The following is a 57,671-nucleotide window of genomic DNA, read 5'->3' as shown; positions in this document are numbered from 1 at the left end:
GACCAAAGGCTCTAAATGCATTAAATACAGAAACATTAAAAGAGCTAGATTTAGCAATAGATGAAATTGCTGAAGATGATAAAATCTACGCAGTGATCTTAACAGGAGAAGGAAAAGCTTTCGTAGCAGGGGCTGACATCACCGAAATGAAAGATCTTAATGTTATGGGTGGAAGGAAATTTGGAAATCTAGGGAATAAAGTTTTCAGAAAACTAGAAACTTTAGAAAAACCTATAATAGCTGCAGTAAACGGTTTTGCGCTAGGTGGAGGATGTGAACTTTCTATGGCTTGTGATATTAGAATCGCTTCTTCAAAAGCAAAATTTGGACAACCTGAGGTAGGTCTTGGAATAACTCCTGGCTTTGGAGGTACGCAAAGACTTCCTAGACTTGTAGGACTTGGAATGGCTAAAGAACTAATTTATACAGCAAAGATTATTAATGCGGAAGAGGCATTAAGAATTGGACTTGTAAATAAAGTAGTTGATCCAGAAAATTTATTATCAGAAGCTAAAGCACTAGCAAATACAATTGCAGGACAAGCACCTATTGCTGTAAGCTTTTGTAAGGCAGCAATCAATAAGGGAATACAAATAGATATAGATTCAGCGCTTTCATACGAATCAGAGATATTCGGAGAATGTTATGCGACTGAAGATCAAAAAAATGGAATGACAGCATTTATTGAAAAAACAGAAAAATGCTTTAAAAATAAGTAATAAAAAGTATTCTGTAAAAAGAATAGGCAGATAACAATTAAAGATTATTATTTGTCTCAGAGAATAGTGAGGAGGAAAGTTCATGAATTTTGCATTGACAAAAGAACAAGAATTTGTAAAACAGATGGTAAGTGAGTTCGCATTAAACGAAGTTAAACCTTTAGCTGCGGAAATAGACGTGACAGAAAGATTTCCTAGCGAAACTGTAGAGAAAATGGCTAGATACCATATGATGGGTATCCCAATTGCTACTAAATACGGTGGAGCAGGCGGAAATAATGTATCATACATTATGGCTGTTGAAGAATTATCAAAAGCATGTGCAACTACAGGAGTTATACTATCAGCTCATACTTCATTATGTGCTGGCCCAATAGATGCTTTCGGTACAGAAGAACAAAAAATGAAATATTTAGTTCCACTTGCAAAAGGTGAAAAACTAGGAGCTTTTGGACTAACGGAACCTAATGCAGGAACAGATGCGTCAGGTCAACAAACTACAGCAACTTTAGATGGTGATAACTATATATTAAATGGTTCAAAAATATTTATCACAAACGGTGGAGTAGCAGATACATTTGTAGTTTTTGCAATGACTGATAAAACTAAGGGAACAAAAGGAATCACTGCTTTCATAGTTGAAAAAGAGTTTCCAGGATTCTCAATTGGTAAACACGAAGATAAATTAGGAATAAGAGCATCATCAACTACAGAACTTGTATTTGAAAACTGCATAGTTCCTAAAGAAAACATGCTTGGAAAAGAAGGAAGAGGGTTCGGTATCGCAATGAAAACCCTTGATGGAGGAAGAATCGGAGTAGCGGCTCAAGCCCTAGGAATTGCAGAAGGCGCACTAAATGAAGCTACTAAATACATGAAAGAAAGAAAACAATTTGGAAAACCACTTTCAGCATTCCAAGGTTTACAATGGATGGTTGCAGAACTTGATGTTAAAATTGAGGCTTCTAAACTTTTAATATATAAAGCAGCATGGAATAAAGATAATGGTTTACCATATACAGTAGAAGCTGCTAGAGCAAAATTATTTGCGTCAGAAACAGCTATGGAAGTTACAACTAAAGCCGTTCAAATCTTCGGAGGATATGGATATACTAAAGAATATCCATTAGAAAGAATGATGAGAGATGCTAAGATAACTGAGATATATGAAGGAACTTCAGAAGTTCAAAGAATGGTTATAGCTGGAAATTTATTAAAGTAGGAGGAGATTAAGGAATGAATATAGTTGTATGTTTAAAACAAGTTCCAGATACAAACGAAGTTAAAATAGATCCTAAAACAGGAACACTTATAAGAGAAGGCGTTCCATCAATAATAAATCCAGATGATAAAAATGCACTGGAAGAATCTTTAAGATTAAAAGATGAACATGGTGCACATGTGACAGTAATAAGCATGGGACCCCCACAAGCAGAAAAAGCTTTGAGAGAAGCTTTAGCTATGGGAGCTGATGAAGCAATATTAGTATCTGACAGAGCATTCGCAGGAGCAGATACATTAGCTACATCTCATGCACTTGCAGCGACTTTAAAGAAATTAGATTATGACGTAGTGTTTGCAGGTAGACAAGCTATAGACGGAGATACAGCGCAAGTTGGACCTGAAATAGCAGAACATTTAAATCTTGCTCAAATAACATATGTTGAAAAAGTTGATGTAATTAAGGGTGGATTAAAAGTTAGAAGAGCTTGGGAAGACGGATATGAAGATATAGAAGTTAAGACTCCTGTTCTTTTAACAGCAATAAAAGAGTTGAATGAGCCAAGATATATGAACATAAAAAGCATTTTTGAAATGTTCCAAAATAAAGAAGTAAAAGTTTGGAATGCAGCAGATATCGGAGCAGACATAGCTGTTCTCGGTCTTAAAGGTTCACCAACAAAGGTTAAAAAGTCTATGACCAAAGAAGCTAAGGGAAAAGGCGAATTAATACAATTACCAGCTAATGAAGCTGCTTTATATGTAGTTTCAAAATTAAAAGAAAATCACTTTATCTAAGAAGCAGGGAGGATTAAGTTATGAATATAGAAGAGTACAAGGGCGTATGGGTCTTTGCTGAGCAAAGAGACGGAGAACTTCAAAAGATTTCATTTGAACTTTTAGGTAAGGGACGTGAAATAGCAGATAAATTAGGAGAAGAATTAACAGCTGTATTACTTGGAGATAAAACAGATGATATGGTTAAAGAATTAGTAGCATATGGCGCTGACAAAGTAATAGTTGCTAGCCATCCATTATTGGGCCACTTTACAACTGATGCATATACAAAAGTAATATGTGATCTTGCAAATGAAAGAAAACCAGAAATTATATTTGTAGGAGCAAGTTATTTAGGAAGAGATTTAGGACCAAGAGTATCCGCAAGACTTTCAACAGGACTTACTGCTGATTGCACTTCATTAGATATAGATACAGAAAACAACAATCTAATGATGACAAGACCAGCATTTGGAGGAAACTTAATGGCTACAATAGTTTGTGGAGAACATAGACCACAAATGGCTACTATTAGACCAGGAGTTTTTGAAAAATTAGCTAGAGATGAAAAAAGAAGCTGCCCAGTTGAAAAAATAACTGTAAACTTAGAAGAATCAGATATCAGAACTAAAACAGTAGACGTTGTAAAAGTTGCTTCAGTTTTAGCGGATATCGGAGAAGCTAACATTATAGTATCTGGTGGTCGTGGAGTTGGAAGTAAAGAAAACTTCGCGTTACTTGAAAAACTTGCAGTTACCATAGGTGGAGTTGTTGGAGCATCAAGAGCTGCAGTTGAGAATGGTTGGATAGATAAAGCAGTTCAAGTAGGTCAAACAGGAAAAACTGTAAGACCAACTGTATACATAGCTTGCGGTATTTCAGGAGCAATTCAGCATTTAGCTGGTATGCAAGATTCTGATTTCATAATAGCTATAAACAAAGATGCAACAGCGCCAATCATGAAAGCTGCTGATGTAGCAATCGCTGGAGATTTCATAAAAGTTATTCCAGAAATGATAGCTCAGATTAATACATTAAGAAACAAATAATTAGATTTTAAAGTAGTATTTAAATGAACTTGCTCTAATGCTGAAATTTAGCATTAGAGTAAGTTTTAAAAATATTTATTACTTTTAGTTTTTAAAAAAATAAAAGGAGTGTGTTATTATGAAAAAGATTTTTGTACTTGGAGCTGGAACTATGGGAGCGGGTATTGTTCAAACATTCGCAGTAAGTGGTTGCGAAGTAATAATGAGAGATATTAAAGATGAATTTGTTGATAGAGGACTTGTTACAATTAAAAAGAATTTAGAAAGATTAGTTAAAAAAGAAAAAATTACTGAAGCACAAATGGAAGAAATACTTTCAAGAATTACAGGAACTACTGATATGGAATTAGCAGCAGACTGTGATTTAGTAGTTGAAGCAGCTGTAGAAATTATGAAAATAAAGAAAGAAATTTTTGCAGAACTTGACAGAATATGTAAGCCGGAAACTATATTATCATCAAATACATCATCACTGTCTATAACTGAAGTAGGAGCTGCTACAAATAGACCTGACAAAGTTATAGGAATGCATTTCTTTAATCCAGCTCCAATGATGAAGCTTGTAGAAATAATTAAAGGAATGGGTACGTCCACTGAAACTTTCGATGCAGTTAAAGAAATTGCAATTGCTATCGGTAAGGATCCAGTAGAAGTTGCTGAAGCTCCTGGATTTGTTGTAAACAGAATATTAATACCAATGATTAACGAAGCTGTAGGAATACTTGCAGAAGGTGTTGCATCTGCAGAAGATATCGATAAAGCAATGAAACTTGGCGCTAATCATCCAATGGGACCTCTAGCACTAGGAGACCTTATAGGTCTTGATGTATGTCTTGCTATCATGGATGTTTTATATACTGAAACAGGAGACAATAAGTACAGAGCTCATAGTCTTTTAAGAAAATATGTTAGAGGCGGATTGCTAGGAAGAAAAACTAAAAAGGGAATATTTGATTATTCGAAATAAGATATTATTTTAATATGAACAATGAATTTAGAGAGCATTACAACTTGTAGAGGGTTGTAATGCTCTTGTTTTAATGTTGACTTTGCATTGTTAATGATATATCATTAACAATATAACAAAGAAATGACAAAAGTTGGTACAAACAACTAGGCATAAACGTATAAAAGAATATAATATTTTTTAAAAATGGGGGGAAATATAATGAATAGATTTACGTTACCAAGAGATATTTATTTTGGAGAAAATTCATTAGAGGTGTTAAAAACCTTAAAAGGCAGAAAAGCAGTAATAGTTACTGGCGGAAGCTCTATGAAAAGATTCGGATTCTTAGATACGGTTGAAGCTTATTTAAAAGAAGCTGGAATTGAAGTTAAGCATATTACTGGAGTAGAACCAGATCCATCGGTAGAAACAGTTATGAACGGTGCAGCAGTAATGAGAGAATTCCAGCCGGACTTAATAGTATCAATCGGGGGTGGTTCACCAATTGACGCAGCAAAAGCTATGTGGATTTTTTATGAGTATCCAGAATTTACTTTTGAACAAGCGGTTATACCATTTGGTATTCCTGACTTAAGACAAAAAGCTAAATTTATAGCTATACCATCAACTAGTGGAACAGCAACCGAAGTTACAGCATTTTCAGTAATTACTGACTATAAAGCAAAAATAAAATATCCTTTAGCGGATTTCAACTTAACACCAGATATAGCAATAGTAGACCCAGCACTAGCTCAAACAATGCCACCTAAATTAGTAGCACATACAGGTATGGATGCATTAACACATGCATTTGAGGCTTATGTAGCAGGACTTAGGTCAAGCTTTTCAGATCCTCTTGCAATACAAGCTATAACTATGATTAGAGAAAATATATTAAAATCATTTGAAGGTGATGTGGAAGCGAGAAATGAAATGCACATTGCACAATGTCTTGCGGGAATGGCATTTTCCAACGCACTACTAGGAATATCTCATAGTATGGCACACAAAATAGGTGGCGTATTTCATGTTGCACATGGCTTAGCTAATGCAATATTACTTCCATATGTTATAGATTTTAACAAAAAATCTTGTGGAGATAGATATGCAACAATTGCTAGAAGTCTTAATTTAGCTGGAAATACAGAAGATGAATTAATTGATTCATTAACTGATATGATAAGAGATTTAAATAAAGCTATGAATATACCAACTTCTTTAAAGGAAAACGGAATGACAAAAGAAGAGTTTGATGCAAATGTAGATTTTATATCTGAAAATGCTATAAAAGATGCATGCACAGGATCTAACCCAAGACCAATAAATACTTGCGAAATGAAAAAGATATTAACTTGTACCTTTACAGGAGAAAAAGTTAAATTTTAACGACATTTCAGAAGGAAAGTCTCCCAATTCTATAAGTGGGAGTACCTACTTTAAGTAGGAGTATAAATCTCCTTCTGAAGTCGTTAATATGCAGCTCCGCAGGAGATGATTTAATATTAGGCACATTATGAAATTGTACCAATAGACAATAATTAAATGATTAATAAGAGGACAGGTAGTAAAGAGCATTAGTATTTAATACTCTTTACTACCTGTCTCAGGTTGTTTACAAACCCAGTATAATTTTTTTATTATACTGGGTTTTTTACATGCAATTATGCGATAGCATTTTGAGTTATGGATAAATTTAAAATAACAACTATCTTCTTAGTTAGAAAATCAAAAAACAGTAAAGATAGCAGGCTAGCTATCTTTTTCATATTCTGCACTGCTGCTGTAAGCAGACACTGCTCTTGCACATTTTCTAATCCACGCATATGGCAATAGCGAAGCCCATGCAGTTGTTTTGAATCTGCGAAGCTTCGCTCTATAGTTTCTTTTCTTCTTCTATATATATTTCTGCCTTTATCTGTTCTGGTGAACTTTACAACATCTTCTTTATACGTTTCCCAAACATGTCTTCTAATAGTTTTAAACTTGCTTTTTGCAGAAAAGCATTGAGCTCTATTTGGACATATCTCGCAATATTTTGCATTACCAACATATTCTTTATATCCTTCTCTTGTTGTCGTTTTATAATGTAAAGCCCTTAAGTCAGGGCATACGTAAATGTCCTGTTCTTTAACATATTGGAATTTATTTTTTGTGTACATTCCTTTTGTATGTGGAGACCTACGGTATCCCATTACAGATTTTAATTCCCTCTCATATAGTTCTTTACATATAAGATTTGTAGCATAACCAGCATCTGCACCAACATATTTTGTATTAAAATTAAACTTTTTTATTTGCACATCTAATCTATCGATATAAGGATCAACATCATTTATGTTTCCAGGAGTAACATACACATCAGTAATTATATTATGTCTGCTATCGACAGTTCTGTGATCTAAATATGAGAAGCCTTCCGGCTTGCCATCTCTCATCATATATCCACTGTCGGGGTCGGTTGTGCTAACTTTAGTTTCTTTTATTTTGGTAACAGGTTCTTTTTCCTTTAAAGGTTTTTTACCATGGTTTATTCTATCTTCTTCCACTGCTTTATTAAGTTCAGCTACATATTCTTTCGGCGTTTTTTCAACTTCAATTTTCACAAGCTTTCGCTTATTAGCATTTGCTTTTAGGTGTGTAGAATCTGTGTAAAGTATTTTACCGGTTACCATCTTAAGATTTATAGCCTTAAATACTACTTCGTCAAATATTTTTTGAAACACATCTGTACCTTTAAACCGTCTACGTCTATTTTGGCTAATTGTTGAATGATCTGGAATAGGATCAGTAAGACTTAGTCCTAGAAACCATCTATAAGCCACATTTACTTCAATGTCCTTTACAAGTTGTCGTTCAGATTTTATTCCAAATAAGTACCCAATAAACAGCATTTTAAAAAGTATAATAGGATATGAAGATAGGTAAGACTCTGATATTACTACCTCGGTCTTTTCCCCCTTCCCACACTGTACGGGCGACTTTCATCGCATACAGCGTTCCAACGTCTGACAAACTGAAAACTCAAATATATTTATAACCACTTTTGAAATCAAGTTTTTTTTTTTTTTTTTTTTTTTTTTTTTTTTTTTTTTTTTTTTTTTTTTTTTTTTTTTTTTTTTTTTTTTTTTTTTTTTTTTTTTTTTATAGCAAACTTATCAATTCTTCGACCCTTTTATGATACTTCTTTCCAACCACATCATATAATTTTGCTCTATTATTACTATGTAGTATGATATGTTGCTCCTTACTTAGTATGCATAGATTATTATAATCGTCTTTACCACCCTTATTACAAGGCACTATATGATGGCAATGATAATCTTCTACTGGAACTACTTCCCCAGAGATATGACTCAATCCATGTAACGAACTATATTTACTAATTCTAAATTGACTAAATCTACTTGCCTGACGAGATAATTTAGCACTCTCTACAAGGTACTTAATATCATTAAGAGATACACCAGGCTTATGGTTTTTCTTTTCACCATAATCGTACGGATTGATTCTACATATTTTACCTTTTATTGCACTCACTAATTTATATTCCCAATTAGCCCATTCTATATGAACAATTGGTATATCATACAACATGTAGTATCCTGTTTTACCCCAACTTTTATATGTACCCTTTCTAAAATTATTCTTGATTTTTTGTTCTGTTATAAACTTAATTCGACCTTCCATTGTATTATAAAACCTTTTGTAAATTCGCCATCCTAACTTTCCAAAACATTTATTAAACTCATTCATACCTTTATAGTAATTATGTAATCCTATAATATATACATTCCAAGCCATGATGTTCTCATAACTAGGTATTTTTTTAATATCATTAAGTCTTTTACAACATTCTTCTACTATTAAATTCCCCTTATCCTTTGGTAAGCTGTTAATTACCATTAGCTCCTTACCATTTCTTATTCTACTACGTTTTTGATAAAGCTTAAAATTATAGCCCAGATATTTCATCTTTTCTTTCTTTAAATCATAAATTTTAGTTTTATCTTCATTAATAATAAGTTTCATATTTTTTGTAAGATATTTCGTTACACTATATTTAAACTTTTCAGCATCACTCTTACTCTTACATAAAACTAAAATGTCATCAGCGTACCTTACATGGATACCAATTTTCAAATTAGTTCTTCTCATATTTGAACGTCTATTGTCTATATTATGAAACTTATTAACACTTTTATCATGCCAATCATCACCCTGATCTCGCAACCATACATCAAAACGATGAAGGTACACATTTGATAATAATGGTCCTATAATACTACCTTGTGCAGAACCCTTCGGGTCATAGATTTTGCACCCTGCTTCTAGGTAACCTTTCTTAATAAAACGATAAATATAGTTTAATATTACTTGGTCATGTATTCCCATATGCCATAGTTCCCTATACATAATATTAGGGTCTATAGTTCCAAAATAATCCTTCATGTCTACAGATAAGACATATGGCATAACATTAGTTTGGTTTTTAACTTTTGCTATTGCATTATGTGTTGATACTTGCTCCCTAAATCCAAAGGAACTAGGAACAAACTTAGTTTCACAGTACGGGTCTAATACTAGCTGAATACACTTCTCAACAAGCTTATCCCAGATTGTGCATATGCCAATAGGTCGTTTCTTACCATCACCTTTAGGAATATAAATACGTTTAACATAATCCATCTTTTTATTAAGTAAACGGTCTTTTACTATCATACCTAACTCAATAAAATTCGTTTTTGCTATGGTATCATAATTAGAACCATCTGGTCCTTTTGTCATTCTTCCTTTACCCTTGCTAAGTTGACGTACTGCTAGCATAACATTCTCTTCGGAATAAACTAAAGGACTTAAATTACGCAAATCTATATTTCCATTTTTAAAATCTTCAAATCTCTGTTTCATATCTATGAAGTAAATATTATTTATACTCGTTAGTCTGACTCTCCTCATTTCTGTACGAATAGTCTCTTTCATCTAATTTGGCGAATTAGAAATTTACAAATTATTTTATATACATCACACGTCTAAGGCTCTTTCCTCTCCTATATTTCTTAATATAGGATACTAACGGTACTACAGCCTCGCTGTTAACCCATTCATAATCTTTATTGATTTACCCTTTCGGTGCAATCAGTCCCCAATTATTATTACACGGAGTGTAATTAGGTCAATCACCTTTCCCAATATTTTCGCTTTATATATCATACTTAGGTCTCCTCTATATTCCGTTCTTTTCAGTTCTTACCTGGATACGTCTCACACGCATTCTCCAACCACCATAAGGTCGTCCCCCTTCTGCACGCGTAGACATACATTGAGGTAAAAAAATTTTTACACCCTCCCATCTGAACTAGGGATAGGGATTATCTGTTACGAAATTTAAATACAAGGAAATTATAACCATATATGACTGGACCCGAAGTGTAGCATTACTGCCAGTGTCTCCGTCTTCACCTATGCTTCGCAACGTTACATTACTGCAAGGCTGGCAGGAGTATTAGTCAGACTCAGTATCCATAAGATATTAGGCTCTCATGCTGGTCTCGAAAATATTAGTTACCTACAATAATAATTGTAGGTCTACAGCAGTGTTCACTCTACTACGAGGATATTATGCTGTAATTAAGGTCGCACCTACGCCAGGTCTTCCATTATCTAAGCAGTAATATTTTTTAGTCAGTTCTCTTATAAAAGAGAAATCCATGTATTTATCTATATTTCTCAGAATATGGTCTTTAGGAACTAAATCTTCTAAATACACCATTTCTAGTTTTTGTTGTGTGAAGTTCTTTTCATTAATCATAATAATGCCCTCCGAATTATAAAGTTTGTATCCTATATATATTCGACATTGATGTCCTAAAATCCTTTTTGAATATGAAAAAAACACTCCAATTTTAAATTAGAGTGTTTTACATTTTATGTTTGTCAACGGTCTGGGACAGGTAGTAAAGAGCATTAGTATTTAATACTCTTTACTACCTGTCTATTTTGACTTAGTATTTTCACTCTAATAAAAATTTCAAGTGAAATTTATTTTGACAAAATAGAGATAATGTAAAATGTATTTTAACAAATATATAATTTAGATTTTTGTGGTAAAATGAATATATAATAACGAAGGTTTTAGTGTAGGAACATAGGCAGACCAAAATCATAGATGAATATGGAGGATTAAAAATGTATAAAATAGTCGAAAAGAGAGCATTAGCACCTCAGATATTCTTAATGGATATTGAGGCTCCGAGAGTAGCTAAATCAGCAAAACCAGGTCAATTTATAATTATAAAGATGGATGAAAAAGGCGAAAGAATACCTTTAACAATTAGTGATTATGATGCGTTAAGAGGTACAGTAACTATAGTAGTTCAAACAATAGGTTGTTCAACAAAAGAAATGGAAAAGTATGAAATTGGTGACTCATTTTCAGATTTTGTAGGACCACTTGGACAAGCATCTGAATTAATGAGTGAGAGCATTGAAGATTTAAAGAAAAAGAAAATTGTGTTTGTAGCTGGCGGGCTAGGAACTGCACCAGTTTACCCTCAAGTTAAATGGCTCAGAGATCAAGGTATTAAGGCAGACGTAATAATAGGCGCAAAGGCTAAAGATTATGTAATTATGGAAGAAGAAATGAAGAAAGTAGCAGGGAATGTATATCCATGTACTGATGATGGTTCATATGGATATAAGGGACTTGTCACAAATAAATTAAAAGAATTAGTTCAAAATGATGGCATAAAATACGATTTAGTTGTTGCAATTGGACCAATGATAATGATGAAATTTGTTTGCAAATTGACTGAAGAACTTGGAATATCAACTATTGTAAGCATGAATCCTATTATGGTTGATGGAACAGGAATGTGTGGAGCTTGCAGACTTACTGTAGATGGTGAGACTAAATTTGCTTGCGTTGATGGTCCAGAATTTGATGGTCATAAAGTTAATTTTGATGAGGCAATGAGAAGACAAACAATGTACAAAACTCAAGAGAGTTCTAAAGGTGAAGGCATTAAAGCAGGCTGCGGTTTAGGAGGTGCTAAATAATGGGTAAAATGAACAGAGTTGCAATAGGGGAACAAGATCCAAAAGTAAGAGCAACTAATTTTGAAGAGGTATGTTTAGGATATACAGAGGACGAAGCAGTTGAGGAAGCTACAAGGTGTTTAAATTGTAAAAAGCCAATGTGTGTTGGAAAATGTCCAGTAGCAATAGATATTCCTGGGTTCATAGCTCACATAAAAAATAGAGAATTTACAGAGGCAGTTAAGGTAATTGCAAAATATAGTGCGTTACCAGCAGTCTGTGGAAGAGTTTGTCCACAAGAAACTCAATGCGAAAGCAAATGTATATTAGGAATAAAGGGAGATGCCATAGCTATTGGTAAACTTGAAAGATTTGTAGGTGACTATTCAAGAGAGCATAATGTTGACCTTTCAGAAACAAAACCTAAAAATGGCATTAAGGTTGCGGTAATCGGAAGTGGTCCTTCAGGACTTACCTGCGCAGGAGATTTAGCTAAAGCTGGGTACGATGTAACTATTTTTGAAGCACTTCATGAAGCTGGTGGAGTTTTGGTATATGGAATTCCAGAGTTTAGGTTGCCAAAAGATACAGTTGTTAAACATGAAGTTGAAAATGTTAAGAAATTAGGAGTTAAATTAGAAACGAATGTGATAGTAGGACGAACTGTAACAATAAATCAGCTGATGGAAGAAGAAGATTTTAAAGCTGTATTTATCGGTTCAGGTGCTGGACTTCCAATGTTCATGGGAATACCAGGAGAAAATTTAAATGGAGTATTTTCTGCTAATGAATATTTAACTAGAAGCAATTTGATGAAAGCATTTAAAGAGGGGTATCAGACTCCTATAAGAACAGGTGAAAAGGTTGCTGTTGTAGGTGGAGGAAATGTTGCTATGGACTCTGTGCGTACAGCAGTGAGACTTGGAGCAGAAGGGCACATAGTGTACAGGAGATCAGAATCAGAACTTCCTGCAAGAGCCGAAGAAGTGCATCACGCAAAAGAAGAGGGAGTTATAATGGATTTACTTGTGAATCCAATTGAAATCCTAGGAGATGAAAAAGGGAATGTTATAGGCATGAAGTGTATAAGAATGGAGCTAGGAGAACCCGATGCATCAGGAAGAAGAAGACCTATAGCGATTGAAGGGTCGGAATTCATAATGGATGTAAATACGGTTATAATGTCTCTAGGTACATCACCAAATCCATTAATTCCTTTAACAACAGAAGGGTTAGAAATCAATAAATGGAAGTGCATAGTTGCAGAAGATGAAACAGGATTAACATCTAAAAAGAATGTATATGCTGGTGGAGATGCTGTTTCAGGAGCTGCTACAGTTATATTAGCTATGGAAGCAGGTAAAAAAGCTGCTAAAGCTATAGATGGAATGTTAACAAAATAATAATTTTTAAATTACAAACTCCATAAACAAAGGTTTATGGAGTTTGTTTTAAAAAAGTGAGGACAGGTAACAACTATTTGGTATAATAATATTGCATAGGAGGAGGTATATTATGTTAATAGATAAAATAAATAAATATTACACTAAGGAATATGATTTAAGTTGTGCTGAGGTGATGATTTACGCTGCTAGTGATGAATATAATATGAAATTAAAAAGCGAAACGTTTAAAACTATGTCATCCTTTGGTGGAGGAATGGGTATTGAGAGCGTATGCGGAGCAATAACAGGTTCTTTGGCAGTTATAGGTATATTATTTACTAAAGAAAAAGCGCATGAAGGTGATAGAGTTAAAAGACTATGTCAGGAATTCTTCCAAAAATTTGAATCAAAGTTAAGCACGAATAATTGCGCGGCTCTTAAAGCAAAATATAAAAAAGAGGATGGTAGTTGCAAGGTAATGATTGAAACTGCTACTGAAATATTAGATGAAATTGTGATACGCGAATTAAAAGTTAATAATTTAACTCAATGAAAGGAAAAATTATGGATTACAAAAATATTGAATCATTTAATGAAGGCATTATAATAAAAGATGTAGAGAACTTTGAACTAGACCATATATTCGAATGTGGGCAATGCTTTAGATGGGACAAGGAGCCTAATGGCAATTACATAGGGGTAGCATATGGGAAGGTAATAGAAGTAGAAAAAAAGGGGACGCAAGTAAAGATATATAATATAAATGAGGAAGAATTTAATGAGATTTGGTGTGATTATTTTGACCTTAAAAGAAATTACACAGTTATCAAAGAGAAATTTAAGATGGATCCTCTTCTTAAAAGATCTGTTGATTTCGGGTATGGCATTAGATTATTGCAGCAGGAGCCTTTTGAACTTACCATATCATTTATAATTTCTTCAAATAATAGAATCCCAATGATAAAAAGAGCTATAAACAATTTGAGCAAAAAATGGGGAAAACCAATAGAATATAAGGGGAAAACGTACTACACATTTCCAACGCCTGCAGATTTAGAAGAAGCTACTATAGAAGAAATTCAGAGTTGTAGTCTGGGGTTTAGATCTAAATATGTAAAAAACACAGTACATCAGGTATATACTGGTGAAGTGAATTTGGAGCTTATTAAAGCCGCGGAAGATGATATTTGCCATGAAGAACTAAAAAAACTTAGTGGAATAGGCCCAAAAGTGGCGGATTGTATTATGTTATTTTCTATGCAAAAATATTCTGCTTTCCCAGTGGATGTGTGGGTTAAGAGGGCGATGCAATTTTTTTATTTAGCACCAGATGTCTCTCTACCTAAAATAAGGACCTTCGCTAGAGACAAATTTGAAAACTTAGCAGGTTTTGCACAACAGTATTTGTTTTATTATGCAAGAGAAAATAATATTAAAATAGAATAAATTAAGCAAAGCAAGTAATACTATATAAAACTATGAGTTACTATTGAGATAAATACAAGAGTGAAGAGGATGAAAAACAATGAAAAGAATGTGGAATAGTATTAGAATGAAGGTATCAGGATATAAACAATATATATTACTATCAGCAGTTTTGCTAGCTTTCGCATACATAGGATATGAATATTATTTCAAGTATTCATATATATTGAGAAATCCGAATATATTAAAAGAAGTTATTCTTTCTTATGGAAATTTCAGTGTTTTAATTTTCATTCTTATGCAGGTTTTACAAGTAGTAGTTTTTTTTATTCCAGGAGAATTTATACAAATTGCTGGAGGATATATTTTCGGTGCATTTTTAGGCGGTATAATATCTTTAATGGGTATTACTTTAGGAGGTATAATAGTATATCTTATTGCTAATAGTTATGGTAGGCCTTTTGTGGAGAAGTTGTTATTAAAAAAGAAAGTGAAATTTTTTAGAAAAATATTAAAAATAGGAAGCAAAAAAAATGTTATATTCATATTTTTTTTAATCCCAGGAATACCTAAAGATGCTCTAATATACATATGTGGAGTATCTGATGTTTCTTTTAAAGATTTCTTTATATATTCAACACTCGGTAGAATTCCAGGGATTTTTATTTCTTCTTATTTTGGTCAAAAAATAGATGCATGGGATGTTACAAGTTTAATAACTATAGGCATAACAATGAGTATTATATCAATAGTAGGGATTTTTAAAGGAAATACTATAATAAAAAATGTAATTAAAAAGAAAAAATCTTATTAAAAAGTTACGATAACACATGTTTTATAAAATATTATAAAGAGTATAGCTTTTTATAAATATTATAAAGAGTATAGCTTTTTATAAATATTATAAAGAGTGTAGCTTTTTATAAATATTATAAAGAGCGTAGCTTTTTATATTGTGATTTATATATACACCTTAATATTATGCTACTTATAGTAATCAAAATAATTATTAATATTGCACAATGGAAGAAAAAATCCTGTGGAAGGATCGTTATTATTGGATCGTATTCAATATCAAATAACCAGTAATCATTTTTAAAGAAAATATGATGAAAAGCAGTGAAGCTTTTATCGAAATTAATTAAAAAGGGTATAAGTAATATTATAGGTACGATAATAAGAAAAATGGAACTAGTTAACAAGTATCTTATTGTTTTGTGTCTCTTATTTATGATTATACCTATAATACTTATTAATATGGAGAAAAATAGCATTACCTTAAGATTATCAAATATTATTTTAACTTCCTTAAAATGAATTTTACCATTATTGGATGAAGGTAGCGTTGGAAGAGTGAATTCTTCAATTTTATTTTGAGTTAAATATGTGATTACATAGTCATAATTAGTCTTTAGTTCCTTTTTATTTAAATTAGAAGATTCTTCAATTTTTAAAACATCAATATCCATATAGTATAATGGTTTAAAAAGCAAAGTAAGATTTATGCTTAAAATTATAAAAGAAAAAGTAAAACTTAAGATAAAAAACGTTTTGAATGAAAATTTAATAAGCGTTTTTACATTTCTGAAAATGGAGTCTCTAAAAAAATAGTTATTAAACCATTTATATAGACTATTCATAAAATCACCTCTATTAGTGATTTTAACAATAAATCAAAATATATTCAATGATAATAAAAATGTGCTAAAATTATAATTTCATTAAAAAGTAAGTAAACAAGAGAAAAACTATATAATGCAGTGATAACTAAACATAATATAGTTTAGTTGCGTATAAATGGTATAATATATGGAATAGGTGAAGTTGATATTATAATGATTATTAATTAAAATATTAGGTATAGAACTCATTAGCACTCAGATGTGATGAGTGCTAACAAAAACAACAAAAATATATAAGGAGGGGTTTAAAATGAATATTAGACCACTTAGTGATAGAGTGTTAATTAAAAGATTAGAGGCGGAAGAAACTACAAAAAGTGGAATACTTCTTGCAGGAGCTTCAAAGGAAAAACCACAAGAGGCTGAAGTAGTTTCAGTAGGACCAGGAAAAGTTGAAGATGGGAAAGTAATTAAAATGGAAGTTAAGGCAGGGGATATAATATTATTCTCTAAATATTCAGGAAGTGAAATAAAATATGATGGTATTGAGTATATCATATTAAAGCAAGATGAACTATTAGCTGTAATTGAAAAATAACATTAACGTAATAATAATTAAATAATAATTGATAGTAAATGATTATTTAATCATTAGCGTCGTATAGGAGGGTTTAAAATGGCTAAAGATATATTGTTTGGAGAAGAAGCAAGAAGAGCTATGCAAAGAGGTGTAGATAAACTTGCAAACACTGTTAAAATAACACTCGGACCTAAAGGAAGAAATGTTATTTTAGATAAAAAGTTTGGATCACCATTAATAACAAATGATGGTGTTACTATAGCTAGGGAAATAGAGCTAGAAGATGCATTTGAAAATATGGGAGCACAACTTGTTAAAGAAGTTGCTACAAAGACAAATGATGTAGCAGGAGATGGTACAACTACAGCTACATTGCTTGCCCAAGCTATAATAAGAGAAGGTTTAAAAAATGTTACAGCTGGTGCCAATCCAATGTTAATAAGAACTGGTATAAAAATGGCTGTAGATAAAGCTGTTGAAGAAATTAAAAAATCTTCTAAACCAGTTAATGGTAAGGAAGATATATCGAGAGTTGCTGCTATATCAGCTAGTGATGAAGTAACGGGAGCTCTAATTGCTGATGCTATGGAAAGAGTAGGCAACGAAGGTGTTATAACTGTAGAAGAATCAAAATCTATGGGAACAGAACTTGATGTTGTTGAAGGAATGCAATTTGATAGAGGATATTTAAGTGCATATATGGTTACAGATGCAGAAAAAATGGAAGCAAATCTTGATGAGCCATATATTTTAATAACTGATAAGAAAATTACTAATATACAAGACATACTTCCAATACTTGAGCAAATCGTTCAACAAGGCAAAAAGTTATTAATAATTGCTGAAGATATTGAGGGTGAAGCTTTAAGCACATTAGTTGTTAATAAATTAAGAGGAACTTTTACTTGTGTAGCTGTTAAAGCACCAGGTTTTGGTGACAGAAGAAAAGAAATGCTTCAAGATATAGCAATCCTAACTGGAGGAGAAGTTATATGCGAAGAATTAGGAAGAGAACTAAAAGATGTTACTGTTGACATGCTTGGAAAAGCAGAAAGTGTTAAAATATCTAAAGAAAACACTACTATAGTAAATGGCAGGGGTGAAAAAGATACAATACATGATAGAGTTTCCCAAATTAAAAAGCAAATTGAAGAAACTACATCAGATTTTGATAGAGAAAAATTACAAGAAAGACTTGCTAAACTTGCAGGCGGAGTAGCTGTAATAAAAGTTGGAGCTGCTACTGAAACTGAATTAAAAGAAAAGAAACTCCGAATAGAAGATGCTCTTGCAGCTACAAAAGCAGCAGTTGAAGAGGGAATAGTTCCTGGTGGTGGAACAGTTTATATTAATGCTATTTCTGAGATTGCAAAATTATCATCAGATACACCAGATGTTCAAGTGGGTATTAACATAATTAAAAGAGCATTAGAAGAACCATTAAGACAAATAGCTACAAATGCTGGCGCTGAAGCTTCAGTTATAATAGAAAAAGTAAGAGAAAGCGCTGGAGAAAATGGATATGATGCTTTACGTGGAGAAATGGTAAACATGATAAAAGCTGGGATTGTTGATCCAACAAAAGTTGTAAGATCAGCACTTCAAAACGCAGCATCTGTTGCAGCAACATTCTTAACAACTGAAGTTGCAGTTGCAGATATTCCAGAAAAGAATTCAGCACCAATGGGTGGCGCACCAGGAATGGGAATGGATGGAATGTACTAAAAATAATTTGAACAATAATTATTATAAATAAAGTATATTCAAATAAAAAATTAACTAGGGTTTTGCCTTAGTTAATTTTTTTTATTTTGTTAAGCCTTATAATTATGTTTCTAGTATGTTCGCGAACTAGTTCATGAACATACTAGAAATATTCATTGACAAATGCTTAAACATTAACTATCATTATTGTAATAACAAATTCAAAGAACAATTACGCTACTCATATATACCTTGAATATGGCAAGGAGTATCTACCGGAAGCCGTAAATTTCCGACTATGAGTAATCTTAGTATGAGCTTATTTTTGGCATGCTAATTTTACTTTAGTTAAGGTAGGATTAGTATGCCTTTTTATACTTTATACCTTATTTTAAAATATCGTATATATAAATATTCTTATGCTAATTATAAAGACGAATGTAAAATAAAATTGTGAAAGGGTGTTAATTAAATGGCAAAAATATTAAAACAAGCATATACTTTCGACGATGTATTGCTAGTTCCCAATAAGTCTAAAGTATTACCTAAGGATGTTAGTTTAGTTACTTACCTTACGAAAAAAATAAAACTTAACATACCTTTAATGAGTGCTGGTATGGACACTGTTACTGAGTCTAGAATGGCTATTGCTATGGCTAGAGAGGGTGGAATAGGAACTATACATAAGAACATGAGTATTGAAAACCAAGCTATTGAAGTGGATAGAGTTAAAAGACAAGAAAATGGTGTAATTACAGATCCATTCTTCTTATCTCCAGATAATATTTTAGAAGATGCATTAGCACTAATGAGTAAATATAGAATATCAGGAGTTCCAATTACAACAAATGGTAAATTAGTTGGAATAATCACTAATAGGGATATTGTTTTCGAAACTGATTATAGTAAGAAAATTAAAGATATAATGACAAGTGAAAATCTAATTACTGCATCAGAAGGAACAAGTATGCAGGAAGCTAAAGAACTTCTTAAAAAACATAAAATAGAAAAGTTACCTTTAGTAGATAGCGAAAATTATTTAAGAGGACTTATTACTATAAAAGATATAGAGAAAACCATAAAATTTCCGAATGCTGCAAAGGATTCTAGAGGAAGATTATTATGTGGTGCAGCTGTTGGTGTAACTGTAGACATAGCGGAGCGAGTAGCAGCCTTAGTGAAAGCTGGAGTAGATGTAATAACTATAGATACAGCTCATGGACATTCTTTTGGAGTAATGGATGCAGTGCGAAAAATAAAAGCTGTATACCCAGAACTTCAAATAATAGCAGGGAACGTTGCTACGAGTGAGGCAACCAGAGATTTAATTGAGGCAGGAGCGGATTGTGTAAAAGTAGGGATAGGTCCTGGATCAATTTGTACTACAAGGATTGTAGCAGGAGTAGGAGTTCCACAACTTACAGCAGTTATGGATTGCGTTGAAGAGGGGAATAAATATGGAGTTCCTGTTATTGCAGACGGCGGCATAAAATACTCAGGAGATATAGTTAAGGCATTAGCAGCAGGTGCTAAAGTGGTAATGATGGGTTCTATGTTTGCAGGCTGTGAGGAAGCTCCAGGTGAAATGGAAATCTATCAGGGAAGAAGCTATAAGGTATATAGAGGCATGGGTTCTCTAAGTGCTATGGCTTGCGGAAGTAAGGATAGGTATTTCCAAGAAGGAAATAAAAAGTTAGTTCCAGAAGGGGTAGAAGGAAGAATACCTTTCAAAGGAAGTGTTATAGAAACTATATATCAGATGATAGGCGGTATACGTTCAGGAATGGGATATTTAGGTTCTGAAACGCTAGAGCAATTATTTGAGACTTCAACCTTTGTTGTCCAAACATCAGCAGGGCTAAGAGAAAGTCATCCACATGATGTGTCAATTACAAAAGAAGCGCCAAATTATAGCGTGAACAACTAGTATAGATGAGAATAGATAAAATATATATAAATAGCTAAGTATAAAGCTTAAGTGTACAGGAGGAAAAACATTGATTAATAGAGAATTAATTTTAGTTGTTGACTTTGGTGGTCAATATAATCAACTTATTGCAAGAAGAGTTAGAGAGAATAATGTTTATTGCGAAATAATACCATATACATCTTCTGCCGAAAAAATAAAAAACATGAATCCAAAAGGAATAATATTCACCGGCGGACCCAATAGTGTATATGCAAAAGGTGCTCCAAAGGTTGAAAAAGAAATATTCGAACTAGGTATTCCTATTTTGGGAATATGTTATGGTGCTCAACTAATGGCTCGAGTATTTGGTGGAGAAGTTATAACACCTGATGTTCGAGAATACGGAAAAGTAGAAGTTGACCTATGCAAAGATGCTACTATTTTTGCAGGAATAGAAAAGAATCAATGCTGGATGAGTCATACAGACCATATTTCTAAAGTACCAGAAGGATTTGATATAATTGCAACTACTAAAGATTGTCCAGTAGCTGCTATGGCGAGTGTTTCTAAAAAACTCTATGGAGTTCAATTTCACCCAGAAGTAAAACATACTCTTTTTGGTGAAGAAATGATTAGAAAGTTCCTATATGATGTTTGCGAGGTTAAAGGCGATTGGTCAATGTCATCTTTTGCGCAGGAAAAAATCAAGGCTATAAAAGAACTAGTTGGAGATAAAAAAGTACTTTGTGCTCTTTCAGGAGGCGTAGATTCTTCAGTTGCAGCAGTGCTTGTACATAAAGCAATAGGAGATCAGTTAACTTGTGTATTTGTAGATCACGGCCTTTTAAGAAAAGATGAAGGCGATCAAGTTGAAACAATATTCAAAGGCGAATTTAAAATGAACATAATAAGGGTTAATGCTCAAGAGAGATTCTTAGGTAAGCTTAAAGGTGTAAGTGATCCAGAGAAAAAGAGAAAGATAATTGGAGAAGAATTTATAAGAGTTTTTGAAGAGGAGTCTAATAAACTCGGACAATTAGATTTCCTTGTTCAAGGAACAATATATCCAGATGTAGTTGAAAGTGGTACTGCTACTTCAGCTACTATAAAAAGTCATCATAATGTTGGCGGACTTCCAGAAGATATGCACTTTAAACTAATAGAGCCTTTAAGAGAATTATTTAAAGATGAAGTTAGAGCAGTGGGAGAAGAGATTGGAATTCCTCATTACTTAGTGTGGAGACAACCATTCCCAGGACCAGGTCTCGCTATAAGAGTACTTGGAGAAATAACACCTGAAAAATTATTTATAACTAGCGAAGCAGACGCAATATTCAGAGATGAAGTGGCTAAAGCTGGACTTGAAAGTGAAATATGGCAATACTTTGCATGTCTACCAAACATCCAATCTGTTGGAGTTATGGGAGACGAACGAACATACTGCCATACGGTTGCCCTAAGAGCTGTAACTAGTTCAGATGGAATGACTTCAGATTGGGCTAGAATACCATATGAAGTGTTAGATATAGTTTCTAGAAGAATTGTTAATGAAGTTAAAGGAGTAAACAGAATTGTTTATGATGTAACTTCTAAGCCACCTTCAACTATTGAGTGGGAATAGGTATGAACGTTGTTATACCTATATATATTAATGAAATAAGTTAACAAAAGGTGTTTATGAAACATACTATTAAATTAGTATTTCATAAACACCTTTTTTTATGTTTTTGAAGTATGGGATATAAGTTTAAAACAAGAAAAATATTGCAGATCCGTAGGAGATGATTTAATTGATGTATAGGAAGGTAATTATAAAACATAATATATATTAAATTGTGGCATAATAAATTTATAAATATTAGAGAGCAATAGCAAAATGTAATATATCACCAAAATGAGTTAATAAAAAATTATTCGAAAAGTAAATAGATAAGAAAAGGGTGTGAAAAAAACGAATAAATTAGAAACATTAATAGATGCAGGATATAAAATAGAAATTCAATCAAATGCTAAGTTTTGTTTGATTTTGCAGGATACAATCCCTTGTGTGAGTTTTAATGCGGATAATGTAGAGGAAGCTATTGATTCAGCTTATTACTTTGTAAAAGAGCTGAAAACAGGGTCAGATAAAACTGAAATCGAAACAGAAACACAAACACAAACATCAAAGCAAACAAAGGATCATAAAACTATAATTGATATACCGCAACCACAAGAATTAAAAATTGATGAAGATATACTTAATGGAGAATTTAAGATGACGACTACTATTAGATTATATTCAGAAGTTTGGGGGGAGTTTAAAGATTTTGCAGAGACATATAAAGAGTATAAAAGTATGGATTTAGTTAGCATGGCACTTCTAGAATATATTGAGAAATACAAAGAATAATTATCCTATAATTAGTAATTAGCATATAAAGTGGTTTGGCTTAGGCTGAACCTTTTTTTATTTTAAATTAGGGAATTAGAGAAAGGGAGAATTATTATGGTTAATAAGACAATTATTACTATATTTATTGGCATAACTGGTGTAACATAAGAGATAAAGATAAAGTGTTTTTACCATTTTATCAGTGTGATGACTCTAGAAGTAAAAAGGCAAGTACTGGTGTTGGCCTTGAAATATTGGTTTTAAATAATTGTATTTTAGAAGAAGTGGATAGTGAGGTTCTAAAGAGTCCTGAATTTGAAGAGAAAATCATGGAGATTTTAAAGGAGGGAGGAAATGATTAGTACATTTATAAATAGTTTTAAGGTATCTTTTGCAGAGCAGGCTAATACTTTTATATATTTTCTTAAAAGGATACCAATTTTGGGTAAAAAAATTCCTGAAAATTTGTATAAAAGAACCCATGCTAAACTGGTTATAGGGGTTATACGTGAAATTTTAGGAGTGCTAGGTGGGTTTATAGGAAAAACTATATATTTAGGTGTAATGATTATTTTGCCATCCTATTTAATGACTAAGGATATAGCAAAGTTACAACCTTATTTTTTACATATTCTTTTCTTTTTAAGCTTTATTTTGGGACCAGTTATGAAAAATGTAATTTTGATAAAACCAACAAAGCGGCCTTTAATATGATAACACTAATGAGAGCTGACGCAAGAGAATACTATCTTGGAGAAATAGTATATAAAAATATAACAGACTTTATATACTTTGTTCTTCCAGTAATAATTATAGGTTTAATAATAGGATTTTCACCATTAAAAGCTATGGTGCTTGTAGCGGAAATAATAGCATTTAGATTGATAGAAGAAGGGCTACAGCTTTTTATATATGATAAGACAGAAATAATACAAAAACATAAAGATTTATTTATGTCACTAGTAATCATAGGAGGACTTGTCCTTGCCTATGCACTACCTTTATTAAGAGTTACTATTGATTTTAATTTAATATTATTAAATGCTTTAGTGGCGATTATTGTATTAATTCTAGGCGTGGCAGCTTTTATATACTTATGGAAATTTAAGGAATATACTTTAATAGCAAAAGATTTATTAAATAAGGATAGTTTATTTGATGTAGAGGCTATTAGAAATCAAGCGACTTTTTCAACTGTGAAATTGGATGAAAAGAGAATGAGTAAGGAAGAATTAAATACAAAAAAATATGACCAAAAGAAGGGCTATGAATATTTAAACTCATTATTTTTTCTTCGTTTTAGAAGAAAAATGGTAAAACCTGTAAAGGAAAGAGTCGTCTTTATAGGTTTTATATTTTTAATTACCATGTACTTTGTGATTTTTATGCCGAGTAAAAGGGTGGATATAGTGAACATAATTAAAAAAAGCATTCCCCCATTGGTATTTATAATGTACAGCATGTCAACGGGAGAAAGAATTTGCAAGGCTATGTTTTTTAATTGTGATGCAAGCCTATTAAGACAAGGCTATTACCGAGAGGCAAGTGTGATTTTATCCAACTTCACTTCAAGACTTAAGAGGGTAGTTATTCTTAACCTGATACCGGCTTTAACTTTATGTTCTGCTATAATTTGTATTATATTAGCTAGTGGTTATAGCTCCCAGCTTATTGGAATGATACCACTATTTTTGTGTATTATTTGTTTAGCTTGTTTCTTCTCAATACATCATTTGTTCATGTACTATGTATTGCAGCCTTATACAGCAGGGTTAACAGTGAAAAGTCCCTTATTTAAATTCGTAAACATGGTTATGTATATCGGTAGCTATACGTGTCTTCAAATTAAGACGACTTCATATTATTTCACAGCAGGGATTATTATAACAACTATTGTATATATGGTAGTTGCGTTGATTTTAACATATAGAGTAGCGCCAAGAACTTTTAAGTTAAAATGGTGATAATATAAGCAAAATCGCTGGGCGAATAAATATATTACTGAATTCTTAAAAACATGCACACTTTATGGATAAATTGCATATAATACAATTAGTTTATTTAATAAAATAGGGATACCAGAGGACACAACAGATTAAGAATTAGTAGTAAAAAATAGATAGTACGCATAACTATCTATTTTGTTTTTTTATCATCCTTATGAACTTCGATACCAAATTCTGTTTCGGACTGATCAGGTAGTTTGGTACGCGCTTTTATATTAAAACTTATTCTATCTTTTGAAAAAAATACTACTGCGGAAGTTATACCAAGAACAGCTATTGAGGTAATACAAAACAGCTTGAACATTTGGGTAATCTCCGACATTTAATTCTCACCTCCCTTAATTTTTATTCCTTAGGTATCCCATAAAATAGGGAGGTGATAAATCTGTTGTGAAAATACCAATTACATAAAATTGATGTAAATATATGGTATAGTTATAATATATACCTTTAATAATTTTAATTCAATATTTACTATAATACAATAAAATACAAAAAATGCACTCTTAAGTAAACAAAAAGGATATGTTGCGCAGAAAGCATCTTAGCAACATATCCTTTTGGTTATAGCATAATCAAAGAAAAACTCTTAATTCTTATTTGAAATAACAATCGCTTAACTAAATTACCTTTTTTACATCGAATAATGAATTTTGAACTAGAAAGGCTTGAGGGAAGTATTTCCCAATAGTCCAATAACTAACCCCGCCTAAATTATATGCATTAGCAGTCCTAAGTTTGACGTTCATACTCCTAGCATCTTCAAACCAAACTACATGTCTTTTGCCATTAGAATCGTAATAGTTAAAAAACGGTGCTTGAGCGGTATAGTCATATTGAATAGATGCAAATACCTTTCTCGCAAGATCAACTGCTTCTACATTACCGAGTACAGTTGCTTTAGTTCCTTTTACATAAGGTAAAGTCCAAACGTACCCATAATTAGGTATGCCCATAAAGATGTTTTTACTTGGAATTACGGTTACAGCATAATCAAGGATTTTTTTTACTTCATTAATTGGAGCCACCGCCATTGGTGGACCTGCAGTATAACCCCACTCATAAGTCATCAGTATAACATGGGAAGCTATGGCACCGTGAAATGGGTAATCATGCGCTTCATAAAGTAATCCTTTTATATCACCATTTGGCTTAGGGGCTAAAGCTGTAGTAACAATATAGCCTAAAGCCTTTAGTTTGATTACTGTTTTGCGTAAAAAATCATTATAGCTTTGTTTATCTTTTGGGAAAATATATTCTAGATCTATAGCTAAACCGTAATAATTTTTATTTTCCAAGATGCTGACTATGTTATCTAATAAAGTGTTTTGTATATTTTCATCTGTAAGTATAATATGGGCTAGGTCACTATCAAAACCACCACCCTCTTCTAAATTCGTAATTACCATCATAGGAGCTACTTTAGCTTTTCTAGCAGCAACTATTAAGGGGACATCATTTATTCCTTTTAGAGTTCCATTAGGCAGCACCTGATAACTGAATATACTAAGGTATGTGAGACTTGGAAGAGTCTTTGCGAGAACATCCATATCCGTAGTAGGAAGTGCATAGCCATTAACTTCAAGTGAGCCTAATTTTTGCGTTGATGGTGGTATAATAATAATTTCACTAGGATAAATTAGTATAGAATTTTTAAGGTTAGGATTTGCAGCATATAAATCTGAAATAGTTACACCATACATTCTAGCTATCATGTAAAGTGATTGACCAGGAAGAATTTTGTGTTTTCTTGTGACTTGAAGTATTACAAGCGTTTGGCCTACCACAAGTTCATCTGGGTTTGCAAGTTCATTATCAGAAGCAATTTTATTAGATGGAACTCCATATAATTTAGAAATTATATATAAGGTTTCACCACTTTTTACAACATGAATAATCAAAAAAAATCACACCTCTTATAGTAATATAATTTAATATATGCTATACAATACAAGGGAGTACTTACTATATTTTTATGGTGAATAAAGTCACGGTCAATTATTTGGAAAAGTCACTAGAATAAATGAAGCATTCACAGATAATACTATAGCTATCATGTATAGGCGACTCCAATTTTAGGGACTTTTATATTTAAGTTTAATTTTTAAAGTTTTAATAAATAAAAATAACAAAATTTGTTATAAATACAAAATTTTATTAAAAAACTTGATTTATTTAAATGAATAAACTAAAATTATAGTATATTGTTTTAGCGAGGCAATGCAATGCGATGAGCAAAATAATCAATGATTGTTTTGCTTCAAGATATAAGCAAGGAGGAATATTAATGGCAAAAATTTTATCATTAGATTTAAGCAAAACAATTCCATATTTAGGTGAACATGAAGTTTCTTATTTACAGCCAATGGTATCTGCTGCACACAAAATGCTTGCAGATAAAACAGGTGCGGGGAATGAATTTTTAGGATGGATGGACCTTCCTTTAAATTATGATAAATCAGAATTTAAAAGAATTAAACAGGCAGCAGAAAAGATAAAAAATAATTCTGAAGTCTTAATAGTAATTGGAATAGGTGGTTCTTACCTAGGAGCTAGAGCGGCTATAGAAACGTTGAGTCATAGTTTTTATAACAGTCTTTCAAGCGATAAGAGAAAGGCGCCAGCAATATTCTTTGCAGGTAATAATATAAGTTCTACATATATGGCAGATTTAATTGATGCTGTAGAAGGAAAAGATATTTCTATAAATGTAATATCAAAATCAGGAACTACTACAGAACCAGCTATTGCTTTTAGAATATTAAAAGGATTATTAGAAAAGAAGTACGGAAAAGAAGGAGCTAAAGAAAGAATTTTTGCTACTACAGATATTTCTAAAGGAGCTCTAAAAAAATCAGCAGATGCAGAAGGCTATGAAACTTTTGTGATTCCGGATGATATAGGAGGAAGATTCTCAGTGTTAACAGCTGTAGGTTTACTTCCAATAGCAGTAGCGGGCATTGACATTGATGAAATGATGAAGGGTGCAGCGGATGCAAGAGAAGCATACAGTGTAGAGGATTTAAACAATAACGATTGTTATAAATATGCAGCAGCTAGAAATGCACTATATAGAAAAGGCAAGGTTACAGAAATTTTAGTTAACTATGAGCCATCACTTCAATATTTTGGTGAGTGGTGGAAACAACTTTGTGGGGAAAGTGAAGGAAAAGACCAAAAGGGAATATTCCCAGCATCAGTTAATTTCTCTACAGATTTGCATTCTATGGGACAGTATATTCAAGAGGGTGTAAGAAATATATTTGAAACAGTTATTAATGTAGAAAAGCCAAGGAAAGAAGTTGTAGTAGAAAAGGAAAGTGAAGATCTAGATGGATTGAACTTTTTAGCAGGTAAAACTATGGATTTTGTTAATAGAAAAGCTTTCCAAGGAACAGTACTTGCTCATAATGATGGGGGTGTACCTAACATTATTTTAAATGTGCCAGCATTAACAGCGTATAATTTTGGACATATGGTTTATTTCTTTGAAAAGGCTTTAGCAATAAGCGGATATTTATTAGGTGTGAATCCTTTTGATCAACCAGGAGTTGAAGCATATAAGAAAAATATGTTTGCTCTTCTTGGAAAATCAGGATATGAAGAAACCAAAGCAGCACTCGAAAAAAGGCTTTAAAAAATGAGAAAAATCATATGAGAATTATTGTAGATGCAGATGGTTGCCCTGGTAAACAGCTAATAGAAAAGGCAGCTAAGGAAAACTCTATAGAGCTTATTATGTATTGTGATATTAATCATATTTTGAGTAGCGATTATGCCTCGATAAGGTATGTTGATAGTGGATTTCAAAGTGTTGATATGAAAGTAGCTAATGAGGCGAAATCTAATGACATAGTAATCACTCAAGATTTTGGGGTTGCTGCTATGGTTTTAGCTAAAGGTGCATATGCAATAGGCCCTAAAGGACATATATATGATGATGATAATATTGATAAATTATTATTTGAGAGGCATTTATCCGGCAAACTAAGACGGAGCGGAGGTAAAACCTTTGGTCCTAAAAAACGAACAAATGAAGATGATGAAAAGCTTTATAACAATTTAATTAAATTGATTCTAAAAACGCAATAATGCACTTAGAATATACGAAATAGTTAGTAATAAAAATTACTAGCTATTTTTATATTTTTGAAAAGAATAATCGCGAATTCAGTCATGAGATGAATTTTTGGGTGTAACGTTCAAATTATAATGACGAATTTAATACATAAATAGCTATGAAATTTTAAATTTTATTATTTTATAATAAAACATTGAAAGTTTATGTCTATATATAAAAGAAAAAATATGGAATATACACTGTTACAAATAATGGAATTATAGTATAATATATTCAGTATAGAGATTGGTTTTTTAATAATATTTTTGTATTGTATAGCTTATTTATAAAGGTAGGTGAATTTAAATGAATGAAATGAATATATCGTTTAGCTTAGAAAACCCTGAAGAAAAATATAAAGAAATCGGAATAAGTGTTGAAAATATATTAGAGGATAATTTGAACTATAAATTTCTTGTAGGGATTGATGGAACATGGACTACTTTGAAGAAATTAAGTGGAGCCAGGGATGCTATATGGAAGCCACAGGCAGATGGTAAGTACTCCATAATGGTACAAGCTAAAAGAAAAGAAAGTAAGAAGCCCTTTGATTATATGTCAAAAACAGATTACCTGGTAGGCGAGGCTTACGAAAAGTTAATAAATGATATATACATAGATAAAATAGAAATAATGGCAGGTGAAAAAGTCACCTTAACAGTAGATGCCACAAAGATTCCTATTATGTATAGATATTGGGTACATGAAAGGGGGAATTGGCTACTTATAAAAGACTATTCATCAGAAAATATACTGACTTGGACTTCAAAATATTGTGGAGAGCAAGAGTTTTTGGTAGAATGCAGGAATTTAGATTCAAAAAATACATTTGATGACTCTATGAAAATACGATTTAATGTACAAGCCATACAATCAGTAGAAATTGTAAGTTTTAAATGTTTGACGGATGGTATGGTAGAAGGTGCGGAACTAGTTTTTGAGGTGGAGGCAAACTATGGGGATAACAGAATGGTTTTGTACAAATTTGTAAAAATTAATCCTAAGGGGAATACCAAATGCATACAAGATTATTCAACTAAGAAATTAGTTAGTTATGTTGAAGAAAACAAGGGTGATTATAAGCTACTATGTATGGCAAAGGATATGTATTCAATTCATGAATTTGATGATAGAGCATTGATTCATTATAGCGTTAAACCTTATGAAGAAATAAACATACATAGTTTCACTAGTGATTTAAGCTCACCGCAAGTATGTGGCACTCCTATAATTTTTAAGTGTATTGCTAGAGGTGGGAAAGAGTTATTATATAAATTCAAAATTGATGGAAAATGCATAGAGGATTCTGGTTACATTAGAGAAAATAATTTTTTTTGGATACCAAAAGAAGCGGGAGAATATAAAGCTTACTTATGGGTGAAGGATGCATCTTTTAAAGGAGAATATGAGAAGAAAGGTTCTTTAGATTTTCTAATTGACGATATAGGTAATGAAAATGTGGTTATTGATGATATAATTTTGGATAATAAAGAGACAGTACTAATAGGCCAAATAGTTCATGTAAAAGTCAAAGCAACAGGAGGAAATTCTTTAAGATATAGTTTTATAATTTCTAAAGATGATAAAGAGATAGAAAAAATACAATTTGGAACACGTGATTTTCTAGAGTTTACGCCAGAGGAGAGTGGAAAGTTCAAACTGGAGGTAAGAGTAAAAGATAAATATTCCAAAAGGAAATTTGATTGTCACGAAGTTCTATGTATTCAAGCTTTAGAATGCATTCCAGCTAAAATAGACTATGTATTAATGCCAACAAGAGAATACTTTATGGTTGGAGATACTATTTCTCTCCAAGTTATATCTGAAAATACAAAAAATACTCTTGTGAATTACGTTTTGAAAATAGATGGTCATTTAGTAGAACAAACAAATTTTGTGGAACATAAAAATTATGAGATTAAACCTAAATGTAGTGGAAACTATTTAATAGAACTTCTAGCAAAGAATAAATTGAGCACAAATGCATATGATAGTAAGAAGGAAATAAGAATAGAAATACATGAGACGCTACCTGTAAGAGATACAAAGATTCTATGTGATAAGGCAAATTTTATGGCTAATGAAACAATAACATTTGTAGCACAAAGTAAGGGTGGCAAGAATGTTGAATATGAGGTCTATCTCATGGAAAAAGGAGACTGGAGTTTGGTACAAAAATTTAGCAGGAAAAATGATTACATCTTTATGCCTTTTACTAAAGGGATTTACAGAATACTAGTATTATCAAAAAGTTCTTATAAGAGTATTTCATATGAAGATTATGATATAATGGAGATTGAAGTAAAAGAATAACTTTAAAACAGCTTTTAAAGGCTGTTTTTTTTATGAGTAAAAGATTTAATGTTAAGCTTCGAAGAAGATGAATAGTACCGTAGGTGATAATTTACCTGAAGTTTTAGAAATAGTTAAGGAGATGAATAGATATGGAAAGAATAGACAAAATATTATCAAATTTAGGCCATGGAACAAGAAAAGAAGTGAAGGCGTTGTTAAAAAAAGGGAAAATAGAGGTCGATGGAGTAATAGTTTCTGATAATACAATGAAAATTGATCCGGATAAGGCTGTAATAAAGGTAGCTGGTGAAGAAATAACATATAGAAAATACATATATATAGTCATGAATAAGCCAGCTGGGGTAGTTTCTGCTACAGTAGATAAGTATGATGAAACTGTTATTGATTTAATAGATCAAGAATACCATGCTTTTAATCCATTTCCTATAGGAAGATTGGATAAAGACACAGTAGGGTTATTGCTAATCACTAATGATGGTGAATTAAATCATAAATTGATAGCACCTAAGAATCATGTAGATAAGGCGTATTATGCCGAGATTAATAAATTTGTAGATCAAAAGGATATAGACACCTTTAAGAAAGGTGTTGTATTAGATGATGGTTATAAATGCATGCCGGCCATATTAAAAGTATTAAATGCAGATGAAAATGGATCTGAGGTAATGATTACTATTCAAGAAGGCAAATTTCATCAGGTAAAAAGAATGTTCGAAAGTGTTGATAAAAATGTTGCATTTTTAAGAAGAATTAGTTTTGGACCATTAAAATTAGATGAAAATTTATCTGAAGGACAATATCGAGAATTGTCGGAAGAAGAGTTGGATTTATTAAAACAGGTTTAATTTAGTTAATAATATTATTTTTTATGAAAAAAATAAGTAAAATGTCTTTATTTTAAAATATTATTAGAATTAAATTTGTAAAAAACGCTTGCAAACATTAGTTAAATTTAATATAATTAAGTAGTAAAGTTAAATAGAGAAATAAATAGCCCCCTTTTTATTTGTTTAAAGCAGCCCAACCCCAAGGGCTGTTTTATTTTGTATAAAAAAGTCGATTTTTGTGAAGAATTCTTGATATAACATATTTCGATAAAATGCTCACATTAAATAGCATTATTTAATGTGAGCATTTTTTATTTGATAATAGGGAAGTATATAAGCACATAGTATATACTAGATGTATTTTTTGGATTATAATAAAAGCGAGTAAATATAGAAACACATGAATAATTTAACACAACATTTAGTGAGAAACTAAAGCAATACTAAATATTTTTTAAAATTTGAAAAATATATCAATATGAAAATTAGATAGGAGGAAATCTTATGGAGATAAAAGAAAATTTAATAAATTTTATGACAGAGCAGGCATATAAGCCTATGAATATAGCAGAACTTTCTAGAGTATTCGATATTAAAAAAAAGGATATAAAAGGGTTTTCTAATTTATTAGCTGAAATGGAAACAAATGGGGATGTGGTTAGAACACATGCCGAATATTATGGTATTCCAGAGAAGATGGGTCTTGTAATTGGTAAATTCCAAGGTCATCAAAGAGGCTTTGGATTCGTAATAGCAGAAGTAGAAAGACCAGATGTATTTATTCCTGCGGATAATTTAAATGGAGCAATGAATGGTGATAAAGTTCTTGCAAAAGTTTTAAAGGAAGAAAATAGCGGGAAAAAATGTGAAGGTGAAATTGTAAGAGTAATAGAAAGGTCTAATAAAACAATAATAGGAACTTATGAGGACAGTAGTAATTTTGGGTTTGTAGTAGCTGATGACAAGAGGATTGCTCAGGATATATTTGTTCCTAAATCAGAAAGAAATGGTGCAAAAACAGGGCAAATAGTAATAGCTGAAATAACTCAGTGGCCAGGACAAAAAAGAAATCCCGAGGGGAGAATTATAGAAATTCTCGGAAGCAAAGGTGACGCGGGCATCGATATATTAACTATAATTAAAAAACATAAGCTACCAGAGGAGTTCCCACAAAATGTTGAAGCATATGCCGATAATATAGCCGAAGTGATTCCACAAGAAGAATATACGCGCAGAACAGATTTAAGGGATTTACGTATGGTAACCATAGATGGCGAGGATGCTAAAGATTTAGATGATGCTGTGTCTATTGAAATTTTAGATAATGGAAACTATCGTTTAGGAGTTCATATAGCAGATGTTTCTCACTATGTAAAAGATAAAAATCCTTTGGACAAAGAGGCTTTTAAAAGAGCAACTTCAGTATACTTAATTGATAGGGTTATACCAATGCTTCCTAAAAAATTATCTAATGGGGTTTGCAGTTTAAATCCTAAAGTAGATAGACTAGCTCTTAGTTGTATTATGGAAATGGATAAAGAGGGTAAATGTGTAGATCATGAAATAATGGAAAGTGTTATAAAAACTAATGAGAGAATGACTTATACAGATGTTACTAAAATACTAAGGGATAAAGACGCCGAAACTATTAAAAAATATGATTATTTATATGAAGATTTTAAACATATGGAAGAGTTATGTGGAATTCTTAATAAGAAGAGAATGAATAGGGGCGCTATAGATTTTGATTTCGCTGAGTGTAAAATAATATTAAATGAATTAGGAAAGCCTGTAGACATTGTACCTTATGAGAGAGCTATTGCAAATAGATTAGTTGAGGAATTTATGTTAACGGCTAATGAAACTGTAGCTGAGCATATGTTCTGGCTAAATGTGCCATTTGTATATAGAATTCATGAGGATCCAGATGAGGAAAAATTAATGCGATTTAGTGAATTTGCTCATAATTTAGGATATTCTATGAAGTGGGGAAAGGATATACATCCTAGAATGCTTCAGGAAGTAATAGGAAAAGTAAAAGGCCAAAAAGAAGAGATGGTACTAAGCACTTTATTATTACGTTCTATGATGAAAGCAAAATATTCTCCAGAATGTGTTGGGCATTTTGGGTTAGCAGCCAAGTATTATTGTCATTTTACATCACCAATTAGAAGATATCCTGACTTAATGATCCATAGGATAATTAAAGAAGTTATAAATGGAGGATTAAGTCAAGCGAGAACAGATAGATTAGGTAGAGAAGTAGAGATAGCGTCAAAACAATCATCAGATATGGAAAGAGTAGCTATGGAAGCTGAGAGAGAAGTAGATGACTTAAAGAAAGCTGAGTATATGAGTGAGCGAATTGGTCAAGAATATGATGGTATTATATCCTCAGTAACTAATTTCGGATTGTTTGTTGAACTTCCTAATACTGTAGAAGGGTTAGTTCATATGACTAGCTTGGATGATGATTATTATGTCTTCGATGAAAGACATTTAACCCTTATTGGTGAGCGAACTAAGAAAATGTATAAACTAGGAGAAGAAGTAAGAATTGTAGTTAGTAAAGTTGATTTAACTTCACATGAAGTTTATTTTGATATAATTGAAGCTGATGAAGAGAAAGAAGAAGACCAAGAAGTTGAATACTCTGTTAGTGATTTAAATGAGCTTATAAAGGAAGAGTAGTCAAAAAAAGAAGACTATAATATAGAATAATTTTAAAATACACAGAAGAGGTTAATAGCTTCTTCTGTGTATTATATTTAAAAGATATATTGTAAAAATAATCCATGCATTTCTTGAAAAAGAATACATAGTATAGTATAATAATATGTATTATACATAATATATATAATGTGTTCTTATGTATATTAATAAGAATAAAGCAGGTGAAATTGTGGCAAAGAAATCGGAAAACAAAACACTAGCAGAAAACAGGAAAGCAAGACATGATTATTTTATAGAAGAAGCAATGGAAGCTGGTATAGCGCTTGTTGGTACAGAAGTAAAGTCTATTAGATCTGGAAAAGCGAACTTAAAAGATGCTTATGCAGATGTTATAAATGGTGAAGTATTTATAAAAAATATGCATGTTAGTCATTACGAAAATGGGAATCAATTTAACACTGATCCTTTAAGAGTAAGAAAATTATTGCTTCATAAAGAGCAAATAAATAAACTAGCATCATTTACGGCTCAAAAGGGTTTTACACTAGTTCCATTATCCCTATATCTTAAGGATACTAAGGTAAAAGTTAATCTTGGTATTGTTCGCGGTAAGAAAGACTATGATAAGAGAGATGCGATGCTAGAAAAAGATGCTAAGAGAGACATGGATAGGCAGATAAAAGAGAGAATGAGATAACTAGCAATAATGCACATACATTCCATGATATTAGCACTTGATAAAGGATATAATATAGTGTATCATTAGGTTTATAGTAAGTAACAAGAAATTAGATTAGCAGTTGATATCTAATTAATTTATGGGTCATAAAAATTTAATAATTTAAATTTGCGTAATTACATGCAATAATAGTTATATATTATTGTAGTACAAAAGATTTTAGTTTAATCTTTTGACATATTAGGGGGCGTACTTGGTTTCGACGGGGGTACGTTGCATCGAGGAAGCGAGCCGAGGGAACCTATGGACCCGCGTTAAAAAACTATTGGAACAATTTAAACGCAAACGATAATTTAGCACTAGCAGCTTAGTTCTGCTACGTCTTACCTTTGAATACCGCGACTTAGGATAGGGCGCCGACAGCGGTGAACCGAGCTTGGGAAAGCTTTGACCCAGGAACGGAAAATATGAAGCTACCGGAACCTAAACCCCGTCAGTAGGGGTTAGGAGACGGGAATTTTAAAGTACTGACTACGCTCGTAGATGCCTAGGTGTTATGGCTTTCGGACAGGGGTTCGACACCCCTCGCCTCCACCAGTGAAACCCTCGACTAATTAATTTTAGTTGAGGGTTTTCTTATGCATTAACGCATTGTAAAGGCAGAATGAGAGACTTCAATAACATTCCTTAAAATTAAAAAACCACACCCCTATAGAATATAGGAATATGGCTTAGGAATAACTCGTTTTTTAGAGTAATGTCTAATTAAGTGGGCTCAATTAAAACAATTTACACCATCTTTATTAGTCATTTATTATACGGATGTTTACATTTCTTCGGCCCCAATTAAGTGCTTCAGCTTCTGTATTAAAAAATACATCGATGATATTACCTTTAATAGCGGAACCAGTATCTGATGCAATAGCATATCCGTAGCCTTCTATATAAACCTTAGAGCCCGTTGGTATAACTGTAGGGTCCACAGCTATAGTGCTGTATCCATTTGGATTTCTGCTTGTCCTAGAACCTGATGCTGTAAAACCATCCGTTGAATATGCGGTCGATTCTATAATGAAGTAGTTATTTGATTTTGATGCATCACTAGGGATAGCATCAGATTTAGAGGGTGCACTTTTAGCAGAATCTAAGTGTCTAGATATAGTAATGGAATTTGTTGCTGCTTGCTTTTTTATTATTTTTGCAGCGGCTAATTCTTTTATTCTCGCATCAGCTAATTCTTTTGCATTTTTGTCAGCGATTAATTTAGTTTCTTTTTTAGTTACGTTGCTAATAAGCACCTTGTGTTCTTTTATGTCTTTACTTAATTTTGTTAGAATAATTTCATTATTTGTTTTTAGCACTGATAATTTATCATTTTCATTATTTAAAGTGGCTTTATGTTTTATTATAGAATTTCTTTGTTTTTTTATTTCATCAATGAGTTTTCTGTCATGCTTTATTATCCTTTCAAGTGTATCTACCCTTGATATAACATCACTAAAACTAGTTGAATCTAGAATTACCTTAAGATAACCATCTGAACCATTTATATACATAGCTCTTGCTCTTTTTTCAAACAAGGCTTCTTGATCGATAGCGTTTTTTTCTACAATTTCTAATTTAGTTTGCGTTTTTCTTATATCTTGAGCTATGTCATTCATTTTAGCTTTGTTAATGTCAATTTTATTTAATACTTTATCAATTTCAATGTCAAAATTATTTGCTTTTATCTGTAAAGCTTTTTTGCTGCTTTGAACTTGTTCTAATTCAGATGTTTCATTAGTACTTGGCGCAGCAAAAGTATTGACATTGATAGTTATTGTTAGCATCATAACAACAGATATTATTTTTTTTTTCATACATGAACCTCCTTAAAATAGCTATAAATATTAATAATATTTTTTATTATATTATAATGTTGTAAAGAATTATGTTGCAAAGTGAATATGGTTAAAAAAAGGCTAATTAATACCTCTTTTAAATTTTAGGCTATGTTAGACAATAATATATATAAAATTGACACCATTCTATATGGTTATCAATATAGAAAATTACACAACCACAATTAGGACAAACTATTCCTACAATTTATTATACAATTATTTCTAATCTTTATGCAAACTTTTTACTTATATCATTCACTTCTTCCAATGGACAGTGATATAGTTGTCGGGGGCTTTTATATTTCAAGAGATAACTATCTTTTGTTTTTGGGAGGAAAGATGGTATAATAACAATAGCTCAAGAACAAAATTGTATAATAGACAAAGGAATAAATTAGGATGGGTTAGGGCGTTGAAATGAATAATACATATAAATTATTGATAATTGAAGATGATAAAAACATGTGTGAAGTGTTAAATAATATTCTAAGTAAATGGGGATTTGAAGTAACCGTATGTGAAGATTTTGAAAAAATAATAGAGTGCTTTAAAGAATGTGAACCTAAGGTGGTTCTTATGGATATTAACCTTCCAATTTGTGATGGCTTTTATTGGTGTAAAAATATAAGAGAAATATCTAAAACACCAATCATATTTGTATCTTCAAGGGATAGTAATATGGATATAGTAATGGCAATTAATAGTGGTGGAGATGATTATATTCAAAAACCTTTTGATTCAAATGTGTTAATTGCAAAACTACAAGCTATTATAAGAAGGACATATGAGTATAAAAATGAAGAAACAAGAGTATTAAAATGTGATGATTTATTATTAAATTTAGACAACACAACTCTTTTATATAATGGAAATTCCTTAGAACTTACAAAAAATGAAATAATCATTTTGCATTCTCTCATAGAGAATAAGGGAAAAGGAGTTTCTAGAAGTAAACTAATGAAAAAGCTTTGGGATGATGATATATATGTTAATGAGAATACTTTAACTGTTAATATTAATAGATTAAGAAACCGCATAGAGCAAATTGGAATAAAAGATTTAATAATAACACAAAAAGGCATTGGATATATAATATTATGATATTAAGTCAACTGTTTGGATGAAAATTCTAGATGGTTGACTTTTTCTTAAGATACAAGAAAGATATAGTTATTTATATGAAGGATAAAAAGGGGGAAATGATAGATGAAGATAATTGATTATATGAAGATTAATAAAATATGGTTAATAAGCAATACAATAATTTTTATAATAATTAATTGTATATTATATAGCAGTAGTACTATAAATAAGAGTTTTCAAGATATTATGTACATGTGTTATTGGCAAGTACTTTTGGAGAAATTTCGGCAAACTATTTTACTGAATTTATCCCAGTATATTTTTACCATTTAACTGCTAGAATATAGATTTTCTGTGCTCCAATCTATAGCTCTTTCCAATCATGTTAAAAAGTTCGCACCTATAAGATATTCTATCTAATACAGCTGTTGTTAATGCTGGGTCTCCTAAAAGTTCTACCCATTCTTCGAATCCTTTGTTAGAAGTTATAATTAGTGATGCCTGTTCATGAAGGGATGATATTAATTGAAAGAACAAATTAGCCTCATCTCTAGTTATAGGAAGATATCCGACCTCATCAATTATAACGAGACTTGAAGAAAGGATTCTATTTAGTTTACCTTTGCTTTTTCTTGATATCTGCTGAGTTTTCAAAACATGCATCAGATTATCCATAGTTACAAAACTTACCTTATAACCTGCCTCAACGGCTTTATAACCCAAGGCAATAGCTGTGTGAGACTTCCCAACGCCCGGTGGGCCTAAAAATATAAGATTATACATCCTATCTATCCATTCCATTTCCATGAGTCTGTTTATTTGTTTCTTTGTTATTGATTTTTGAAATAGAAAATCAAATTCCTCCATTGTCTTTTTAACTGGAAAGCCAGCATATTTAAGTCTTTTTTCTTGTGTTTTCTGATCCTTCAAACCAACCTCATTTTTAAGTATTGATAACAGAAAGTCTTGATAGGAAACATTACCTAACTCGCCTTTTTCAATAATTTTATCTGCATCTACATTTAAATAGTTTAGCTTAAGATTTTTGGCATACTCTTTGATTAATTCTAATTTCTCCATGATTGCTTGTCCTCCTTCAAAGCATCAATATAGTCACTTATACTTCTTACTTCCGGTTTTAACCCTCTATACTTTGATGGTATAGATAACTTATCAATTACAGATTTTTTATCAACTTTTGCAATATCCTGTATCGCAAGATATTCAAGGGTTTCTTTAAACATTCCAGCACTCCACAAGTTTCGTATAACACAATAATTCAATGCTTGTTCTATTAGCGAAGCTTCATATGAATGTACTATATTTAGTATTGATCCAAATTGATCTTTGCAGTATCTTGGTTTTTCACGTTTTATGCCATCTAGTAGCATTTTTGCATTTTCAGTTTTACCGAGAGCAAAAAACAATCTTTCATAAACTTGGTCAATAGAACTGTGAATATCCCGTTCGGGATGAATTATTTTTATAAGTTCACCCTGCCTTGTGCTTACTTGATGACTTGCTATTAATACACCTGTATCAAAATCAACTATATTCATTTTGGAGCCTTTTATCATTAATTTAAGTTCTTTACCTGGGCTATAAGTTCCTTTGGGCACTTGATACCTGTTCTGTTTATACAAAATTACATTGTTTTTTCGTACAGCATAAGTTAAACTAGTATTAGATGAATTTTTTTCAAAGAGTTCAGGTACTGGTAGCAAGTGTTTCTTTTCGAGAGCAAACACTTCTGCCGGTATTTTTTTCGTTATTTCATGTTTTTTACCATTGCCTGTTCTATCTAGCCATTTGAATGAGTCTTCATTAAAGGAATCAACATCTATAAATACTCTGTTTATAGCAAAGTTATATTTTGAGTATTTTACCACAGATTCTATTTTCCCCTTACTTTGAGGATCAAAACCTCTACAAAGCCTAACTTTATATTTCATAGTATTAATATAATTTTGAAAACCTTCGGTATAAATAATGTCTCCAGAATTCTCGGCTACTGCAAGCACACGATCTTGGTCATACACTATTTCAATAGGCATACCACCAAGATATTCAAAAGCTCGATTATGAGCATCAATAAAAGAGGCGGTAGTAAATGGTTTGTCTGTCCAAAGTATGTATTTATACCTTGAATGTGATAAAACCATTGCAAAGCAATACACTTTTACTTTGTTTCCATTTAATCTTTTGAGCCATATTTGACCCATATCAACCTGAGCTTGGTAGCCCATGGGAAGTTCATGTACTTCCTCAAATTGTCTTATTGGCGAAGCCTTAGGCAGATTGTATTCTTTCCTTAAATTACTAATATAAAGCCTTAAAGACCTTTCTTTAAATTTTACATCACCATATCTTTCCTTTATCCAATCAAGTACTTGTGCTGCTGACATATCTCTGAAATCAGTAATCCATTCTAAAATATCATCTTTGTAGATATCAATTTTTTTATGTCTATTCTTCGATTGAATAGTGACTTTAGCATATTCACCAGGATCCATGTCCCAATACTTTTGAACTGTTTTGTAATTTATATTTAGAGCTCTTTCAACCTGTGATTTATTAAATCCAAGTGCTTTATATTGTTTTATTTCACTAAACATATTCCATCCTTTCAATTTTAAATTCCCCCTCTGTAAAATATATCTCTAATTGTATCAGAGAAGGAATTATTATTGTACTTAACTGGAAATTATTCTCCTTTTTTGTTTGCCGAAATATCACCCTTTTAGTTTACCGCTAACAACATGGATATACTTATTTTATTAACAGTATTTATAGCTTTTACTTATGGATTTATAAAAGAAAAAAATAAATACAGTAATATTTTAAAGTGTAATGAGGAATTAGATAATAAAATAAATGATTTTCATTTAAATGTATTTTCAAATATATTAAAAAAACAAAGTCTAGAACATCTAAAAAAGGAAGAAAGTTTAAAAAACAATATAAATGATTTTGAGGATTATATTACAAGATGGGTTCATGATATTAAAATTAATATTGCTGTTGCTTACCTATTATTAGAAGACTTGGAAGAGGATGAGTCGCAAAAGGTAATATTTGAAATAAAACAAATGGAGTTTAGTGTAAATCAAGTGCTATATGTTACAAGGGCAAATAATTATAATTTAGATGTAAAAAGTGAGCAAGTAGCAGTAGGAGATGAAATTAGAAAGGCAATAAAAGAGAATGCAGGATTTTTCATAAACAAAAACATTGAAATAATATTAGAGGTTGAAGGGTTTAATATAATAAGTGATAGAAAATGGATTCACTATATCCTTTCTCAAATTATTAATAATAGTAGTAAGTATACTAATGAAAATGGACAATTACATATTTTCAGTAAAGAGGATAGCAAGGCTTATTATTTACATATTAAAGATAATGGGATTGGTATTCCTAGAGAAGATATAAAAAGAATATTTAATAAAGGATTCACTGGGAAAAATGGAAGGTCAAGAACTAAATCAACTGGTATTGGTTTATATTATACAAAAAAAATGTGTAATAATTTAAATATAGATTTGAAGGTAGAAAGTGAAGAGGCAGAGTACACTGAATTTATTCTAAGTTTTTACAAGTTAGCAGATTACTACAATGTTACACCAATGTCACATTAGAACCTAATTTGTAACCTTGATAGGTGGAGGAGTAGTCAGTTATAAATTATACTATAGATACGAGGTGATAATATGAATAAAATTGTAGCAGTATCAAAGTTAATTAAAGAATATGGAAGGTTAACTAATAAACATAAAGTATTAAAGGAAGTAGATTTACAAATTAATGAAGGTGAATTTATTAGTATAATGGGACCTTCAGGTTCAGGAAAAACTACCTTTTTAAATGTCATGTCAACGATAGACAAAGCAACTTCAGGAGAGGTTTTAATTGATGGTAAAGATGTTAACAGTCTAAAAGAAAATGAATTAGCTAGGTTTAGGAGAGACGTAATAGGTTTTGTTTTTCAAGATTTTAATTTGTTAGATAATATGACAATAAGAGATAATATTGCATTGCCATTAACACTAAACAATGAAAAGGTAGAGATAATATTAGAAAAGATTAATAAACTAACAAAGCTCTTAGGCATAGAAAAGCATCTGGATAAATATCCTTATCAATTATCAGGGGGCCAAAAGCAAAGAGCAGCAATTTGTAGAGCATTAATTACATCTCCAAAGGTGATTTTTGCAGATGAACCAACGGGTGCAATAGATTCTAAATCAGCTATAGAAGTTCTTGAATGCTTCGTAAATATAAATAAAAGTTGTAATACTACGATTATAATGGTAACTCATGATCCTAGGGCTTCAAGCTATTCAGATAGAGTGATGTTTTTGAAGGATGGAAGTATAAGTGGTGAATTAGATAGCAATGGAGATAAAAGTGAGATGTTTAAAAAGATTCTTAATATGATAGCTATGATGGGAGGAGTTAGTGATGAACTCATTTAAACTATCATTGATGCTTTTTAAGGATAACATAAAGGTATATAAACTTTATTTACTTATTACAATTGTATCTGTTGCAACTTTCTATAACTTTTTAGCAATAGGAGACAATGAGGCATTTATCGAAATTAGTGAAAGATTTCAGGCAGCAAGTGTAGCAAGTCTTTCATGTGGATTTATTTTAGTATGTACAGTAGTATATTTTATATTTAATGCAGATAAATTTTTCTTGTTAAATAGGCAAAAGGAGACTGCCTTATATATGTTAATGGGAATTACCCAATCAAAAATTGGACAAGTATTTGCAATAGAAAGTTTATTACTTGGAGCTACATCTATATGTAGTGGACTTATATTTGGAGTAATCTTATCTAAACTATTTTTTATGCTACTCGCAAAATCCATATTTTTAAATGTAGAAATACCTTTCAAAATTTCATTAAATGCTGTCTTTATAGTAATCTTAGTATTCTCATGTATTTTTGCAATATTAGGTTATAAAAAATATAGAGTAGTAAAGAAAAGTAAACTCATAGATATGATTAATGCTACAAAGGAAAAAGAAGAACTACCAAAGTTAAGATATTTTAAGGGTATCTTAGGGGTTCTATTAATTTTAGCTGGTTACTTAGTTGGCGTTATGATTAAAAGATGGGAGCTAGATTTGCTGTTTTCATCTATGACAGCGCTATTATGTGTTTCAATAGGTACATACTTTTTCTTTGGAAGTTTCATGTCCATAGTCTTTAATAAGATGATAAAAAATAAAACCATGGTATATAAGAATGTTATGTTAGTAAGTATTTCTAATATGTACTTTAGACTAAAGGGGAATTATCGTAATCTAGCTATGACAGCAATGTTATGTGCAGCAGCTATAACAGCCTTTGGAGTAAGCTTATCCTTTGAGAAAGTTGCACAAAAAGAAGCTATTAAGCAATCTCCATATAGTTTTAGCTATGAAAGTAATGATGAAAAATCAAAAGAAAAAGTAGTGGGAATAATTAATGAATCTAATCACGAGTTAATTGGAATTAATGAAAATAAATTTATTTTAGGAAAGATTGATTATATAAACTATCATAGAAAAGTAGATTATAAAAATGAAGCAATAATAATAAGCTATTCAACATTAAAAAAGAACTTAGAGTTTCTAAATTATAAAGTAACAGATAACATTAAGCCTAAGGGATGCGAGGCTGTTTTTATAATAAGTGCAACAACATTAGCATCTCCATTAAATGTTCTGAAAGAAGAAATTAAAATAAAAAATAGAGAGTATGTAATTAAAAAACAAGAAGATGCACCCTTTACTGGGATTATAGACAAATTAGGAACAAAAAATATATATATTTTAGAAGATGATGAATATGAAAAGGTTAAGGAAGGCTTTAATGAAACATCTTTAAATTGCGTTCAAATAAGTAAAGAGAAAGAGGCAGATCAATTAATATCCAATATAAGGGAAGTTATGCCAAAGGAGAAGGTATATCCACATATTAACGAATACACATGGGATTATTATGCAATAGAAATATTTCATTTTTTAGGGCTAATAATGTCTATAATATTTATACTTTCAACCTTTAGTACAATTTATTTTAAAATATTAAAGGATGCCTTCATGGATAAAGAGCAGTACAAAACACTGAAGAAAATAGGCATGAGTAAAGCGGAAGTAAAGAAATCTGTGCATGTACAAGTTGGAATTTCATTTATTTTACCTGGTAGTGTAGGAATACTGCATAGTATTATTGCAATTAAGATGTTAGAACAAATAATGAATTTTTCGTTTAATACTCAGTTAATAATTGCGCTATGCTTATATTCAATAACAATGATTTTATTCTATTTTTTCATAAGTAATGATTATGTGAAGATGGTCTATGAGGAAGGCGATAATAATGATTAAAAAGATACTAAAGATATTAAAAAACATTCTTATTGTCATATTAGCGTTATTAATAATTATATCTATAGTAGGTCAAGTTCGAAAATATCTAGAAAAAGACGATGTTAATCCTTTAGGTACATTAGTTGAGGTTGATGGTAAAAAAATGCACGTATATTCTGAGGGTGAAGGAAAGAAAACAATTGTTTTAATGCCAGGTTTAGGAAGTATTGCACCTTCAATTGATTTTAAACCTTTAATTAAAGAGTTTAAAAAAGACTTTAAAGTAGTGGTTGTAGAACCTTTTGGTTATGGATTTAGTGAAGAAACTTCAAAGGAACGTAGCGTAGAAAATATTGTTGCTGAAACCAGAACGGCATTGAAAGAGGCCAATATAGATGGACCATATATACTTATGCCTCACTCTATATCAGGGATATATGCTCAGTATTATGCAGAAGTTTATCCAAAAGAAGTTGAAGCAATAGTTATGATGGATACAACATTAGTTAAGGCATGTCTAGAAGAAGCGGATAAAATTGATTTACCCATGGGTAAAAAGCTATATATGGAAGCTACTGTAGGAAATTTTTTAGGTATTGATAGGATATATTATAATAATATTTACAAAGATGAAGCTTGTTTTTCAGAAGAGGATAAAAATGATTTAGTAAAAATGGGAGTTCAAAATACATTTAACAAAACTATAAAAAATGAAATTAATATGATATTAAAGAATTGTGGAACAGTGAATAAAACTAAAATGTCAAAGGAGTTGCCAATACTTAAATTTATTGCAATTAGATCTATGAAAGATATACCTAATGATAAATATACAAATATAATGAATAAAAATTTAGATGAATTTAAGGAGTATAATAAATTTAGTTATTCTGATCTAGAAGGAAGACATTATATTTTCTATACGAAATCAAAAGAAATTGGGAAAGAAACTCGAGGGTTTTTAGGCAAATATGATAATTAATATTATTAAAAAGAAAGGCGGAGTAGTGGATTTTAAAGGGACCAATAGAACTATAAATTATTAAATTTAATTCTCCAACCAATATTAGAAGTGATGAAGGAGTATATGTTGAAGAAATTTCCAAGTATTAAAGGGACCTATAGTTCATACAATTCAATGGAAAAAAATCCATTTACCAAATTAGTATAGTTTAGGTTATAATATATCTAAGTCACAACAGTTAAATAATGTGGAATATGGAGGTCTTGTCAAATGAATAAGAAATTAGTCTTAGGTGTAATGTTAACAGTAAGTTTGTTTGTAACACCTATAAAAAATGTATATGCTGATTCATATAAGAGTGTTACTATAGGGGATGATTTGACGAATCAACAGAAAGAAAACATGCTAAAGTATTTTGATGTAGATAGGAATAGTGCGAGTGTTGTTGAAGTTACAGCTAGTGAAGAGAAGAAATATCTGGGAGATACAGTATCTAGAGCTCAATTAGGTAATAAGGCGATATCATGTTCTTATATTGAGCCAACAACTACTGGTGGTTTAGTAGTCAATACAAATAATGTAACTTGGGTAAATGCTAGTATGATAAAGAATGCCCTAATTACAGCAGGAATTGAGAATGCTAATGTTAAAGTTTCTGCACCATTCACTGTATCCGGTACGGCAGCTATGACTGGCATATTAAAGGGATTTGAAAATAGTAAAGACGGTAAGAAATTAGATGAAAGTACAAAGAAAACAGCTAATGAAGAGGTCGCAGTTACAGGCAAACTAGGTGAAAAAATTGGACAAGATAAAGCAGCGGGATTAATCAATGAAGTAAAGAGTGAAGTTATAAAAGATAAACCTAAGAATGAGGCAGGTATAACAAAAATAGTAAATAATGTAACAAATAATTACAATTACAATCTGTCTAAAGATGATGTAAGTGGTATTGTTGGATTAATGAAAAATGTAAATAAATTAAACTTGGATTACAGCAAAGTAAAAGGACAGCTTGAGGGTGTAGCTAGTACAATGAAAAATACATTAGAGAGTGATAAGGCTAAAAGTTGGTTCTCAAGTGTATGTGATTCTATTGGAAATTTCTTTAAGGGAGTATCAGATAGTTTAAAATCATAAATGAGATGAGTGTGGGAGGTATAAGTTTAATAATAAAAAGGTAGACTTGAAAAGTGGTAACAGGGGTTCACTGGTTATTAGAGATGTCTTCTGTATTTAAGGAAGGCACCTTTATATAGTGGATTACACCCATCAGGCTTCGCCTCCACCATACATAAACAACAATTTTGATACAAAGGAAAACCCTTGAATTCAGGGGTTTTCGTTGTTTTTTGGTGAAAATATAAGGCGAAACTTATGATTTGACCATAAGTTTTTGGGGTAAATTAAAATAAATGCATACTAAAATAAACCCCTACCGTAGAATATCTTGAATTTACGTAAGCTGACATCGCTGAAAAGATGGGAGGATACTGACAGACCTATAGACCTGATGGACACCGTGCTTCGCAGACGGTTTTTAAGGAAATTTAGCACGCTCTCTTGACAACTTAAAACAAATATGACATTATATTATTAATAGACAGACAGTCAGTCTGTTGTAAGGAGATGTACAAATGAGGATAGTAAAAGAAGCTGAAGAACGCAGGAAAGAAATACTTGACGCGGCGGATGAGCTTTTCTGTCAGAAGGGCTTTGACGGCACAAGCACAAACGATATTATCGAAAAGGTCGGAATTGCGCGGGGAACACTATATTACCACTTCAAGTCGAAGGAGGGCATTATGGACGTGCTGATTGAGCGATATAACGTCCGTATTTTAGGCGCGGCGCAGAAAATTGCCGCAGACAAGAGCATGCCCGTAAACAAGCGCATTATGCGCGTTGTAATGGCACTGAACATAAGTGGCGGAAGCGGCAAGGAAATTATGGAGCACATTCACAAGCCACAGAACGCGCTTATGCATCAGAAAATACAAAAGGTAATATTAAACGGTGTTACGCCGATACTGACGGGAATAATCTGCGAGGGCATTGAGCAGGGACTGTTCAGCACGCCGTTCCCGTATGAATGCGTGGAAATGGTTATGTCATATACAAATACCGTTTTTGATGATGATATGGTTAAAATGACAAGCGCGGAGCGCGCTTCACGCATACAGGCGTTTGTTTTCAATGTAGAAAGGCTGCTCGGTGCCGAAAGTGGAAGTCTTATGTACGTTATGCAGATGTTTGGTAGCGGAGATGGAGGCAGCAATGAATAATTCGGGAAAATCCTTCGGAAAATTTCTGATTATCTGGCTGGGGGAACTGATATCTAATATCGGTACTGGAATGACGGCCTTTGGTCTTGGAGTGTATGTGTGGCAGCTGACACATTCAGCGGTGGATGTCTCAATGGTGGAAATGGCGGCGCTTCTGCCGATGATTTTATTAAGTCCGGCTGCGGGGGTTCTTGCAGACCGATTTGATAGAAGACTGCTCATGATACTGGGAGATATTGTATCAGCGTTTGGGCTGATTGTTATGCTGGGGCTTATGAACAAAGGGCATATTCAGGTGTGGCAAATCTGCCTTTGTGTGGGATTTAGTTCAGCATTTGTAGCATTGCTCGATCCGGCATATAAAGCAACAATTACGGATTTACTGACAGAGGATGACTATGCAAAAGCAAGTGGAATGGTGTCAATTGCATCCTCTTCCAAGTTTTTGATTTCACCGATTATTGGCGGTTTAATTCTGGCAGCTTCCGGTATGGAAGTGATACTTACCATTGATATTCTGACTTCTGTTGTAACGGTTGTTGCAATCTTTACCGTAAGAAAATCTCTTGCGGTAAAGTCACAGGTTAAGAAAGAAATGAGTTTTTTCAAGGACTTAAAAGAAGGATGGCAGATTATTATCCAGGCTAAAGGAGTCATGCTATTAATTATACTTGTTTCCGTCTTAATGTTTTATATGGGATTTATTCAGGTCCTGTCAAAACCAATGATCCTATCCTTTGCCAGTGAGAAAACAACTGGAATTCTGCAGACAGTAGTTGCCTGCGGTATGATGGTGTCCAGTATCATGATTGGTAGTGGAATATTAAAGAGCAAATATGTAAATGTCATGGTGGCAAGCTTTATTGCGAGTGGTATTACTATGGCAGGATTTGGTGCAACGACAAGCATGACCGTCATTATTATTTCTGGATTTTTATTTTTTGCTTCGCTACCATATGCGACTGCAAGTATTGATGTTCTCATAAGAAAATCCATTGATAATGATAAGCAGGGTAGGGCATGGGGACTTATTTCTTTGATTTCACAGCTGGGATATGTAATTGCTTATATTTTGGCAGGTGTTCTTGCAGATTATGTATTTAATCCAGCACTGGTAGAAGGCGGTGTGCTGGCGGATACTGTTGGAAAAGTCATAGGAACTGGTGAAACAAGAGGAATCGGATTCTTACTAATCCTTGCCGGAATAGGCCTTGTAATTACGGCACTGATTGTATCTAAATCAAAGACTATCCGTGGAATGGATTCCAAGAAAGAAGCAGAAGGTAGTTTGGAGGCAGAACAATCATTTAATGATGAGAGCTTTCGAAGCAAAGATATATAGTCAGAAGGAGAAAAAATAATGTTTTTTAAAATTGTAAAGAATGATTTCAGCAGGAAGAAAATCATAACTGTGACAGTATCTGTGTTTATAACCATGGCAGTTATTTTAGGAGCTAGTGCAACAAATATCATTGCAAATCTGATTCAGTCGATGTCCCAGTTGCAGGAACGTGCAGTCCCAGCTGACATTACTCAGATGCATTCCGGAAAATATGATCAGGCAGAAATCGATAAATTTACGAAAGAGCAGCGTGAGAATATAGCGAAGCAGGAGACGATGGTTCTTCTGGATTTTGATGGAGGGAATATCCATTTTGGCAAAAATAAAACGATGGCTGGAACGGTACAGGATATTTCATTTGTTGTACAGAATAAGAAATTTGATTTTATATTGGATCTGGATAATGAAAAGCTGGAGGTAAAGGCAGGTGAAGTGGCGGTTCCCATCTACTTCATGGAAAAACATGACTTGAAAATAGGTGATCCGATTACGGTGAAAAGTGAAGGATACCTGAAAGAGTTTGTCATTTCAAATTATGCAAGAGATTATGAGATGAACTCTTCCCTTACGTCTTCGAAGCGGTTTGTTATTAATCAGGCGGACTATGATGAAATGATTGAAAAGCAGGCAGGGGAAGTGGAATATCTTATTGAATTTAAACTGAATGAAAACGGGGATTCTCAGGCTGCTTTGACTGCATATATGGTTGCAGGTCTTCCGGCAAACGGTCCGACAGTGGTCGGAAAGATATTTATGGTGTTTAATGCTATGTCAGATGCGGCAGTTGCGATGGTAATTATACTTATCAGTATTCTGCTGATTATTATAGCGACCTGCTGTATCAGACTTACCTTTCTGGCAACTATTGATGAAGATTTAAGAGAAATTGGTGTTATGAAAGCGATGGGAATATCTAAAAAGGATATAAAGAAGGTATATCTTATCAAATACAGGGTTATGTCAGTAGTAGCCGGTATAATAGGCTATCTGCTTTCCTTTGTAGTGGTAAATCTGTTTAACGGTAAAATGAGACTTTATATATCTTCGGATTTATCAGGAAACTTAAAATATGTACTATCTCTTATAGTTCCATTATTTGTATATTTTATAATTGTGATGTACTGCAAGAAAGTGCTGAAAAAAATAGATAAGATTTCTGCGGTGGAGGCATTGCGTTCAGACATCATGGAACGTGGAAAGAACCGGAAATACAGTTTTCCACTGCTTAGCAACAAATTCCTGCGCACCAATGTTTACATGGGAATTAGGGATGTATGGAAGCGTTTCAAATTATACAGGTTACTGATTTTTATTTTTGCTGTATGTACGGTTATTGTAATTCTTCCGTTAAATATGTATAACACCATGAACTCACGGTCATTTTCCACATACATGGGAATAGGAAAATGCGACATGAGAATCGATCTTCGAAAGACAGATACGATTACAGAAGATTTTAAAAAGCTGCAGGAAGAGTTGAAGAATGATTCGGATATTGAAAAGTATGCGGCCTACATAACATGTTCATACCAGGTCAAAAATGCGAAAGGTTCCTGGGACTATATTAATATTGAAACCGGAGATTTTTCTGTATTTCCATTAAATTATGTGGAAGGGAGAGCAACGAAGGGTGAAGGGGAAATCTCAGTTTCCTATGCAAATGCGTCAAAAGACGGATTAAACAAGAAAGTGGGAGATGAAATAGTAGTAAAGGCTTTCGAGGCAGAGAAGACTATGAAAATATGTGGTATTTATCAAGATATTACAAATGGTGGTAAAACATCGAAAGCGGATACCAGTCTTGGTTTAAATGAAGATGCCGTTCTTTGGTATATTGTGAACATGGATGTGGCTAAAGGTGTTGATATTAGAAAGAAAATGAACTACTATCAGAATACCTATGATTCTGCGCAGGTAAATGATATCAAAGAATATACTGGGCAGACTCTTGGAAATATCATTGATCAGATGAGCATAATTGTTATAGGCTCAATCGCAATTGCAGTAATAATTGTTATACTTATAACTGCATTATTCATTAAGATGTTATTGTCAAAGGATATGTCCCAGATTGCAATCATGCGGTGTGTGGGATTAACTTCTAAAAATGTTAAACATAAATATATGGCAGGAACTTTGATGGTACTGATATTGGGAATCATACTTGGAGTGCTGGCTTCTGATTATTTAGGGGAGTTTCTTGTAAGTTTGGCAATGTCGCCAATGGGGGCTGCAAGAATTCAATTTGTTAATGTTGCATGGCAGACCTTACTGCTATGTCCGTTAGCGTTGATTTTAGTAGTTGGAGTTACTATATCTGTGTGTTGCACGGTAACAGTAGAAGATGATTTATCTGTAACTTTAAGAAGTTAGAACTGCTGAAAAATAAGGCATTCCGGGATGTCACTGTGGATATAGACTTTGATTTGAATATTTTACATTGGAGGAATATATATGAGCAATATATTGGAAGCTAGAAGTATGAACAAAAAAGTAGAGTTATGGAAAGACAATGAGCTTCATATCTTAAAGGATGTAAACTTTGCGATAGAAAAAGGTGAATTCGTTACGGTCATGGGGCCATCTGGAAGTGGGAAGTCAACACTGCTATATAATGTAAGCGGTATGGATAGAATTACTTCTGGCAGTGTGAAATTTAAAGGCAGTGAAATGGTTGGACTAAAAGAAGAAGAACTGGCGAAGATTAGGCTTAATAACATGGGATTTATCTTTCAGGATATTAATCTTTTAAAGAATCTGTCAGTGATTGACAATGTTATGTTTCCTGCCTTTGTATCAAAAGATGCGGATAAAAATATGGTAAATCAAAAAGCAAAAAAGCTACTTAAAATGACAGGAATTGAAAAGCTTGCAGATAATAATATCATCCAGGCATCTGGTGGACAGCTGCAGAGAGCCGGCATCTGTAGAGCGCTTATAAATGATCCGGATATCATATTTGGAGACGAACCGACCGGAGCATTAGATTCCAATTCGGCAGCAGAGATTATGTCAATTCTTGCAGGGATAAATAAAAAAGGAACAACCATAATGCTCGTTACGCATGATGTAAAGGTGGCAGCAAAAACCGAAAGAATATTGTATATGGTAGATGGAAATATAGTTGCACAGAAGAAAATGCGTAAATACGATACGCAGCATGACGATATTAAGGAAAGGGAAGAAAGCATTATGAAATGGTTAGTGGAAAATGGATTCTAATTTTTCATTGGCATTCACATAAAGTTCGTATAGAAAATTTATTAGGTAAGTTCGAAATGAAAAGTTCTTAAGAATGTATGTAAGGAAAGACTTAAGATAATTCATAAAGAAAGTTCCTGATAAAGAAGAAAGATAACTATTTGAATAAAGGAGCTATTGATATATGAATTTTTATTTCGCACCTATGGAAGGGTTGACTGGGTACATTTATAGAAATGCCCATAACACTTTTTTTAATAATATAGATAAATACTTTTCACCTTTTATTGTTGCAAATCAAAGCGAAAGTTTTAAAACTCGGGAATTAAATGATATTTTGCCTGAAAACAACCAAGGACTAGTTTTGATTCCACAATTACTAACCAATAATGCAAAAGATTTTATTCATACTTCAAAGAAGATAAAGATGTTAGGATATAATGAGATCAATTTAAATTTAGGATGTCCCTCTAGAACTGTAGTTTCAAAAAATAGAGGATCTGGATTTCTTTCAAAAAAAGAAGAACTTGATGTGTTTTTAGACGAAATTTTCTCTCAATCGATAACAAAAATCTCACTAAAAACCAGGATAGGAAAAGACCGACCTGAAGAATTTTATGATTTAATTGAAATATTTAACAAGTACCCTATAGAAGAGCTTATTATTCATCCAAGGATTCAAAAAGATTTTTATAAAAATAAGCCTAATCTGAAAATCTTTAAGGAAGCCTTGAATTTAAGTAAAAATCCTGTTTGCTATAATGGTGACATTTTTACAATCAAAGATTACAAGGAGTTTTCAGCTGATTTCCCTAATGTAGATACTTTAATGTTTGGCAGGGGATTATTAGCCAATCCTGGACTGAACAGCTACATTACAAATAATATTAAACTTGAAAAAAAATTGCTGAAAGACTTTCATGATAAAATTTATGAAGATTATAAAAGAATACTCTTTGGAGAGAGGAATGTCTTGTTTAAAATGAAAGAATTATGGTTTTATATGATTCCGGCGTTTTCTGATAATGTAAAGTATGCAAAAAAGATTAAGAAATCAGAAAGATTATATGATTACGATGAGGCTGTTTCAAGCTTGTTCAGAGAACAGGATGTTTTAGAAAATTGAGCTGAAAGTCATTAAATTATAGGTTAGAATGGAATAAATGCACACCGCTACGGATTTTGAACTTAGGGGTGTGCATTTTTAGCGTACTCATCATGAATACGATATAAGATCTCAATCATTCTTATTGCTAATCTACCAGAAAAAGAATATTGCAAGCCAGCAAGTTCTGTTAAATCAGTGAAGCACAGAAAGAAAATATTATATTTTTATAGGTTATCTAAAAAAAAGTCTTATGTATTTAATTTCCTATTATTCCATAAAACATTAGGGTTTGCATATCTTGAATATATTTATCGGAAACCTTACTATAATTAACATTACTTTCGGCAATTGATATTATCTCTATAAATCTCATAATTGTATCAGTTGGAATTGTCTTATCTATGGTTCCATCATCTTTACCTACTTCAATATAATCCCTAAATAATTCAAACTTATTTTTGTTTACACTCTCTGTAATAAGCTTAATTAGAACTTTATCATTTAGAGCCTCCAGGGTAAAATATTCACTTAAAGATTTACTTATGTAATTAGAACATAAAGAAAGAGCCTTAAGTATTTTTTCTTTAAAGTTCATATCGGTATAAAGCAATTTTCTTGCGGCCTCTAATACATCTCCCATAAGAGAATTAACACATTCAGCGACTAAGGCATCTTTATTCCCAAAATAATTATAGATTGAAACTTGTGATACATTGGCTTGGGAAGCGATTTCTTTGATATTTACATTTACAAATCCTTTTTCTTTAAACAACCCATTAGCAGCATTTACTATTGATAACTTTTTTTTATTTGTTCTAATCTCATATTTATTCATTTGGACCTCCAATACGTAAGTTTTTATTCAATTATATCATAACAGTTTTGAAATATAAGATTGATATTTCAAAACTATTGAATTGGGAATAATTAAATGTTATAGTTAATTTGAAATATGTACATATGTATTTCAAAACTTTAAGTGAGGTGGATGTATTGAAAAATGTAATATACTACTTTAGTGGAACGGGAAATAGTTTAGCTATAGCAAAGCATATTGGTAAATATTTAAAGGATACTGAGGTTGTGCATATTTTAGCTTTAAATAACTCTATAGAAATAGATAGCAGTTATGAAAGAATTGGGTTTGTATTTCCGGTGTATGAATTGTACATGCCAAATGTAATGAAGGAAATTTTAAATAAACTTAAGTTCCAATCTAATCAATATGTTTTTGGAGTAGCTTCTTTTGCAGGTTCTAGAGGGATGGCATTGCAACAACTTAGGGAGATAGTAGATAAAAATGGTGGAAAACTAGCTGCTGAATTTAAAATAAGAATGCCTGGAAATTGGATTGTGGAATATGGTGGATTTCCAAATTTTCTTTGTAAGTTTCTATACAAAGGAGAAGGTAAAAAAATAGTAAAGATTATTTCAATAATAGATAAAAGGGAAAGAACAGCAATAATAAAAGCAAATATATTAGCTAAATTATTTAATAAAAATTCATTAGAAAGATTAGCAGCTCTGAAAAGTAGAGATGGCGAATTTAAAGTAAATAATAATTGTACACATTGTAAGATATGTAAGAGCATTTGTCCTATGGGTAATATTACAATGTTAAATGATATTCCTACTTGGAATAATAACTGCGAACAATGTATGGCTTGTATTCAATGGTGTCCAGTGAGAGCTATTGAATACTCCAATAAGAATAACAATAGAAAGCGTTATTCGCACCCGGAAATAAAAGCAGAAGACCTTATGCTAAATAAAGTTAAGGAAATAAAGGAGTAGATTTATGAAGAGAGATGGGGCGAAAAGAGCAACTGGATAATTTTTATATGTAAAAAATATTAGTGAAATATAGGGTTGTTTTTAATAGAAATATGTAGTGGATTTTAAAGGTTGTGCTTCGCTCCCATAAATCCTGAACAGAGATGCTCAGGATTTTTTTATGCCTTAATTTAAAACATAAACATAGTAGTCTGTAATACTCCATTAATTAACAAAAGTGTGCACTGAAATAGTGTACGGTTTTATATTTTTATATATAAACTTTAGTTTTTCGTAAGAAAATCGTTAAAATTAAAAATTTATTTTAATATAAAATCTAACTATAGAATAATTAAGGAGTTGGAATTTATGAAGATGAAAGCAAAAAAAATTATGATAATATTATTAAGTACTATGTTGATAAGCTCAGGGTTACATAGTAATAGTTTTGGAAAGGAAATAGAGAAGAAACATTTAGAGGTGAATAACAGTCAAAATTTACAGCGATTCACAGATGATTTTTTCAAGAAGAATATGGAGAAGCATTCAATTGCAGGAGCAGCTATAGCTGTTGTAAAGGATGGAAAAGAAGTATTTAAAAAAGGGTATGGGTACAGTGATATAGATAAGAAAATATCAGAAGATCCTGATAAGACTACTTTTCCAGCAGCATCAGTGAGTAAATTATTCACTGCAACAGCTATTATGCAACTGTATGAAGAAGGCAAAATAGATTTGAAAAAAAATATTAATGAGTATATAAATCATTACAAGGTTATTAATAATTATAAGGAACCAGTGACTTGCGGTAATTTATTAACTCATTCTAGTGGAGTTGACGAAGCTAGTGAACTTAATGGCACTACTTTAGATGAAAAATCCATACAATCACAGGAATATTATATGGATACCCATATTCCTAAGGTGGTAAGGGAGCCTAACACTGTTAGTAGATATTGTAACGAGGGGTATAACCTTCTAGGATATATTGTAGAAAAGGTATCTGGTATTACTTATGAAGAATATGTAAAGAAAAATATATTAGAGCCATTAAAAATGAATAATAGCTTAGTTAGATTAAAAAATAATAATACAGCTAAGGGTTATGGGTACGGAGGAATAGGCGGAGACTATAATGAAAGTCCTTTAGCTTATCAATATACTTCCGGATCTTCAGGGATAAATGCAACAGTTAAAGATATGGAAAATTTTATGATAGCTCACTTAAATAATGGAGAGTTTCAAGGAAAGAAAATTTTAAATGAAAAAACATCAACAATAATGAAGGATAAGCAATTTTCAAATGACAGCAGCTTACCTGGAATGGGCTATGGATTTATAAGAAGCAATAGAAATGGACAAGAAATATTAAAACATGAGGGTGCATTACCATCAGGTAGTACTACTACATTATTTTTAATGCCAAAGGAAGGTTTAGGGTTATATATTGCAACCAATTCAGTAAATTCACTTCCATTTAACTTTGAAGAAGAGTTTTTAAATAAATTTTATCCTACCACCAATAATAAGTTTAATGAAATAAAGAAAAATTCAATTAAAAATTTTAGTAAATATGAAGGAACATATAGAAACTATGATGGGATATCAAAAAGTAACATTATGAAGATCGGTTTTTTATTTGACCCTTCTATGAATATGAGAATTATAGCTAATAAAGACGGTACATTAACTCTTAAGGAGTATACTCTTGCTAAACAGAAAATCACTACAACTCTTGTTGAAAAGGAAGATGGAGTATTTGCAAGGGAAGATGGACGAGGAGATTTTGCATTTAAGATAAATGACAGTGGTAAAGTAACTTATGCATTTAATGATGTAAGCCATAATTCATTTGAAAAGATAAGTTTTTTTGATGAAGTAAATTTTAATATAGCTATATTTGCTATAGCTATGATTATGTTCGTTATTAATATAATTGAGCAATAGTTTTGTTTATAAAAAGGAGGTTTAAACAAACAGGGTGCAAAAGTTGTAGGGGCATAAAATTAATTAGAACAGCAAACTTAGTTATTAGTGCGTTTAATGTAGTTGGAATGCTTGGTGCAACTATAATGGCAATGACTATGATTAGTACTAATGATTTTACCTTTGCATGGTTACTTTATACTTTTTTAGGATTTCTAATAGTATCAACGGCTTTAAGTATTTGTGGATTAATTATTTTAATATATAATTGGGTTAAAAAGAGAGGAAGAAAAGCAGAAAAAATTTATTTTACAATCATAACTATAGTTAATTTTATTTTCATATGGTTCATATATTACTTTGATTTTTT

47 protein-coding genes, 1 other RNA gene, 2 pseudogenes and 1 riboswitch (2 of these 51 cut by a window edge) are annotated in these 57,671 nt (G+C 31.8%); of the genes and pseudogenes, 40 read left to right on the top strand and 10 right to left on the bottom strand.

What is annotated here, in order from left to right; translation table 11 throughout:
* The 6 genes from KTC92_RS10670 to KTC92_RS10645 form a co-directional block, all read left to right on the top strand.
* Positions 1-719 carry the 3' portion of a short-chain-enoyl-CoA hydratase gene (locus tag KTC92_RS10670; RefSeq protein WP_165412577.1) on the top strand. 61 nt of this gene lie to the left of the window's left edge, so 719 of the gene's 780 nt are visible here — the last part of the coding sequence; its start codon lies off the left edge, out of view; its stop codon occupies positions 717-719.
* A gap of 82 nt (positions 720-801) precedes the next feature.
* Entirely contained in the window at positions 802-1,941 is a 1,140-nt protein-coding gene (locus tag KTC92_RS10665) for an acyl-CoA dehydrogenase (protein ID WP_165412576.1), read from the top strand.
* Positions 1,942-1,955: 14 nt separating this feature from the next.
* Entirely contained in the window at positions 1,956-2,738 is a 783-nt protein-coding gene (locus KTC92_RS10660; RefSeq protein ID WP_216302299.1) for an electron transfer flavoprotein subunit beta/FixA family protein, read from the top strand.
* Between the two features lie 20 nt (positions 2,739-2,758).
* Positions 2,759-3,766 carry an electron transfer flavoprotein subunit alpha/FixB family protein gene (locus tag KTC92_RS10655; RefSeq protein WP_216302298.1) on the top strand — a complete coding sequence of 336 codons (1,008 nt, stop codon included), beginning with the start codon at positions 2,759-2,761 and terminating at the stop codon, positions 3,764-3,766.
* Between the two features lie 118 nt (positions 3,767-3,884).
* Positions 3,885-4,733, top strand: coding sequence for a 3-hydroxybutyryl-CoA dehydrogenase (locus tag KTC92_RS10650; RefSeq protein ID WP_165412573.1), 849 nt, complete (start codon positions 3,885-3,887; stop codon positions 4,731-4,733).
* Positions 4,734-4,934: 201 nt separating this feature from the next.
* Positions 4,935-6,101 (top strand): iron-containing alcohol dehydrogenase, encoded by a 1,167-nt coding sequence (locus KTC92_RS10645; RefSeq protein WP_216302297.1) that lies wholly within the window; start codon positions 4,935-4,937, stop codon positions 6,099-6,101.
* Positions 6,102-6,376: 275 nt separating this feature from the next.
* Here KTC92_RS10645 and KTC92_RS10640 read toward each other — a convergent pair.
* The 3 genes and pseudogenes from KTC92_RS10640 to KTC92_RS10630 form a co-directional block, all read right to left on the bottom strand.
* Positions 6,377-7,624 (bottom strand): annotated as a pseudogene (locus tag KTC92_RS10640) (IS1182 family transposase); the annotation flags it as partial.
* A gap of 232 nt (positions 7,625-7,856) precedes the next feature.
* Positions 7,857-9,623, bottom strand: coding sequence for a reverse transcriptase domain-containing protein (locus KTC92_RS10635; protein WP_220287873.1), 1,767 nt, complete (start codon positions 9,621-9,623; stop codon positions 7,857-7,859).
* A 718-nt stretch (positions 9,624-10,341) separates the two neighbouring features.
* Positions 10,342-10,524: pseudogene (locus KTC92_RS10630) on the bottom strand (IS5/IS1182 family transposase); the annotation flags it as partial.
* Between the two features lie 377 nt (positions 10,525-10,901).
* Here KTC92_RS10630 and KTC92_RS10625 point away from each other — a divergent pair.
* The 5 genes from KTC92_RS10625 to KTC92_RS10605 all read left to right on the top strand — a co-directional run bounded on the left by KTC92_RS10625 (position 10,902) and on the right by KTC92_RS10605 (position 15,374).
* Positions 10,902-11,771, top strand: coding sequence for a sulfide/dihydroorotate dehydrogenase-like FAD/NAD-binding protein (locus KTC92_RS10625; protein WP_216302296.1), 870 nt, complete (start codon positions 10,902-10,904; stop codon positions 11,769-11,771).
* Positions 11,771-13,153, top strand: a complete 1,383-nt coding sequence (gene gltA / locus KTC92_RS10620) for an NADPH-dependent glutamate synthase (RefSeq protein ID WP_216302295.1) — start codon at positions 11,771-11,773, stop codon at positions 13,151-13,153. The genes KTC92_RS10625 and gltA overlap by 1 nt, the downstream gene beginning before the upstream one ends.
* A 112-nt stretch (positions 13,154-13,265) precedes the next feature.
* Positions 13,266-13,688: a C-GCAxxG-C-C family (seleno)protein gene (locus KTC92_RS10615; protein ID WP_220287509.1), complete on the top strand. Its 423-nt coding sequence runs from the start codon at positions 13,266-13,268 to the stop codon at positions 13,686-13,688.
* 11 nt (positions 13,689-13,699) lie between these two features.
* Positions 13,700-14,581: a DNA-3-methyladenine glycosylase gene (locus KTC92_RS10610; RefSeq protein WP_216302344.1), complete on the top strand. Its 882-nt coding sequence runs from the start codon at positions 13,700-13,702 to the stop codon at positions 14,579-14,581.
* Positions 14,582-14,660: 79 nt separating this feature from the next.
* Positions 14,661-15,374, top strand: a complete 714-nt coding sequence (locus tag KTC92_RS10605) for a TVP38/TMEM64 family protein (RefSeq protein WP_216302293.1) — start codon at positions 14,661-14,663, stop codon at positions 15,372-15,374.
* 115 nt (positions 15,375-15,489) lie between these two features.
* Here KTC92_RS10605 and KTC92_RS10600 read toward each other — a convergent pair whose 3' ends face one another.
* On the bottom strand, positions 15,490-16,200 hold the full coding sequence (locus KTC92_RS10600) for a TIGR01906 family membrane protein (protein ID WP_220287507.1): 711 nt from the start codon (positions 16,198-16,200) through the stop codon (positions 15,490-15,492).
* Between the two features lie 292 nt (positions 16,201-16,492).
* Between KTC92_RS10600 and groES the strand changes: the two genes are divergently transcribed.
* From groES to KTC92_RS10560, 8 genes are all read left to right on the top strand, one after another.
* Positions 16,493-16,780, top strand: a complete 288-nt coding sequence (groES, locus tag KTC92_RS10595) for a co-chaperone GroES (RefSeq protein ID WP_165412565.1) — start codon at positions 16,493-16,495, stop codon at positions 16,778-16,780.
* 78 nt (positions 16,781-16,858) lie between these two features.
* A complete protein-coding gene (groL, locus tag KTC92_RS10590) occupies positions 16,859-18,487 on the top strand; it encodes a chaperonin GroEL (RefSeq protein WP_220287504.1) in 1,629 nt (542 codons plus the stop codon).
* A 200-nt stretch (positions 18,488-18,687) separates the two neighbouring features.
* Positions 18,688-18,785, top strand: a riboswitch (purine riboswitch).
* Between the two features lie 153 nt (positions 18,786-18,938).
* Positions 18,939-20,393 (top strand): IMP dehydrogenase, encoded by a 1,455-nt coding sequence (gene guaB / locus KTC92_RS10585; RefSeq protein WP_165412563.1) that lies wholly within the window; start codon positions 18,939-18,941, stop codon positions 20,391-20,393.
* 73 nt (positions 20,394-20,466) lie between these two features.
* The gene (gene guaA, locus KTC92_RS10580) at positions 20,467-21,996 is read left to right on the top strand and encodes a glutamine-hydrolyzing GMP synthase (protein ID WP_216302343.1); all 1,530 of its coding nucleotides are present in this window, start codon (positions 20,467-20,469) and stop codon (positions 21,994-21,996) included.
* A 321-nt stretch (positions 21,997-22,317) separates the two neighbouring features.
* Positions 22,318-22,767: a hypothetical protein gene (locus KTC92_RS10575; RefSeq protein WP_220287502.1), complete on the top strand. Its 450-nt coding sequence runs from the start codon at positions 22,318-22,320 to the stop codon at positions 22,765-22,767.
* A 164-nt stretch (positions 22,768-22,931) separates the two neighbouring features.
* Positions 22,932-23,111, top strand: coding sequence for a hypothetical protein (locus tag KTC92_RS10570; protein ID WP_220287500.1), 180 nt, complete (start codon positions 22,932-22,934; stop codon positions 23,109-23,111).
* A complete protein-coding gene (locus tag KTC92_RS10565; RefSeq protein ID WP_220287498.1) occupies positions 23,104-23,463 on the top strand; it encodes a hypothetical protein in 360 nt (119 codons plus the stop codon). Before KTC92_RS10570 ends, KTC92_RS10565 begins: the two co-directional genes overlap by 8 nt.
* Positions 23,460-24,713 (top strand): hypothetical protein, encoded by a 1,254-nt coding sequence (locus KTC92_RS10560; protein WP_220287497.1) that lies wholly within the window; start codon positions 23,460-23,462, stop codon positions 24,711-24,713. The genes KTC92_RS10565 and KTC92_RS10560 overlap by 4 nt, the downstream gene beginning before the upstream one ends.
* Positions 24,714-24,885: 172 nt before the next feature.
* Here the strand turns inward: KTC92_RS10560 and KTC92_RS10555 are convergent, their stop codons facing one another.
* Together KTC92_RS10555 and KTC92_RS10550 are read right to left on the bottom strand one after the other, a co-directional pair.
* A complete protein-coding gene (locus KTC92_RS10555) occupies positions 24,886-25,077 on the bottom strand; it encodes a hypothetical protein (RefSeq protein WP_165412559.1) in 192 nt (63 codons plus the stop codon).
* Positions 25,078-25,375: 298 nt separating this feature from the next.
* Positions 25,376-26,656 (bottom strand): glycoside hydrolase family 18 protein, encoded by a 1,281-nt coding sequence (locus KTC92_RS10550; protein ID WP_216302289.1) that lies wholly within the window; start codon positions 26,654-26,656, stop codon positions 25,376-25,378.
* Positions 26,657-27,042: 386 nt separating this feature from the next.
* On the opposite strand from KTC92_RS10550, the gene KTC92_RS10545 reads away from it, so the two are divergent.
* The 7 genes from KTC92_RS10545 (at position 27,043) to ssrA (ending at position 35,967) form a co-directional block, all read left to right on the top strand.
* Positions 27,043-28,392 carry a glucose-6-phosphate isomerase gene (locus KTC92_RS10545; RefSeq protein ID WP_216302288.1) on the top strand — a complete coding sequence of 450 codons (1,350 nt, stop codon included), beginning with the start codon at positions 27,043-27,045 and terminating at the stop codon, positions 28,390-28,392.
* Positions 28,393-28,409: 17 nt separating this feature from the next.
* Positions 28,410-28,847 (top strand): YaiI/YqxD family protein, encoded by a 438-nt coding sequence (locus tag KTC92_RS10540; RefSeq protein WP_216302287.1) that lies wholly within the window; start codon positions 28,410-28,412, stop codon positions 28,845-28,847.
* Between the two features lie 334 nt (positions 28,848-29,181).
* Positions 29,182-31,188 carry a triple tyrosine motif-containing protein gene (locus KTC92_RS10535; protein ID WP_220287495.1) on the top strand — a complete coding sequence of 669 codons (2,007 nt, stop codon included), beginning with the start codon at positions 29,182-29,184 and terminating at the stop codon, positions 31,186-31,188.
* A gap of 131 nt (positions 31,189-31,319) precedes the next feature.
* Positions 31,320-32,036: a pseudouridine synthase gene (locus tag KTC92_RS10530; protein ID WP_220287493.1), complete on the top strand. Its 717-nt coding sequence runs from the start codon at positions 31,320-31,322 to the stop codon at positions 32,034-32,036.
* A gap of 486 nt (positions 32,037-32,522) precedes the next feature.
* Complete coding sequence (gene rnr / locus KTC92_RS10525) at positions 32,523-34,709, top strand: ribonuclease R (RefSeq protein WP_216302284.1); 2,187 nt, start codon at positions 32,523-32,525, stop codon at positions 34,707-34,709.
* Between the two features lie 178 nt (positions 34,710-34,887).
* Complete coding sequence (gene smpB, locus KTC92_RS10520) at positions 34,888-35,388, top strand: SsrA-binding protein SmpB (RefSeq protein WP_216302283.1); 501 nt, start codon at positions 34,888-34,890, stop codon at positions 35,386-35,388.
* A 225-nt stretch (positions 35,389-35,613) separates the two neighbouring features.
* Positions 35,614-35,967: a transfer-messenger RNA gene (ssrA, locus tag KTC92_RS10515) on the top strand.
* 206 nt (positions 35,968-36,173) lie between these two features.
* On the opposite strand, the gene KTC92_RS10510 is transcribed toward ssrA, so the two are convergent.
* Positions 36,174-37,229 carry a 3D domain-containing protein gene (locus KTC92_RS10510; protein ID WP_220287491.1) on the bottom strand — a complete coding sequence of 352 codons (1,056 nt, stop codon included), beginning with the start codon at positions 37,227-37,229 and terminating at the stop codon, positions 36,174-36,176.
* Between the two features lie 441 nt (positions 37,230-37,670).
* Here KTC92_RS10510 and KTC92_RS10505 point away from each other — a divergent pair, with 441 nt between their 5' ends.
* Positions 37,671-38,354: a response regulator transcription factor gene (locus KTC92_RS10505; RefSeq protein ID WP_220287489.1), complete on the top strand. Its 684-nt coding sequence runs from the start codon at positions 37,671-37,673 to the stop codon at positions 38,352-38,354.
* Between the two features lie 318 nt (positions 38,355-38,672).
* Here the strand turns inward: KTC92_RS10505 and istB are convergent, their stop codons facing one another.
* Complete coding sequence (gene istB, locus KTC92_RS10500) at positions 38,673-39,416, bottom strand: IS21-like element helper ATPase IstB (protein ID WP_258280588.1); 744 nt, start codon at positions 39,414-39,416, stop codon at positions 38,673-38,675.
* On the bottom strand, positions 39,404-40,966 hold the full coding sequence (istA, locus tag KTC92_RS10495; protein WP_258280587.1) for an IS21 family transposase: 1,563 nt from the start codon (positions 40,964-40,966) through the stop codon (positions 39,404-39,406). The genes istB and istA overlap by 13 nt, the downstream gene beginning before the upstream one ends.
* Before the next feature lie 129 nt (positions 40,967-41,095).
* On the opposite strand from istA, the gene KTC92_RS10490 reads away from it, so the two are divergent.
* The 10 genes from KTC92_RS10490 to KTC92_RS10445 all read left to right on the top strand — a co-directional run bounded on the left by KTC92_RS10490 (position 41,096) and on the right by KTC92_RS10445 (position 53,620).
* Positions 41,096-41,974, top strand: a complete 879-nt coding sequence (locus KTC92_RS10490; RefSeq protein ID WP_258280586.1) for an ATP-binding protein — start codon at positions 41,096-41,098, stop codon at positions 41,972-41,974.
* Between the two features lie 72 nt (positions 41,975-42,046).
* Positions 42,047-42,811: an ABC transporter ATP-binding protein gene (locus tag KTC92_RS10485; protein ID WP_220287722.1), complete on the top strand. Its 765-nt coding sequence runs from the start codon at positions 42,047-42,049 to the stop codon at positions 42,809-42,811.
* Positions 42,798-44,720, top strand: a complete 1,923-nt coding sequence (locus KTC92_RS10480; RefSeq protein ID WP_220287720.1) for an FtsX-like permease family protein — start codon at positions 42,798-42,800, stop codon at positions 44,718-44,720. Before KTC92_RS10485 ends, KTC92_RS10480 begins: the two co-directional genes overlap by 14 nt.
* On the top strand, positions 44,713-45,684 hold the full coding sequence (locus KTC92_RS10475; RefSeq protein WP_216302272.1) for an alpha/beta fold hydrolase: 972 nt from the start codon (positions 44,713-44,715) through the stop codon (positions 45,682-45,684). Before KTC92_RS10480 ends, KTC92_RS10475 begins: the two co-directional genes overlap by 8 nt.
* A gap of 252 nt (positions 45,685-45,936) precedes the next feature.
* Positions 45,937-46,806, top strand: coding sequence for a DUF1002 domain-containing protein (locus KTC92_RS10470; RefSeq protein WP_216302271.1), 870 nt, complete (start codon positions 45,937-45,939; stop codon positions 46,804-46,806).
* Between the two features lie 497 nt (positions 46,807-47,303).
* On the top strand, positions 47,304-47,951 hold the full coding sequence (locus KTC92_RS10465) for a TetR/AcrR family transcriptional regulator (RefSeq protein WP_220287718.1): 648 nt from the start codon (positions 47,304-47,306) through the stop codon (positions 47,949-47,951).
* Positions 47,944-49,293 (top strand): MFS transporter, encoded by a 1,350-nt coding sequence (locus tag KTC92_RS10460; protein ID WP_220287716.1) that lies wholly within the window; start codon positions 47,944-47,946, stop codon positions 49,291-49,293. Before KTC92_RS10465 ends, KTC92_RS10460 begins: the two co-directional genes overlap by 8 nt.
* 18 nt (positions 49,294-49,311) lie before the next feature.
* On the top strand, positions 49,312-51,666 hold the full coding sequence (locus KTC92_RS10455; protein ID WP_220287714.1) for an ABC transporter permease: 2,355 nt from the start codon (positions 49,312-49,314) through the stop codon (positions 51,664-51,666).
* Between the two features lie 81 nt (positions 51,667-51,747).
* A complete protein-coding gene (locus KTC92_RS10450; RefSeq protein WP_220287712.1) occupies positions 51,748-52,515 on the top strand; it encodes an ABC transporter ATP-binding protein in 768 nt (255 codons plus the stop codon).
* 163 nt (positions 52,516-52,678) lie between these two features.
* The gene (locus tag KTC92_RS10445) at positions 52,679-53,620 is read left to right on the top strand and encodes a tRNA-dihydrouridine synthase (protein WP_220287710.1); all 942 of its coding nucleotides are present in this window, start codon (positions 52,679-52,681) and stop codon (positions 53,618-53,620) included.
* Between the two features lie 238 nt (positions 53,621-53,858).
* On the opposite strand, the gene KTC92_RS10440 is transcribed toward KTC92_RS10445, so the two are convergent.
* Positions 53,859-54,437 (bottom strand): TetR/AcrR family transcriptional regulator, encoded by a 579-nt coding sequence (locus KTC92_RS10440; RefSeq protein WP_220287707.1) that lies wholly within the window; start codon positions 54,435-54,437, stop codon positions 53,859-53,861.
* 158 nt (positions 54,438-54,595) lie between these two features.
* Here KTC92_RS10440 and KTC92_RS10435 point away from each other — a divergent pair, with 158 nt between their 5' ends.
* The 3 genes from KTC92_RS10435 to KTC92_RS10425 all read left to right on the top strand — a co-directional run.
* Complete coding sequence (locus KTC92_RS10435; protein ID WP_220287705.1) at positions 54,596-55,396, top strand: EFR1 family ferrodoxin; 801 nt, start codon at positions 54,596-54,598, stop codon at positions 55,394-55,396.
* Between the two features lie 348 nt (positions 55,397-55,744).
* Entirely contained in the window at positions 55,745-57,322 is a 1,578-nt protein-coding gene (locus tag KTC92_RS10430) for a serine hydrolase (RefSeq protein ID WP_258280585.1), read from the top strand.
* A 2-nt stretch (positions 57,323-57,324) separates the two neighbouring features.
* Positions 57,325-57,671, top strand: partial view of a hypothetical protein gene (locus tag KTC92_RS10425; protein ID WP_258280584.1) — the 5' portion only. 16 nt of this gene lie beyond the right edge of the window; only the first 347 of its 363 coding nucleotides appear in the window; it begins with the start codon at positions 57,325-57,327; its stop codon lies beyond the right edge, outside the window.

The sequence above is a fragment of the Clostridium sp. CM027 genome (genome assembly GCF_024730565.1).
Taxonomy (GTDB): Bacteria; Bacillota; Clostridia; order Clostridiales; family Clostridiaceae; genus Clostridium_AD; species Clostridium_AD estertheticum_B.
Note: the sequence above shows the minus strand (reverse complement) of the source record. Positions and strands in the feature narration are given on the sequence as shown.

Excerpts from the sequence above, each read along its gene's own strand:
- KTC92_RS10665 (WP_165412576.1), top strand. The coding sequence starts at position 802 with ATGAATTTTGCATTGACAAAAGAACAAGAATTTGTAAAACAGATGGTA.
- KTC92_RS10660 (WP_216302299.1), top strand. The coding sequence starts at position 1,956 with ATGAATATAGTTGTATGTTTAAAACAAGTTCCAGATACAAACGAAGTT.
- KTC92_RS10655 (WP_216302298.1), top strand. The coding sequence starts at position 2,759 with ATGAATATAGAAGAGTACAAGGGCGTATGGGTCTTTGCTGAGCAAAGA.
- KTC92_RS10650 (WP_165412573.1), top strand. The coding sequence starts at position 3,885 with ATGAAAAAGATTTTTGTACTTGGAGCTGGAACTATGGGAGCGGGTATT.
- KTC92_RS10645 (WP_216302297.1), top strand. The coding sequence starts at position 4,935 with ATGAATAGATTTACGTTACCAAGAGATATTTATTTTGGAGAAAATTCA.
- KTC92_RS10635 (WP_220287873.1), bottom strand. The coding sequence starts at position 9,623 with ATGAAACAGAGATTTGAAGATTTTAAAAATGGAAATATAGATTTGCGT.
- KTC92_RS10625 (WP_216302296.1), top strand. The coding sequence starts at position 10,902 with ATGTATAAAATAGTCGAAAAGAGAGCATTAGCACCTCAGATATTCTTA.
- gltA (WP_216302295.1), top strand. The coding sequence starts at position 11,771 with ATGGGTAAAATGAACAGAGTTGCAATAGGGGAACAAGATCCAAAAGTA.
- KTC92_RS10615 (WP_220287509.1), top strand. The coding sequence starts at position 13,266 with ATGTTAATAGATAAAATAAATAAATATTACACTAAGGAATATGATTTA.
- KTC92_RS10610 (WP_216302344.1), top strand. The coding sequence starts at position 13,700 with ATGGATTACAAAAATATTGAATCATTTAATGAAGGCATTATAATAAAA.
- KTC92_RS10605 (WP_216302293.1), top strand. The coding sequence starts at position 14,661 with ATGAAAAGAATGTGGAATAGTATTAGAATGAAGGTATCAGGATATAAA.
- KTC92_RS10600 (WP_220287507.1), bottom strand. The coding sequence starts at position 16,200 with ATGAATAGTCTATATAAATGGTTTAATAACTATTTTTTTAGAGACTCC.
- groES (WP_165412565.1), top strand. The coding sequence starts at position 16,493 with ATGAATATTAGACCACTTAGTGATAGAGTGTTAATTAAAAGATTAGAG.
- groL (WP_220287504.1), top strand. The coding sequence starts at position 16,859 with ATGGCTAAAGATATATTGTTTGGAGAAGAAGCAAGAAGAGCTATGCAA.
- guaB (WP_165412563.1), top strand. The coding sequence starts at position 18,939 with ATGGCAAAAATATTAAAACAAGCATATACTTTCGACGATGTATTGCTA.
- KTC92_RS10565 (WP_220287498.1), top strand. The coding sequence starts at position 23,104 with ATGATTAGTACATTTATAAATAGTTTTAAGGTATCTTTTGCAGAGCAG.
- KTC92_RS10560 (WP_220287497.1), top strand. The coding sequence starts at position 23,460 with ATGATAACACTAATGAGAGCTGACGCAAGAGAATACTATCTTGGAGAA.
- KTC92_RS10555 (WP_165412559.1), bottom strand. The coding sequence starts at position 25,077 with ATGTCGGAGATTACCCAAATGTTCAAGCTGTTTTGTATTACCTCAATA.
- KTC92_RS10545 (WP_216302288.1), top strand. The coding sequence starts at position 27,043 with ATGGCAAAAATTTTATCATTAGATTTAAGCAAAACAATTCCATATTTA.
- KTC92_RS10540 (WP_216302287.1), top strand. The coding sequence starts at position 28,410 with ATGAGAATTATTGTAGATGCAGATGGTTGCCCTGGTAAACAGCTAATA.
- KTC92_RS10535 (WP_220287495.1), top strand. The coding sequence starts at position 29,182 with ATGAATGAAATGAATATATCGTTTAGCTTAGAAAACCCTGAAGAAAAA.
- KTC92_RS10530 (WP_220287493.1), top strand. The coding sequence starts at position 31,320 with ATGGAAAGAATAGACAAAATATTATCAAATTTAGGCCATGGAACAAGA.
- rnr (WP_216302284.1), top strand. The coding sequence starts at position 32,523 with ATGGAGATAAAAGAAAATTTAATAAATTTTATGACAGAGCAGGCATAT.
- smpB (WP_216302283.1), top strand. The coding sequence starts at position 34,888 with ATGTATATTAATAAGAATAAAGCAGGTGAAATTGTGGCAAAGAAATCG.
- KTC92_RS10510 (WP_220287491.1), bottom strand. The coding sequence starts at position 37,229 with ATGAAAAAAAAAATAATATCTGTTGTTATGATGCTAACAATAACTATC.
- KTC92_RS10505 (WP_220287489.1), top strand. The coding sequence starts at position 37,671 with ATGAATAATACATATAAATTATTGATAATTGAAGATGATAAAAACATG.
- istB (WP_258280588.1), bottom strand. The coding sequence starts at position 39,416 with ATGGAGAAATTAGAATTAATCAAAGAGTATGCCAAAAATCTTAAGCTA.
- KTC92_RS10490 (WP_258280586.1), top strand. The coding sequence starts at position 41,096 with ATGGATATACTTATTTTATTAACAGTATTTATAGCTTTTACTTATGGA.
- KTC92_RS10485 (WP_220287722.1), top strand. The coding sequence starts at position 42,047 with ATGAATAAAATTGTAGCAGTATCAAAGTTAATTAAAGAATATGGAAGG.
- KTC92_RS10480 (WP_220287720.1), top strand. The coding sequence starts at position 42,798 with ATGAACTCATTTAAACTATCATTGATGCTTTTTAAGGATAACATAAAG.
- KTC92_RS10475 (WP_216302272.1), top strand. The coding sequence starts at position 44,713 with ATGATTAAAAAGATACTAAAGATATTAAAAAACATTCTTATTGTCATA.
- KTC92_RS10470 (WP_216302271.1), top strand. The coding sequence starts at position 45,937 with ATGAATAAGAAATTAGTCTTAGGTGTAATGTTAACAGTAAGTTTGTTT.
- KTC92_RS10465 (WP_220287718.1), top strand. The coding sequence starts at position 47,304 with ATGAGGATAGTAAAAGAAGCTGAAGAACGCAGGAAAGAAATACTTGAC.
- KTC92_RS10460 (WP_220287716.1), top strand. The coding sequence starts at position 47,944 with ATGAATAATTCGGGAAAATCCTTCGGAAAATTTCTGATTATCTGGCTG.
- KTC92_RS10455 (WP_220287714.1), top strand. The coding sequence starts at position 49,312 with ATGTTTTTTAAAATTGTAAAGAATGATTTCAGCAGGAAGAAAATCATA.
- KTC92_RS10450 (WP_220287712.1), top strand. The coding sequence starts at position 51,748 with ATGAGCAATATATTGGAAGCTAGAAGTATGAACAAAAAAGTAGAGTTA.
- KTC92_RS10445 (WP_220287710.1), top strand. The coding sequence starts at position 52,679 with ATGAATTTTTATTTCGCACCTATGGAAGGGTTGACTGGGTACATTTAT.
- KTC92_RS10440 (WP_220287707.1), bottom strand. The coding sequence starts at position 54,437 with ATGAATAAATATGAGATTAGAACAAATAAAAAAAAGTTATCAATAGTA.
- KTC92_RS10430 (WP_258280585.1), top strand. The coding sequence starts at position 55,745 with ATGAAGATGAAAGCAAAAAAAATTATGATAATATTATTAAGTACTATG.